Below are 57,671 nucleotides of genomic sequence, written 5' to 3' on the forward strand. Positions count from 1 at the left end.
GATGCTGAACCTTTTTTGGTTGATGTTCATCGATTCGAACATATACATCTTCTTGGGAAATAAAAGGATTTCCCCGGTCTAACACTTCTGTTACTGTTTGTGGTAGAAATGTATACCCCACAATTAAAATTAATATTACTACAATTCCAATGCCAATGCCCTTGAGCTTTTTCATTATTCAACATCCTTTCAATACAAAAAAGCAGCTATCTTACCATGATAGAATCAGACTCTCCGCCGCTATATGCTTTTAGACGGCAGAGGACTGCCCGTTTACAATGCTTCTCGAATCACTCGCTTATAGTAACGAACCGATAAAACACCGAAGATCGAGTACAGAATGGTATAAATGGCCATGACGATTACCGTTGGCGTTAACATTTCCGTACCAAATATGAACCAGCCTGATTTGACGGAGAAATAACTGTGCAACAGTCCGAGTATTAATGGAATACCGAAGTTGAAAAGTTGTTTATACCAAATACCACGAACTAAATCGTCCTGGGTAAAGCCAAGTTTCCGTAAAATTGTGTATGTGGGCTTTTCCTCTTCACTCTCATCCATCTGTTTAAAGTATAGAATGCACCCGGATGTAATCAAGAAAGCTAACCCGAGAAATCCGACAATAAACATAGTCAGACCGAGTTGTTGTTTTTGCTGGTTGACGCTTTCCAAGTAACTGTAAGCCGGATTTTTCTCCTCGTTGTCCCAATCCTGAAAGATAGCATTTGCCTGATTCAGCTGATCATCATCGGCAATATCAATCCCGATGTATTCGTAACCGAAAGCTCCTTGGATGTCCGGGTCCAGACTTTTTTCCAGCTGCTGATAATCGCGATCATCCACAACGACAACTGGAAAATTGAGTGACTGAATCCTTGGCAAAAGTGATCTTTCCTTTGATTCTATATAATGTGCATCAATGGTACTGGTTTGACTGGACAGGGTTATGTTGCCCTCCTCTTGAAAGGAAAGGAATTGCGAAATGGAACCACCGACCCCGGTAAGGGCCGCTTCATCCGGTGAAACATTGATGTCCGCTGTTGCTTGGTCACTGACGACCACTATCCTGGTATTCTCCAGTTCACCATTAAAATTGCTCGGAGCCGATTCCAGAGCGTCTGTTATATCGGCACGGACAGTTATAAAATCAATCCGCGTTTCTTCATATCCGATTTGTTCCGCATTCAACTCTTCCATAAAACTATCGGCATCATCTGCATCTGTAAGGGAAAAGTCATTAGGCGCTATCTGCTGGGCCGATTTTTCCGTTGAATAATAGGAAATATACGTGAGCGATAATAAGCCGATTGCCAAAGCAGAAACGGTTGTTATGACCGTCAACAGTACAGCATTCGACTTCATGCGGAACATGATCGACGACAAGGATAGCACATTGTTAATCGATAAGTAGCCGGCTTTCGATTTGCGAATTAGCTGCAGGATAAAGCTGACCGATCCCTTGAAAAACAAGTAGGTGCCAATGATAACCGAACCTAAAATACTCAACATCGCAAAAAAGAGCTGGTTATCAATATCTCCACTGAATAGTTTCGTGGATAAATAATATCCGGTCATAATAAGTCCAATACCAATAATTCCGATCAGTATCTGCATAATCGACATTTTTTTCACATTCTCTGATTTGGACCTTATCTGAAACAGGGACAGAACGCTCTGCCGGTTTATAAACAAATAGTTCATGACCATAATGAACAGGTAAATGATAAGAAAGACAAGCAGCGTCTGTCCCGTGGCTTTAGCTGAAAAATTTAATGCCGCAACCTGATCAATCCCCGTTATTTGGAAGAAAATCAATTTAATCAGCTTTGAAGCGGCAAAACCGAGAAAAATGCCAATGACTATCGATCCGGCATAAAGGACACTATTTTCGATACTCAAAATGCGAAAAATCTTGCCTTTTGTCATGCCAATCAACTGAAATAAACCGATCTCTTTACTTCTACGTTTAATAAACAGATTGTTGGCATATAACAGAAATACGGTAACAATGGCGATAAGTAATACTGATCCGGCGTAAATTCCCGCTGATCCTTTAGCGGTACCCGACATGGTGTCCAATGCCGGATCAAACTGCAGCGTGACAAATGCAAAATATAGCGCCACACTAAAGATCAAGGCGAATACGTACAGGTAGTAGCTCCGGATATTCTTCTTCAGACTTTGCCAAATCAGACGGTTAATGCTCATTATAAACACCGCCCAGGACACCTTGTGTTGTCATGATGTCTTTTAAAAAGGTCTGCCGTGTTTGATCACCTTTATTGAGCTGGGTATACATTTGGCCGTCTTTGATAAAAACAACCCGTCCTGAATAGCTGGCAGCGACCGGGTCGTGGGTGACCATAACAATCGTTGCGTCCCGTGTGTGATTTAAGTTGTTCAGTTTATCTAATAAATCGGATGCTGATTTCGAGTCAAGGGCCCCAGTCGGTTCATCTGCAAAAATAATGCTTGGTTCGTGGATGAACGCACGCGCTGCCGATGTCCGCTGCTTTTGTCCGCCGGAAAGCTCATTCGGATACTTATTCCGGATGTCATAGATGCCGAGCTCGTCCGTTACTTCCTTAAATGTTCGGTTCGCCTCTTTTTTCGATACGTTATTAACGGACAGTGGCAGTAAAATATTTTCTTTGACGGTCAGCGTGTCAAGCAAATTATACTCCTGAAAAATAAATCCTAAATGATGTTTACGGAATGTTGCGAGCTGTTTATCTTTCATCGATGTTAATTCCTGTCCTTGAATGATGATCGTTCCTCGGTTTACCCGGTCAATGGAAGAAAGCACATTAAGCAGTGTTGTCTTTCCAGAACCAGATGCCCCCATAATACTGACGAATTCGCCTTTATCGACGTTAATATCAATCCCTTTTAAGACTTCTTGTTTATTAAATTTGTTTCCAAAGCTTTTATGAATTTTCATTGCTTGTAACATCATGTCCTCACTCCTTAAACTATTTCCATCATAAACGTATGCCATCCATTTTTCCTGCGATTCACCGAACAAATGATACTGGCATGTGACAATCTTGTCACATGCCAGTAATCGCAACAAATTCATTTTTGTTGGGAAATGTTAATGTAAATGTCGACCCTTCTCCGACATTGGATTGAACACTGATCTTGATGTGTAATGGTTTTAGCGCATTTTTTACCAAATAGAGTCCCATACCAGATGAAGCGGTGTCCTGATGGGCAGTAGTAGAGGTGAAACCGCGGTCAAAAATGCGCGGCAAGTCTTTGGCATCAATACCTCTGCCGTGGTCCTTGATGGCAAGCGTTGTGTGCTGTTGTTCACGGTAGCTGGTGATCGAAATATCGGCACTTTCCGTATATTTGATGGCGTTGGTTAACAGCTGCCGAATAATGAAGACGAGCCATTTGGCATCCGTTAAAACCTCCTCTATTTCTAAAGAAACGTCAAAACCGATCCCCTTGCGCATACACCAGGATTGTAATGCTTTTATTTCCTGAAAAATCAGTGGTTCCAGGTTGGTTTGTTCGATATATAAGTCGTTTTCCATAAAAGGAATGCGCTTTTGATGCAGCTGCTGATCAAGAAGTAGGTACATTCGCAGCCATTCGTACTTTAATTGCTCTTTAACCTTTTTATCTTCTACGCGTTCAACCATGAGCTGCATTGCGGTTAATGGTGTTTTCACTTCATGGATCCACAATAAAAGCTCATCTTTTTCTTGTTCCAATTTTATATTGTGTTGTGAAAGCTCATTTTTGTACTGTTTCGTTTGCCCATCAAGTCGTTCTTCAACAATTTTTTCGAACGGGCTCGTTCCCTTATTTATATCGGTTAAGTCGTAATCACTATCCCGTAGTTGTTTATAAAATGCTGTTTCCTTTCGATAGCGGACGATGGCAAATACGACCAGGGTAACAGTCGATAAAAAGACAATATATAAGATGGGACGGGTCGTGATGCTCGGGTCGATCACGGCAATAAAAATCGTAAGCAGTTGTAATCCGATAAATAGGATTAGCCAGCTGCATCGCTCGATTAAGTACTTTTTAATCATTTGGTTGGGCCACCTCTTTTGCCTGATAGCCTTGCCCGACTTTTGTCTCGATAAAACGGCCTAATGCGAGTTCATCCAACCGCTTTCGCAGCCGGTTCACATTGACGGTCAAGGTATTGTCACTAATGAAACGTTCGTCATCCCAAAGCCTCTGGATGATTTCTTCGCGGCTGACAATTTCGTTTTTACGCTCGATTAAAACTTTCAGGATGTACATTTCATTTTTCGTTAACTCAATCGTACCTTTCTGATTGGTTACTGTATTTTTGGCATAATCAAGCGTCGCGCTATTCCACGTGCGCAGTTCTATTTGCTCCGTGTTGTAATCATAAACGCGTCGGAGGATCGCTTGTATTTTTGCAATCAATACATCAAAGTGGAACGGCTTCTGAACATAATCATCCGCGCCAAGCTGCATCGACATGACCATATCGGTAGGATGATCGCGGGAAGATAAAAAGATAATGGGAACATTGGAGTGCGTCCGAATCATCCGGCACCAATGGAAACCATCGTATTTCGGCAATTGTATATCAATAATAACCAAATCTGGTTTTAGGCTTGTAAAATCTTGCATGATTTCATTAAAGCTACTTACACCGTATACTTCATAATCCCAACTGGAAAGGCGTTCCTCTATTTCTTGAAACAAGCTTGTATCATCTTCAATTAGCAAAATGTTGGACAATGGAATCACTCACTTTTTGAAACATTCTCTAGTTCCATTGTAGCGAAACTGTTTTATCGTGTATAATGCAGTGGTTATGAAAATATTCAGTTAAATGTTATAAGTGTAATTAGGTTTTGTGATAAGATTGAAGTAAAAGAACATGTTGGAACATGCGGAAACGTAGTAGCAAAAGTGATGGTTACCTTTTGTTCTTCAATATCGGCTAAATATCGGAAAAGACTATTCAGCAATCGGTCGCTTTTCTCTAATTAAGAATAACGCCAATATATTGAGGGTTTAAATTAGGGAGTCGGGGTGTCAGAGGCTCCCTATTACACTGCAAACCGAATAATGGAATGATTATTCGCGGAGGAATTACTATGATCAAGCGCATCACCATTATAATCCTCATTGCTATCATCGCTCTTGGGGCGGCTTTCTTTTTCATCCGTTCATTGGGCGATAATACAAATGATAAACAAGCAGACCAACAACCAAAGAATCCATCATCGAGTCATGAGAATGAAGAGGCCCAAGAGCCTGAAGCAGCATTGGACAATATATTTAACTTAGCCAAACAAGGAAAAATCCCGCAAAGTAATATCGTTGTCGGTAAAACAACCACCGATGGGGTGCAAAAAACTTGGGGGAAACCGGATAAGACCACGGATACGGATGTCGGGCGTTTTTTGAACTATCCATCACATGACATTGATGTCGGTATTACAGACGGTATTGTGTCCGATATGCGTTCATCGCAGGATCAATTCACGTCGTTCGATTTTGAAACAATTAAATCATATAAAAAATTTGATGATACGCATTACTACCAGGATGATGATCACAATCAAATCATTCTTGTTTATGAACTTTCTAATGATTATGTCTTGAAATGGGCGTTCCCGAAGCCTTCCGGTGATGCTGATAACCCTGACGTGGATCATATTTCATTATCGAAGGAAATAAGCAGAGGCGATAAAGGCATTCATTCAGGTGATACAGGCAACAATATGAGCCTTAATGAAAAAATCGGGCAAATGATTTTTAGCGGTGTTAATGGAACAAAAATGACGGCTGAGACAAGAAGTATCATTCAAAAGTATCATGTTGGAGGTGTCATTTTATATGGCGATAACATTACAAGCAAGACGCAAACCGTCAACTTTTTAAATGAGATGAAAACTGCGAATGCTGACAATCCTTACCCATTATTACTGGGGGTCGATGAAGAAGGCGGCAGTGTGACGCGAATGCCTGATGGGGTGAAAAGTTTGCCGTCAAGTCGTTCGATTGGGAAGATGAATGATCCAGATGTGGCCTTTCAAGCTGGTTCCATCCTCGGTAAGCAGATGAAAACACTCGGTTTCAATTTGGATTTTGCGCCTGTCCTCGATGTTAACAGTAATCCGGATAATCCTGTTATCGGCGATCGTTCGTTTGGCAACAATCCGAAAATCGTATCAAAGTTGGGTATCCAGACGATGAAAGGAATCCAAAGTGAAGGGGTTATTTCAGTCATGAAGCATTTTCCCGGGCATGGGGATACCAGCAAGGATTCCCATTTAAAACTTCCTAAGGTTGATAAAAGCTACGGGGAACTGTCTAAATTGGAACTTGCGCCATTCAGGGAAGCCATTTCGAAGGGTGCTGATGTCAGCATGGTTGCACATATTCTGCTACCAAAAATCGATGAAAATTATCCTGCCTCCATGTCAAAAAAGGTAATAACGGGCATTTTGCGGGAGGATCTTGATTTTGATGGTGTCGTAATCACCGATGACTTGACGATGGGCGCCATTACAAATCAATATAATGTCGCTGAGGCAGCCGTCCGGTCAGTGAAAGCAGGCGGAGATTTATTGCTTGTTGCCCATAATTCGGATTTGATTCCCACTGTATTTGATAAATTAAAAACTGCTGTTGAAAACGGGGAAATAAGCGAAGAAAGGATTAATAAAAGCGTTGAACGCATCACACACTTGAAAGAAAAGTACCAGCTTTCGGATGAAAAGACACCAAACCTCAATGTTCAGTCGATTAATGAGGAAGTGGAAACCATTCGGGAAAAGGCGTACTGATTATCACGAAGGGTGCATGCTCATTCGTTATATGAGGAGGCATTTAAGCTTTGACAACGAACCGCGAAAGCCTTCAACGATATGAATTAGTGGGGGATTGCTTATTAAAGAAAAGGGCGCCATTCCGGAATAAGTCTTGGAATGGAACAACCTTTAAACGGACTATTACAGGAAAAGATATCCGTGTTATTCTGTATAACAGATATTATAACAGTATTAAATGAAAGGATTGTGTAATTATGGATTTTTAGGCTAACATCATTTTTATTGCTTCTGCTATAGCTGTCACTGTTGCTTTATTTGACGCAGAATAAAGCGGGTGAGCATTTATGATGAAAAAACAAAAAAATTTATTCAATCATCGGGCGCTTTTCCGTAATAAGAGGGGCGTCCTTTTTTCCGTATGAGGGGCAGATTGTGGAATGAATCAATTAGTATTCTGAAACTTTTTATGCTATTGATCGTACGGCTATGAAAGTATTATTTAAATGGAGGCAGATATAGTGCGCTTCAAAGGACCGGTATTAAAGTACGTTGTATTAATTATTGCTATTATTGCTTTTATTGGCTGGGCTTTTTTGGGCTGGGAATTTTAATAAAAAGCTTGTCTGAAATGAGGAGAATCTTATGATTCGGTTTGGAGTTCTTTTGATACCAATGGCTATCACAATATTTATTTTATCAAATGTAATATCCTTTTTTATAATTAACTCAACTTTCGCAGGCTAAATTAGGCAGGTAAACCCTGATATAGTTCGGCAGACCCGCTATCCATTGTTGTAGTTGCCTTTTGATGAGTTGTTGTACTTTCTTATTAGTCGTTTTCAAGGTATCTTCAAGAATCTCGATTAGTTGCTGTAGCGCAACAGCCCAATCAAGGTCATTTACTTCATCACATAATTCATAAAACATACCGCCTAATGTTCGGTCATCTGTACTGCAGCGATTTTGCCATGCCAGGACAATATACCTTGTAAACACAATGGTCGTGTGACTGATAAGCGCATCATATGAACGACTCTGGAACTCCTTTTGGAGTTTCAAAAGAGACTTTGTCGTTTTGAAGAAAACTTCAATATCCCAGCGCATGCCATAAATACGAATGATTTCCTGATCACTTAGTGTGAAGTCAGTACTCAGAATCGCAAGCCAGTTACTTTTCTTGTTTCGGTTACGGACGAAAACAACTTTGACAGGGACACCATTGGCCTGTGTTGTATGGATGGAGCGCAAAATGCCCCTTTTTCCATCGGTCGGTGAAGCCAGTCGATACAGTTGATCCAGGCTTACACGTTTACCATTTACAAGATATCGCTGCTTTAACTTTTTGACCATGCCAATCACGTCAAGGCCTTGTTCTGTCAGGTCTTTAATAAGGGGCTGTTGTGTAAACCATGAATCCATCAGTACATAGGAGGCATCAATACCGGCGTTCATCGCACGTTTAATCATACCCGGAATCTGTTCCGGCGCCGTTTGTAACGCTTCTTGACGACGCTTGTAACCAGAACTGCGTTTATCAATGTCTTCAGATATTCCGTTAATCTTGCTTTTTTTCGAACTCAACAGCGAAAAATCGACGGGTAGGAATGTAGCACCATCAGACCATCCAAGTGTCAACATCCGAAAACCTTTGTAGAAACGCATTTTCTGTGATGCATGATCAAAACAGCGAGCCAGAAGCTCTACGTGTTTACTTCGGTTCCGATCATAAGATGAATCATCTAAGATGAGAACCTTTGGACGGTCATGGCGTGTCAGCTTTGATACCTTACTAATCGTATAAGCGACCAGTGAAAGCAGAAAACGGCGCCAGTTGAACGTCGATTGATTCAGAAACCGATAAACGGTATCCTTTGCCGGAACATCATTGACTTTTTTGCTTTCAAGCGTCCGAAACCAGTTTTTGTTTTCAAAGATTAAACTAAAGATTAGCTGAAAAATGTAAGCACACGAAAAGCCAAAGGACTTCGTAATGCCTGCGTTGCGCAAGTGTTTTAACACATTTAATTCTATAAATGTCGATTTTATTTCATTTGGCAGTTGCTTATTCAGGTCGTTTTTCGCTATCATAGTAGGAGACACCTCTTCTATTTTGGTAGTGATTGTGGTTAAATCAACTATACCAAAAGCTGAGGTGTTTTTTCATGTTATAGCCTAATGTCAAGCACTATATGTCAGACCCGACGGGTCCTGATAGGTGTTGAATTCATTGCGATTTTCTTGGTGCGAAAGTTGAGTAATTAATGTAAAAGTTAGTCTTATTCTTTTTATAAGTTCTATTGTGATTGGAATTTTAGGTCTTCTTTTAATTTTTATTGGTGTGCTGAGAGACAGAATTAAAGAGAAAAAGGAGGAAGATCAGGATGATCTTAGTAAATACTGAAACTGTTCCAGGATACAAAATTACGGAAGTGCAAGGAATGGTTCGAGGTAACATTGTTCAAGCAAAAAATATTGGGAAAGATCTTGTTTCTAGTTTTAGAAATGTCGTGGGTGGAGAAATGAAAGAATATACAGAAATGCTAACGGAATCCAGACAAAAGGCTACACAGCAAATGGTTCAAGAAGCGGAAAAGTTAGGAGCCGGTGCAGTAGTTAATGTTCGATTTGTGACATCACAAGTTGCCAGTGGAGCTGCAGAACTTTTGGCGTATGGAACAGCAGTCAATATTCAAAAGCGATAAATCGGTTGAATATTTTTCCTTGTTAACAAATAACAAAAGATGGGTAGTTTTATACTCCGTAATAGGACGCTTTAATCGAAGAAGAAACTTTAGCTGATAAAACATTTTTTCAACTGGCTATTTATGGAAGGTGTTAAAGGGTATGAAAAAAGCTCAATCAATATTTGCAATTCCCTCATTATCTCTTTTTTTTATATTTTTACTCTTAAATTACAGAACTGGAGTGTTTATATCGTTAGGCGTTATCCTTATAGCACTTATTATTAGACAGATTCGTCTGCAAAAATACACCTATATTTTAGGGCATCCTGATAGGCACGCACGATATAATCGTTCTGATGATCTTTTAGACCAAGCAGAAACTTATGTAAAAGAGTATGAGAAGGAAGATAATAGCAAAAAATAAGCAATTAAACTATAAATAAGAAGTGGTTGGTGGTATTTTACTATTCCATAATACGAAGGGCGCTATTGTTGAAAAAGAAGTAAGAGGTTGATACATATTAGACGTGTCTAATATGTATCAACCTCTATTTTATAAGACTTTCTACAAATTAGGTCTTGATAATGAAATAAAGTTCGATAAATTGTAAAAAGGTTTGATGAAAGTAACCTCCTGGGATAGTTGGGATAGTACCCCCTTTAGGGGGTTATTTGGCAGGTCTCCTTCTTCAGATTGTTATACTTTTATCTTAGCATCGGGGAAGAAATGATAAGAATGGAAATTTACATAAACCCTTGTATTACGATGTATAATATTTTATACTGCCCCTGTATTCCAGTGAAAGGAAGAATAGATTATGGATAAAGAAATGATGAAGGGTAACATTGATCTGATTCTTCTGTCGTTGATTGCGGAACGGGATTTGTATGGATACGAAATGACGAAGAAACTGAAACGTTTGAGTGATGAAGCGTACAGCATGAGTGAAGGAACGCTGTACCCGGCGCTGAAACGGATGGAACGTAAGGGCTGGGTGACTTCGTACTGGAGCGCCCCGGAAGGCGAAAGACGGAAAAAATATTACACGATGACCAAAGAAGGTGGAACCGAGCTCGAGCGTAAGCAAAAAGATTGGGCATCGCTTCATAGTCTACTTCTTAAGGCTAGAAGAGCGTATGACACGTAAGTTGGAGGTTTATGTGAAACGGATCGCCGCACAGACTGACTGCAGCCGCTCCGAGCGGGACGACTTGTATGAGGAGATGCTGACACACGTTCTGATGCGCCGAGATGAAGAAATGGAAGCAGGAAAAACGGAAGAGGAAGCGGAGGAGGGAGCTCATATCGGTGACGGTTTGCAGCAGGCGATGTTTCCGTACCGCCGGGAGCTTTTGCTCTTACTTGCGTTGCTCGGTTTTTTGTTTACATTCGGGAAATATATAACGGTGCTTGTTCAGGAGCAGACAGCCCTTTGGTATCTTCTCGTTGGAACGGTTGGGCACTCGGCTGTATTGTTTTTCGCATTAAACCGCACTTTTGCTGTAAACCGGAAGCTTTGGCTGGCACTTGGTTTGGTACTGAACCTTCTGTTTCTTATTACCCAATGGTCATGGGCGACTTATTACGATTTCTTAGTCCCGGCGCTTCTTTTGATGTTACTGCTCAATCTGTATCTTGTGTACCGGACCGTACTGACGTATGAACAGCAGAAAGAACATAAAATGTCCCGGCGCATTATCCACATCGTCAATATTACGCTCGCTCTCGTGGGTGGGCTGGCAGCATTGTATATTTCTCTTATTGCTATGGGGTTTGGCGCTTCCGCTGGCATTTTGTTACATGTGTTTATTCCTATGGCATTATGGGCGGTGCTTTATACGGTTCAGATTCAGCTGCTCCCCCGTTATCCGAAACTGATGGTTGGAAGCCTGGCTCTGACCGTTCTTATTCTAACGTACATGTTTTGGCCGCTCATCGTTCCGTCTCTCATGGGATTATTTGAATAAGGGAGGCAATCAAATGAATAAAAAAAGAATGCTTATTGTATTCAGTTTTATTGCTGTCGTGACAGCCGGTCTTGCCGCGGTGGGAGGCATCGTGGAATCCAGTGAAAACACAAAGCCGTCTTTTACCGGCGAATACAACGTCGCACCGGATGGGCGTATCGCTTATGTGATGGAATCAGACGGCAAGCAGACATTGTATGTGAAAGGTCGCGAGGCAGAACGTCATGAAGTCTACACGGCCGGAAAATCACAGAAGCTGTGGAGTCCGGTGTTCAACGAAAACGGAGATTTGTCCATTGTGGAAACGACCGGTTACTCGGAAGCTCCTCCCGGTGAACAAGAATTTCAGCTTGAACACAGCGATGTTCATACTATTTCCGCGGAGGGTGGTAAGATAGAAACGGTTCTGCAGGCGCGTGGTGTTATCACCGATCTCGTGAAGGATCCGGCTCGAAAACGCTTGATCATCAATGGGATCCACCTTAGTACTAAAGGGGAGCCGGAAGAAGGGTTCATGCCTTTAACATCAGGCTTATATACTTTGAATCCGGACGGCGACTTAAAGGAAATACGGTCGTTTGAGGCGTATTCCCCAAGTTCGTTAAGCATAGCAGAGAATGGAAAAAGGTTGCTTATGGTGCTGCCCGATGATTATAAAAACGCCACGCCGGATTCGATGTTTAAATCCGTGCAGCGCATTTATGAAATGAACATCGAAAAGCCGAAGGAGATGAAGGTCGTATCCAATAAAAACAGTGAAGTCCCGATCAGTGAAGTAGTGTGGATGGAGGATAAAAATAAATTATTATACCAGACAATCATGAATTACGGGGAAGATGGCTTGTATGAGTACGACATGGTAACGTATGACCGTGCATCCGGAGAAGTAGGAGACCGCCTTCACATCAATGATTCCGTACAGCATGCGCAGCTCAGCGAAGATAACACACTCCTGTACTATGTAAAAGAGACGAGCGAAGCGAACCAGTCAGAAACCTTTGAACTGTTCCAGTATCACCTGGAGAGCGGGGAAGAAGAGAAAATTGAGCTTTCCCCGCAAAACTGACTTTTTCACGTTACAAGTTATATGAAATATTCAAGTAATGCCTCTGGAAAATAAGAGACAATAGATAGATAAAAGTTAATATAGTGAATCGGAGTTATTCAATTATACGAACGGGCGCGGTTGTTGAATAAACACTGTGGACCTATGTCAAGAAATTGGACACTTAAAATTTGGAATTCCTGTTAAGTATTTATCAGGCTACTCCTGTAGCCTTCGCTGCAGAGAAACAAATTCTCCCCATCATTACTTTTAAGGTAACAGAAATTCCACTCCGTTCGTTCCAGCCATTCGTTGCGCATACTTTTTCTCATAAGCTATCGGTGACAAATATCCTATAGACGAATGAACACGTTTATAATTATAGAAAGTCATGATGTAGGCAAATATACTTTGCTTTGCTTGTGCACGTGTCTGATATCTTTGATGAAATATAAGCTCTTTCTTCATGACACTATGAAAAGATTCGATAGAAGCATTGTCATAACAGTTGCCTTTTCTGCTCATACTTGTCGTGATCTTATAGTTTCGTAGAATGGCCTGGTAGTCATGGGCTGCATATTGACTGCCACGGTCAGAATGATGAATCAGTCCCTCCTGTGGTTCCTGTTGACGAATCGCTCTTTGTAAAGCTGTCATCGTTAAAGCCTTTGTCATTCGCCTGCTCATTTCCCAACCGATGATTCTTCTTGAAAATAAATCCATGACAGTGGCTAAATACAACCACCCTTCATTGGTCCATACATAAGTGATATCACTAACCCAAACTTCTCCTGGGTGGTCTACGTGGAAATTCTGATTCAATAAATTAGGATAAACAGGATAAGAATGCTTTGAATTTGTCGTTGCTTTATATTTCTTCACTGTTTTCGAACGTAAGCCATTCTCCTTCATAATACGGGTCACAGTCTTTTGTGATACGTCCCAGCCTTCCTGTTTTAATATTTCTGTGATTTTTGGGCTGCCGTATCTTCTATAGGACTCTATATATACTCGCTTCACCTGTGCTGTGAGCTTTTCTTTTCGCTTTTCCTGGTTACTCTTGGATCGAACCCTCCAATCGTAATAGCCACTTTTCCAAACACCTAATACCTCGCACATCTTCGCCACACGGAATTCGTGTCGGTGTTTTTCGATGAAGTCATAAATTACTTCCGGCTTTTTGCGAAGATGCCCATAGCCTTTTTTAGTATGGCATTCTCCTCTTCCAAGTCACGAATACGCTTATCCTTTTCATACTCTACTTTATCTTTGGCAGGAAGGTTCCCGCTCCCTACAAAGGCATCTTCTTGTTCTTCTTCATATTTAGCCACCCATTTATGCAATGTTTGATGGACTATATCCAGTTCTCGTGCTACTTCTGCCACCTTTCTGCCATCTTCCGTCACCATCTTTACAGCATACATTTTAAACTCTTTATCGTATCGTTTCCCGCTCATCTTGGACACTCCTAAGAATTAATAGTTTCAGTATAAAAATCTCTGTTCTCTGTGTCCAATTATTAGGCTAACATCACTGTGCCTGAATAGGGCGCAAATCCGGAAAAAAAGGAAGCACTAAAATCCCATTTTCAGGTGGGCTTGTTATAGAATAAAACATTAGATATGTTATTTTTAGGTTACGGAGGATTAGCATGGAATTAACAGAAGGTGAACAGATAAAGTTGGATATAGGTTCTAATCTTAAAAGGGGTTTAGAATATGTTGGAGGGAAGTTAAAAATCACAGATAAGAATTTATATTTTAAACCCCATTCTCTCAACATTCAAAAGAGCGATTTGGTGATTCCCATAAAAGATGTTAAGCAAATCGATAAAGCTAAGGTTATGGGTGTTTCTCCAAATGCTGTTAATATAAAACTTGATAATGATACCTGCTATAAGTTCGTCATAGGGTTACCTTGGGCGAATAAAAGGACGGAAGTTATTAACTACATTAAAGTTTTGATGGTTAAGTGAAGTACCAGGTACATCTCGGGGGTATAAAATTACTCTTCCTCAATACGATCGGACGCTTTTGTGGAACAACACAGGTAGAAAATAAGTTTTCCCCTTGGATAAGATGTCTGTCCAAAGGATATTTTTTAGATAAAACTTCTTTATATTTCAAATCTTTTTGCGGCCGTTTTAACAACAATTATGAAATTCAACTTTTTGTAAGGAAAAATTCATTTGTTGAATATAAAATAGCATGATAAAGACAAAATAAGCAGGAAATTAATTGTAGAAACCTCCACAAGAGATAATAATGGTTGGCCGTAAGGAATAAAAATTCGATGTCTTAAAGTTCATTCACTATATCAGCTGTAACAAGTATAAATACTTTCTTAACTGCATAAGTGCAACTTAGGCTTTCGCCATTAAAGTTTGGCGAAAGCCAAGTTTTCTAAGATTAAAATGATTCGTGCCGGATAACGTCGGTTCCAGAATTAGGATTTCTTATTTTTTCTGTTTCTTCGTAACCAAATGACCGTGATAAGAAGAGAACCTGCCATTATAATCAAAGTTGTTCGGAAATATGGAGGATAATAGACAAATTCGACAGTCTGGTCTCCTGCTGTAATAGACGTCCCTAAGAAAGCGTAGTTGACCTGATTGATATCCCTGCTCTCGCCATCGACCTTGACATGCCAGCCTTTTTCATAGGGGACAGGTATTGCCATATAGCCATCCTGACTTGCCTGCAGATTCTTAACGGTTATTTTATTTCCATCCACTGTTACTTCTGGATGTTTACTCGACCGTTGTTTTGCATTTTCAAGTGTCTGATAATCTTCGGTATATACTTCTAAATCTTTGAGTGTATAACTCCCCGCAGGCATCCGAATGGAAATCTCATTATCCTTAGGTGCCGGAACACGGATAGTTATCTGATTAACAGTTGTTTTATAAATGGATTCACGGGATTTTCTCGTCGTTTGAAAACTATTCACATGCAATGGAAATGCCGGTGCTTCTTTTACGTTATTCCTTAAATAAAACGATACATAATAATCTTTTGTATCCGCTTGCTGTGCTTTCTCAGGTATCGTAATATCCAGGCCGCCCGTTTCCTCCGTGATTTCCAGCTGGTTCCTTGAGTAAGTCCCACCAATAGGCTTGACTTCTGCTTTATCTATCAGGTTTTCCTCATTAGGAATTTCCTCTGTCGTTGAAGCAGCATCTTTAACGACAAGCCCCTTCAGCATTGCTTGCTCTCGTTCAAGCGGGGATTGCTGCTTGAGTGATGCTTCGCTGTATATATGATCCGATAACCGTACAAATGGCAGGGTATTTGTATTTTTATAAACTACATAATTCTCACTTTCTTTATAAGGATTGAAGCCATATGGGATATTTGTTTCATCCCCCTTTTCGTACATGACATACTTTCCTCTAAACAAACTGTATAAGTTTGCCCGGTCTCCTAATCCTGAATAACGGCTTACACTTTCCCGTTTCATATCGATTTCAAGATCAAAATAATACAAACCTAACAGATGTCCGTTTAGAATGCTGGAATAGAGACTGGTTCCTGGAAATCCCTGTATGATAGGCGTATTATTCCTGCTATCTGTTTTCCAGCTTAACCGGGACAGCGGCGAGGGATCTGAACGCATGACATCGTCAATCAGCTCCTGTTGTTCCTTGGAATAATAATTATCACTTAAAATATAGTCCTTCGACGTTGTATGAACGTCTCCATTAGTATAAAGCTTTTCGTATTGGAATTGATTCATGAGTACTATTTGCGAAAGAACCACTGTGGTAAGCACTCCATACCAAGCTTTTTTTCCATATTTCGTAATCAATAAGGCAAACAACAGGATAAGGGCTGCAAGAATAATGAAGGAAGCAGATGCTAAATCCGTCACTTCATATGTAGAATCTGTAGCATAGAACACAACATAGACGAATATCATCCAAATCCCCGATTGGATCATATGCTTACGATTGATTTTTCTCAGCAATGGCAGTCCGGCGGCTACTGCTCCCCCAATCGTAAAGCAAGCCAGGTATTCGTATCGGTGTTGGGGAGCGGAAAAACCGTTAAAAAAACTTGCCGCCCACGGAATGTAATGCAGTACAATTAAAAATGCGCTTAATGCAGTGAAAAAACGAAACAACGGTTTTTTGTATAATGGGAGACACCCAACCATAAACACAAATATTGCGGGCAGAATCAATAAGTAGCTGTCATACAGAATATTGCTTGTCGCGTCAACCAGTGGGAATTCCTGATCATAACCCGGACGTAAATTATTGAAAAAGCCCCATACTGCAGGAATAAAACCAACGGAACCGATGCTGAAACCAAGCAATGCAGAGATACTATAGTATTTTATCTGGGTTAGTTTTGCTGCTTCATTTTTTACAAGTGGGAATAACCATCTTGCGAGAATATAAATACCCGTAAAGAAACCATTAATATAAGCAAAATAAAAATTGTCAAAAAAGGATATCGCTGTTGCCGCAATGAGCCAGCCTGGCTTTTGTTCCCTGATTATTCTTTCCACACCAAGAATTAATAACGGCAGCCATAGAAAGGCGTCTGCAAAGAACTCCCAATAAGTGACATGCCGGAAATACATTGCTGATGCACCATATAAGACAGCCCCAATGAATGCTGATATTCTGCCCATGTTCAAATAACGGAATACATATGTCGTGATGCCAAAAATGATGCTAAGCCTTACGACACTAATAAAAACTGTCGCCTGTGCCCAAAACAATACATCCGGTTCATCAATGATTGATAATATTTCAAGAACATAAACAATCCCGGCAGTCAAAAAGAAAAATATGTTTATACCATAATAATAGGCAAGCTGGCTGGTTGTTCCGCCGCCCAGTCCAAACTCAAAGGCGTAAAACCAATCTCCACTTGTCAACTGTTCGTAAACCATCTGACGAAATGGAACCATTTGCGATAGCCCATCATTGGGACCTGCCATATATACTCCCTGCTTCCACTGGTAAAGAAAGAAGGCATGTGCGATAACCGCAGTCAATATACTGAATCCGGCCAAAAGCCAAAATTGCTTCGTTTTTTTCATTGAATTTCCCGTCCTATTTTTTCAATATTTTACTCGTTATTAGAAATGTGATGGGTACAGTGAAAAATACAGCAGCTATTGGAGCAATATTTCCATTCCATCCCAGATGATCCACAAAAAGATAGGTCAAGAGTGATGAAACCGTGACATTTACTAGCTGGGTCAACGGGAACTGAAGGAACTTAGACAGTGTTGGCCTCACCCTATAAGTGAAATAAACGTTCAGGAAAAAAGAAAGAACCATGCTGATAAAGAAGGCAATGATATGGGAGATAAGATAATACCAATCCAGCAGATTATATAGAATGACATATACAATATAGTAATTTGCGGTATTTAACCCACCCACGATAATAAACCGTATGAATTCGTTATTTAGCAACTTCATTCCCGATCACAGTCCGTATTGGATTCTTGTACGAGATAATGCGGCCTTTTCTTTGTTTCCATATAAATTCTCCCCACATATTCACCAATCACGCCCAGGCTTAAAAGCTGCGCACCGCCAAGAAAGAGGACAGAAGAAATAAGCGTGAAATAACCTGGAACATCAACACCATAACGAATGATTTGAAACAACATAAACAGGATATAGGCTAATGCGAGAAACAGACTGATTAAACCCGCATAGAGACAAATACGCAGAGGCTTCTGATTAAAGGAAACAATACCCTCTATCCCGTAATTTAGCAGTTGTCTGAGGGACCACTTGGAAGTGCCGTTCTCCCTTTGTATATTTTCATAATAAACTGTCTTCTGATCAAAACCGATCCATGAAAACAGTCCTTTAGAAAATCGGTTTCCTTCACTCAGTTCCAGTACTGCCTCGATTGCTTTTCTGCCAAGTAAACGGAAATCACCTTCTCCGTCTTTCAATTCCACATTAATAACGTTATTGATTGTCTTGTAGTAAAGAGAAGAAAGAAATGAATGGGATTTTGCTTCGCCATTCCTGTTCCGCCTCGCGATGACTTGCTGGTAGCCTTCATGGTAACCTTTCAATAGCTGCGGAATGATAGCGGGGGGATGCTGCATATCTGCATCCATAATAATGACCGCATCTCCTATTGCATGTTCAAGACCCGCAAATATGGCTGACTCTTTGCCAAAGTTGCGGGTAAATGAAATATATTTCACTTCAGGACACTGAGCGGCAAGTGATTGAAGCGTTTTTAATGTTTGATCTTTGCTGCCATCATCGATAAACACAGCTTCATAAGAACAGGAAAGCTTAGCAAATTCCTTTTGCAATGCTCTGTGGATGGGTTTGATGTTTTCTGCTTCGTTATAAGCGGGAATAACTATAGAGATTGTTAAATCATTCATGATGAACCTCCGCTGAGATTTTGCTGCTGTAAAAGTACCCTTCGATTTATTTTTTTAAACGTTCGGATATATGCCTTAGGATGGATGGCTGAAACGGATTTGCCTGATTAGTTACTTTAAAATGGTGAATATATATAGTATACCTTGACTTTGCATATTCATTATTAAAACGGAAATATAGAAGATTCTTTTTATGTATCTTTCACTCCTATAATCGAATCCAGACCTGAAAAAGGGGCATTAAAAGTAAATACTTTTTTTATTTTCATGCCCCGTTTTCCAATATTATTTCGATTATAATAGTAAGGAGAGGGTTAAAAAATATAAATACAGCCTGATTCGTGCTAATATAGTGGCAGAGAGTAATGTTGGAAGTGATGTTTTTGATTTATATAATTTGTATTCTGATAGCATTTTTGGCAGGATTTATAGGAAGTCTCGTGGGTCTGGGCGGCGGTGTTATATTAATTCCGAGTTTGTTGTTTTTGCATTATTATTCGGAGGCATTTGCATGGGCAACCCCGCATGTGATTGTTGGAATCTCACTGATTACAATGGTATTCACAGCATTCTCATCGGCTGCTGCTTATTATGTTAACGGTCGAATAAATATCAGAATTGGACTGTTGTTTTTAACCGGCAGTATCCCGGGTGGTATAATAGGATCTTGGCTGAATCAGTTTATCAACACGGATCACTTTTCACTGTATTTCGGATTGCTGATGATTGCTGTGTCATTTCTCTTTCTGATGAAGCGCAAGAAACCGCCGGAAGATAGATCTTCTCAGCAAAACATCCCCTTCTTATCCGTATTTCCGATCTCGTTGATCGTTGGTCTAATATCCGGTCTGTTTGGTATTGGCGGGGGTTCAATTATTGTGCCGTCCATGGTTCTTCTTTTGGGCTTTACGGTTCATACGGCTGCAGCAACTTCGATGTTTGTCATTTTCTTCATCAGTATTATTAGTGCAGGTACACATATTGCGCTGGGTCATGTCGTTTGGGAGTACGTTATCTTTTTCATTATTGGTGCTTGGATCGGTGGAGCATTGGGTGCCAAAGCTAATCAGCTGCTCAAAAACGATATACTCGAATGGATATTACGTCTGCTGTTGATCATCATCGGAATCAGGCTGGTTATTGAAGGTTTGTTATAAGGAGTATATAAGATGCAGGAAAAAATTTACTTTTATTATACAAATGATTTACACAGTAATTTTGACAATTGGCCCCAGGTTGCCGGTTATTTAAAAGGTGCGAAGGAAGAACGTCTGGCTGAAAATCACGCATGCTGGCTGATTGATATAGGTGATCATGTTGACCGGGTGCATCCGATTGCCGAGGCATTCATGGGCAAGGCCAATGTGGAACTGATGAATGATGCCGGTTATGATCTGGCCACAATCGGTAATAATGAAGGTATTACGATGGCGCATGAGGATCTGCACCACTTATATGATGATGCCGAATTTAAGGTGATTTGTGCCAATCTGCATAGCCTGACAAGCACTGAACCGGACTGGTTGCATTCTACAGTACATATCCATTCGGACAGCGGGATAAAAATTGGCGTTATAGGTCTGACCGCCCCGTTTAATGCGTTTTATGAACTGCTTGACTGGCATATTACCACACCATTTCAAACGCTGGAAAAACACATAAACGAGCTGAAGGAATCTTCGGATATCATTGTCTTAATGTCACATTTGGGTATTAGCGAAGATCAGGAAATTGCCCGCCGTTTTGACGATATCGATGTGATTATTGGCGGACATACACACCATTTGCTGCGATCCGGTGAGACCGTCAACAATACAATCATCACAGCCGCAGGAAAGCATTGCGGGTTTGCCGGGGAAGTCGTGCTGACATGGGATCATGAACGAAAAGGCCTTATCGATAAGACCGCAACTGTTCATGACATGACTGAACTCCCGCGTGATCTGGCAACAGAACAGTCCCTGAATGATTTGACAAATAAAGCAAATACCTTGCTTGAACAATCAGTTATTAATCTGGAAGAGCCAATCGATGTGAAATGGTTTCAGCACACCGACATCATGCAGAAGCTGACCGGGACGCTCAAGGAATGGACTAATGCCGATGTTTCTATGCTGAATGCAGGTTTATTACTTGACCAGATTCCAGCGGGAGAGGTGACACATAAGGATATTCACCGCATTTGTCCGCACCCGATCAATCCTTGTATGGTGGAACTAACAGGTAACGAATTGACGGAGGTCATCCGGGGATCGCTGTCACGGGATTTTACGGAGTTGAAGTTAAAAGGTTTCGGTTTTCGAGGAGAAATTCTCGGTAAAATGATTTACGCCGGTATTGAGGTTGAGACAGTATTGCGGGAAGATGGCAGTGAATATGCGGAAGAAATTCTTCACAATGGCAAGCCGCTGGATCCTGAGTATTTGTATAAAGTAGCGACGGCTGACACCTTTACATTCGGGCGCCTGCTTCCCGAGATTGCCAGAGCGGAAGAAAAGCACTATTTTCTCCCGGAATTTCTCAGGGATCTGCTGACAGATACATTACGGCATAAATGGAACTGTCATTAGGCCTATGACACATAATACCTCGTTCTTGCATAGCATATCATGTATATGGCGAGGGAGGCATTGAATATTATGATGACAGTGAATCCATTGGAAGTGGAAGGGATGCATTTTACGGCAGTGACCGTGGAACTGCCTAAAACCAACCTGCTGGTCATCTCTAACGAAGTAGGTTACATTATGTGCGGCGCGCTGGATGTTGATCTTTTAAACGACGTCCTGAAAGACAGAAAAGTAATTGCCGGACGCGCAACAGGTGTTAAAACAATCGATGAGCTTTTACATGCACCACTTCAAAAAGTGACCGATGCATCCAAAGGTTACGGCTGGGAACCGGGTATGACAGGAAAAGATGCTTTATTAAAAATAGCATAATGGTATTCTAACCCTCTTAAAACAAGCATAAGGTGTTTTAAGGGGGTTTCTTATGTTTAGGAAGCGCATGGCATTCCGCGGCAGAAAAATTTCCAAATCACCGCCTCTCAAACAAAATATTGCTGTAATCACAGTGGTTGTTTTTGTATTAATGGTATTTCTCAGCATCTTGATTATTGATAAGGGGATCAGACCGACTCTTATGGAAATTGCTGAAGTAAAAACTACTGAATTTGCGACGCGCGGTATTAATACGGCGGTCCGATTTGCCGAAAATTACAATTATGATGATTTGCTGAATATTACATATAACGACGAGGGCAATGTAGCAACGTACAACTGGAACTCATCAGTCGTCAGTGAAATCAATCGCGTGGCAACTGATCGAGTTGAGGAGTATTTCCGATATATGAACTCGGGTGAACCGCCTGATTATGAAAATTCATTGTTCGAACCGGAAGAATTTGAGGATACAACGGAAAATTTGCCCGAAAAAGATCCGACGGTCGTGGAGATTCCACTTGGTCAGGCAACCGGCAACACCATCCTGGCCAATCTTGGGCCAAGAATTCCTGTTAATTTTGAAATAGTTGGAAATGTCCGCACGAATGTTGTCCGGGAGGAAGAACCACTCGGGATAAACGGTTCATGGGTGTCGTTATATATAAAGGTGGAAGCGGATGTTCAAATCGTCATCCCATTCTCAACAGAAACCACCACTGTCGCAACCGAAATCTATATAGACGGTGGGGCACTTATGGGTGATATACCCGAATTTTACGGCGAAGGTAATGGAGAGGGACCATCAATTGCTGTGCCTAGGGACTCAATTACAAATGAAGAGCAAGATCAAGGACAAGATCAAAGTCAAGATCAAAGTCAAGATCAAAATCAGGAACAAGGGCAAGGTCAAGAGCAAGAGTAATATTTTTGGGTTAATAGTAAAATATTTACAACTCCGTTATAGGTTAACTTTGACATAGTAAAAAAGTACCGTTATAATACAAACATAAATATCTGAAAAGAACAAAAAATGTAAAGATTACCGTTAATTCTGATTCCTTAGAATCACAGGTGATCTACTAAAGGGGAGGGTATTTCAATGGAAAATCGTTCTCAATGGGGGACAAGAGCAGGTTTTATTCTGGCTGCAGCCGGTTCTGCAATCGGACTGGGAAATATTTGGCGTTTCCCGGCAACAGCGTTTGAAAACGGTGGAGGAGCTTTTATGGTTCCTTATTTGATCGCGCTGCTGACAGCAGGTATTCCAATTTTGATTATGGAATTTACCATGGGCCATAAGTACCGGGGGTCGTCACCGCTTTCATTCAGACGAATGAATAAAAACACGGAATGGGTCGGCTGGTGGGGGGTGCTTGTTGCGTTCGTTATCTCCACCTATTATTCGGTCATTATTGCCTGGGCAATTTCATATTCGATTTTCTCATTCAATCTGAATTGGGGAGATGACACGGAAGGATTTTTATTTGGCAATTACTTAGAGACAGCAGCACCTGGTGAATTCGGGGGATTTGTTCCTGGTGTACTTATACCATTAATAATTGTTTGGCTGGTTGTATTAGGTGTTCTTTACCGGGGCGTTAAAAAGGGTATCGAAATGGCGAACCGGATATTTATCCCGACACTGGTTGTTGTATTTCTGATTATTGTTATAAGGGCGGTTACACTGCCTGGGGCATTTGAAGGGTTAAACACTTTCTTCACCCCTGATTTTGGGGCGCTTGCCAATCCGGATGTCTGGGTTGCTGCATATGGACAAATATTCTTCAGTATGTCCATCGCATTTGCGATTATGATTACGTACTCAAGTTATTTGCCTAAGAAATCAGATATTACGAATAACGCATTTATCGTAGGATTCGGTAATTCCAGTTTTGAACTTCTTTGCGGTATCGGTGTTTTCTCGGTACTTGGATTCATGGCTGTCAACCAGGGTGTTGCAGTAGATGAAGTGGTTACCGGCGGGGTCGGTCTTGCATTTGTGGTATTCCCGCAGATTATCAACCAATTCCCGGCTCTTAATGAACTGTTTGGATTTCTGTTCTTTGCTTCGCTCGTCCTGGCCGGATTGTCATCGCTCATATCGATTATTGAAACGTATGTAGCCGGTTTATCTGACAAACTGAATATATCCCGCGGCAAATCTGTTCTATTTGGCGGCGGATTTGCATTCCTCGTGTCATTGGTATTTGCAACACGAGGCGGCCTGAACTTTCTGGATACTGCGGATTACTTCATCAATCAGTTTGGTGTTGCAGCACTTGGTCTGGTCGAGGTTGTCGTCATCGCCTGGTTCCTGCGCAAACTAAATGAATTGAAGGATCATGCGAACGAAATCTCCGACATAAAGATCAGATCCTGGTGGAATGTCAGTCTGATGGTCATCACACCGATTGTGCTGGGATACAATATGATCATTTTGTTCAGAGACAATCTTCTTCAGCGGTTTGATACGGACACTGGCAACTATGGAAACTACCCAGATTTCTTCATCATGTACAGCGGCTGGTTTGTTGCTGGCGGTGCACTATTAGTCGGCATTATCCTGGCGCTCACTAAATGGAAAGGGTCCAAAAATGATAATGCGCATGAATCACAAAATAACTGGGAGGCGAAATAAATGACTGGAGGAGCTATTACATTTATGGTCATCTCCATGCTGATAATATGGGGAGGGTTAGCAGCTAGTATTACAAATGCCGTGAAAAAAGGTGCAGACCGTAAAAATAACTGAGATACAAAAAGAGCCTTTGCCAATATGGCAGAGGCTCTTTTGCTTATTTTAAGCTGTACTGTTTCGTGCCAGTTTTTACTCCGACATACGTTCCCATTTCCGCAGATAAGGATACGGATCGAATGACCATTCACTGTACCCGTCGTCCTGATAAAGGCCATAGTGCAGGTGCGGCGGGAATTTTCCGGAAGTGCCTGGCGGTCCGTAGCCGGTTGAACCGACTTTGCCGAGCAGATCACCTGGTTCGACAACCTGGCCGACTTCAATGTCATCATTATAGCCGCTCATATGGGCGTAATAATGGTAAACATTATTGATATCGCGAATGCCAAGCCGCCATCCGCCGTACAAGTTCCAGCCTTTCATTTCAACAACACCGTATGTTGTGGATTTGACCGGTGTGCCGTAGTCCGCAAAAATGTCTGACCCTTCATGTATTCTGACGCCTCCAAATCCACGGCGATCGCCCCAGTTATTGTTATAACTGTAATTATAACTTGTATCGACAGGAAATTCACGGTCTGTCAGCTTAATCCGATTATGTTTTTTGAAAACTTTAGCCGTATTCATGATCGTCTGAACTGTCAAATCACGCTGATAATAATTCCAGAGCGCAATTTTCACTTCATCATGGGAAGGTCCGTATTCCAGCAGAATCGACGCCATCGTGTACAGAACATCTTCCGGGTTCTCCGGGTCAGCCTTATTGTCGCCGCTACCATCTTTGCCTTTTCCTTGAAAAAACTGAATGATATTCTCATTTTTAATCATTGAACTGTTCCCGATACCGTACCAGAGCTCGTCAGGGATTGAGATGGATACGAGCTGATCGTCCTTATCCTCTTCAGAACTATTCCGCTCATACTGATCAATCGCGGCAATATAGTACCAAGGGATTTGCGTAACAGCCTCTGTTTTTTTGTATAGAACCATTCGCTTTTCATGTAGATCTTGTTCCTCTTCTTCAGCATGAACAGGATTCAGAACGACCGCAAAGAAAAATAATGACAACAAGAAGATCGCTTTGTTCAGCATTGAGCACACCTCCTTTGTTAACGGACAGGACTAACGAAAGCACATCCGTTAGTCCTATGCCTGGCTATTCTTCGTTTCCCTGTGGAGACTGTTTCATTTGTTCAATAATCTGATCAATCGTATTGTCATATTTATTATCACTGATACTGGAATTGTGCAGGCTTTGAATATCGTTTATCAGCGTCGCATTATCTGAGACGTAAACGTCAAAATAACCCGGCAGGATCGAAACTGCAGTTTTCTTGGCGATATCTGCAGCTTTACCGGCATTTAAGTCATCTTCTTTATCGTATGCAATAAGCGTTTTGTCATCGGTAACAAGTGTTGCCGCTTCAGTAAAGCCTTCATTGCGCAAAATGATTCGTGTAATCATATTGGCTAGGCTGGTCCGGTCGATATTGATGTTATGTTGTTCTTCATTTTCATTTTCAACCTGCTCTTTTGTATAACGGACAAAGCCAAGCTTATTGTCCCCGGATGGGTTAGATGGCGTTGTTTCTTGTTCGGGATCGAGCTCCTCGACAATCTGGTCACGCTCTTCAGCCTGCCGCCGCTCATCATCAGCCGCATTATCCGTACCGCCGCATCCCGCAAGTATGATAGCCGTCAGCAAGAAAAATGGAAAAATTAATGGTCTGTTCATGACTTGCCTCCTATTGTCCAAAGGTTCTTTCCATCTTAGTTTGTTGTAACCTACGAATTTCATACAGCAAAATTTTGTCAAAACATTGGTTGAATGATGCCGGATTATGATAAACTGAGGGTAAGCTAATGGGGTGAGTTTGTGATTGAGCTACAGGGAAAGACATATGAGATTATCGAAAATGAAAAAGATGGTTTTCATGAAGAACGTTTGAAAGAACGCTTTTCCGACATTTTGTCGAAATATGATTTTGTAGTCGGCGATTGGGGTTATGATCAGCTGCGTCTTAAAGGCTTCTATGATGATCAGAATCCAAGGGCCGGTTTCGATACAAAAATAAGTACACTGGATGATTATCTTTACGAGTATTGTAACTTCGGCTGTGCCTATTTCATCATAAAAAAAGTGGATAAATAAGAGCAGCAGTTCATATAAGGACTACTGCTCTTTTTCTTCCGGACCTTCCTCACCTGGTTCATCATGGATCGGATGGGCCCCAGGCGTTTGCCTCGGCAAACCCTCATGCTGTTCCTTATCTGGAAAAACAAACGCACTCTCGCGTTTCTGCCCTTCCCTCCATGGTGTCGACTTACTGCCCTCCAGCTCTTCATCATTTATTTCCGAACCAAACGGACCTTCCGGAAATTCTTCAGGAATCAGGTTTTGCTGATTCCGGACATTTGAAAAATCACTGTATTGTTTTTTGCTTCTTTTAGCCAATGCTATCATCCTTTCTTAACCGTTATTTTTCCCGGCTCAGATGAATTATTTGTACCAATTTATGTTAAAATAGATTGAATTCAGACTAAGGTGGTAATCTGTTATCCAACGATTCATGCTGCAAATTTAACGAAATTCTATTGTAATTGTGTAAAATCTGAATTATATTATACATTAGATAATTCATTTATCGTTGGAAAAGGAATGATGATTCATGACTGGCCAATTCAAAAGACAAGTACAGTAGCTTGCTTTAAAGAAAGCAGATCAAATAGCGAAGTCATCCACACCTGCAACCCACGCAAATACCATTCATGAATTTCTCCAAATGTTCTTTGAGGATCATAAGTTATTTCAAAAACTCTACCAGGCATATAAGCAAAATGTTTCATATTTAGACTTGCGCCATAAACAAAAAACAATTTCCTATGTACGTGAAGGCGCCTCCCATTCGATTATGTTTTCCAATAAGCAATTTTCGTTGGATGAAGAATCTTATGTAAGATTGTTGACCTATACAATTGAAATCATGAGAGACGTGTTGCCGCTGAGAACGATTATTGAACTGGATCCAGCCTATTTTAAACCTGACACTCAATCGGAATCTCCCTCAAAGGCTGTCATCACGGGACGATTTGTTGGCCCAAAAGGTTATAACAGCTATTTTCCATATGTGGGTGCTATTTATCCGATCGGCGCGATGAAGGCCGATTCGCAAATTCATTTCACTGCCCCATTGATAAAGCGAATTATTCAGGATCTGGCAGTATCTCCTCCGTTGGAATGGGATCGAAGCCGCTTAATGAGCTTCATCCGCAGATGTTTGCAATGAAGGGTGATGGTTCGAGTAAGGTTGAGGATGCTGGGGAAGTATCTAAGAATATTATTAAAGCTGAGAAGACAGATTTTACTAGAGGGTTTGACATTGAACCTAAATATAGTTCTTATGAGCAGAGGGTAAAATATACACCTGTTAACAAAGGGCAGTGGAGTAGTAAACGTGCAGAATCTCTTTTTATCTCGGATAAGAATGGCGAAATAAAACGCTTCCTTGATGAAGCTGGTGTTGATGGAGTCGAATATGAAAATGGTATGCCGGATTTTTCACCATTTTCCAAAGGGGAAGTTAAATTAGATAACATGACAAATGACAGGAAATCAAATTTCTCAACTGCTGATGAAGTCCTAGCCGATAAATGGAGTACACTAGAAAAAAAGTGGACAGCAGAAGATATAGCTGATTGGAGAGAGGATAATAAATATACCTGGCATGAACTTAATGATTTGGAAACCATTCAATTGGTTCCAAGTAAAATTAATAGTGTCTTTAAACATTTGGGTGGAGTTGGCGAATATAACATAAAAGTTAAGTTAAAGGAGTAAATTAAATGAAAAAAATTAATGATGAGTTATTTGGGGAATTAGAATATCAAAAAAACTATTGGAGAGGAAAAACAACTATTCAAATGTTCAGTATGGATATAGAAATAATATTAACTGTTGATGGGCGTGAAGATGCTGACTTTTCAAATATACAGAGAGAGGCTTTTCACAACTTTGAAATTAATATTGAAAGTATAATGGGTGAAGTAGAAAAGCAGATATTTGAATATTATAATGAAGACTTTCATGAATATAGAGAGATGTTGGGTGATAAATCAGAAGCCGATAAAATTGCCCCAAATATCGATTCTATTCAAGCTTTAAAGAAATTGGTGAAGCCTACAGAATTAATTGTAAGAAGGGTCAGGAAGAATGGAAAAAGACGTTTAGGATTACTATGTGATGTCAGTTGGGATATTGAAAATGGCCTAGGAGTAAAAATTGAAGATGAAGTTGTGGAAGAGGTTGGTTATCAGGATATAGTTCTATAATGCTAATATCGAAAAATAATTAAATCTTGAATAGCTACTTGCTTTTCAAGATTTTTTAGTGAAAACTTATATGAGACAGACAATATGGGAAGACTTAAAGAGTTTAATGCAGATGATTTAGATTAACTGAAAACGATAATAAGTTACCTCATAAGTCTAATACTCCAGGAAAAGAACCCGTGGATTATGAAGGACAGTTGGCTGCAGATAATTTGAAGGTTCCTCAGATCTAGATAATCAATACACCATGGACGGTACTATTAAGAAAAGATTGCTTAAAAATTAGAGGTGAAAAAATGAGTAAAGTATTTGAAGATTATCTATCTGAATTACATACAGACATGGTGGATATTGGTTTAGAGTATGTTGAAAACAGAGCTGAAGATATTTATATATATTGTTCGTATGAACCAGAAATGTACGCGTTTGACGTATTTTATAAAATAAATGGTCAATTTGTCCTTAAGAATAATCTGAATAATACAGTTAATGATTCTGATAAGGAACTATTTGATACATCAGAACCTAGACAGGAAGCGTTATTGGACGTTGGACTGAAAAATTTAGAAGAAATTCATAAGAAATGTAAAGAATATGAAGAAGAAATGCCTACGGAAATAAAATTACATTTATCGTTATTTCCCACCTTAGTGAATTAATTATATCAATTTCTGCAAAAAATAGACTGAATTCAGACTAATTGTATTTATTAACAAAAATAAGTCATTATACCTACAAAAATTAACATTCTGCGAAAACCATTAATTATATAGGTTTTTATATTCATTTATATCGATTGAATTAAGTTATAAACCGCTTTTGCGAATATTGTTTCTAGTTCATTGTGACTATTATTAAGCATCGAATTTTGTCATAGGATTGACATATTTATTTTTTTTGCGATGATTATCATAGATGAATCTTCAGTTACATAAATCGGTGAAAGGTATCTATGAATATTCGTTTACAAATAGAAGCGAAACAGTTTCTACTATCATTTATAAAGTATGATGAAGTATTGATTGTTATTCAAAATCAGTCATTTCGAACTATTTTTGAAAATTTTATCAGAAGTAGTTGACGGTCTCAGCCAAATTCACTAAATTAACATTAGAGAAAAGTTAAGATTCATCTAAAACTTTTTAATTATTTACAAGGGAGATGAGAGCATGGCAGGACAAATTCGGATGACCCCGGATGAGTTAAAATCAAAGGCACAGGTTTATGGGCAAGGTTCAGATCAGATTGATGAAGTATTGAATAAGTTAAGAAACCTGCAGGATCAGTTAAGAGGAGAATGGGAAGGTCGCGCGTTTGAAGGTTTTGATGAGCAATTTAGACAGCTTGAACCAAAAGTTCAGGATTTTTCACAGCTATTAATGGAGATTCAAACGCAACTTCAGAAAACAGCTCAAGCAGTACAAGAGCAGGATGAAGCACTGTCGCAGAATTTCGGTCTCAGATAAAGGTTCTTTTGGTATGAATGGTATGAAGCTTTTGTTTGATTAACTGTTGGTGAGCTACACGACGATTATTGTTGTGTAGCTCATGTTCATACTGCACTAGTTATCTATTCATCTTCCCCGTAATATTTTACAGAACAGGCAGGAGTTGTGAGGAATGAATAAGTCGTACATACGATTGGCGGTTTTCCTGATATTAATGTTAGCCCTATCTTTGGGTTTATCATATACTTCATTAAACCATGTCTCGGAAGGTAAAGATGATCGTGAAGATAATACGATGTCAATCGCACTGGTAAATGAAGATGAAGGAACAAGTTTCAATCAGAATAAATTAGACTTTGGAGACGCATTTGTTGAAAGTATTGGCCAAAACAATGATCATGAGTGGTATGTGGTGAGCCGCGGCGTGGCTGAAAGTGGTCTGGAACGTAATACATATGACATGATGATTGTTATCCCGAATGACTTTTCCAAAAAAGCCTTATCTATTAAGTCGGAATCCCCTGAACAAGTTGTATTGGATTACAAAATTAATGCCTCTGACAGTGAAGCCATTCAGGCGCAAGCAGAGGAAACAGCAAGCTCAATTATGAATGAGTTTAACCGCCGGATTATAGATGTATATTTTGCAAGTGTGCTTGGTAATTTGCAAGATGCTCAGGATAATGTTGCAGAAATTGTCGAAGAGGATGCCGAACTCACTTATACATATAATAATGCAATACAGGATCCGCTTTCAGGTTACACAAACCAATTTGGTGCTGTGCAAGATAATACAGAAGCATCGAGGGAAAGATTCAGCAGCTTTGAAGATACACTTAATTCATATGAAGAGCGCCTGACAGACCGGATGGGTAACGCTGAAGACTATCAATCTAACATTGCGGATACAGCTGAACTGACAGAATCCCATAATGTATTAGAAATGGATTTTTTGGAGCAGCTCAATGCATACAATGATGCATTGAACAGCGATGATGTGAATGAACAGCTGAAGCAGCTGCAGGATGCGAATCAATATATTAACACCCAATTTGAAATAAATGATAATGAAATGAATAACATAGCAATCAACACACTGGAAGTGCAGCAGCGTCTTGATACGGTGCTCGAAACTGTTGAGGAAGCAGAGAAAAGTTTTAATATCGAGGAAATAAAAGATGAAGTAAAAGAGGAGTTATCAAACAAGATTGGAGACGCATTCGACGGAGATGATAAACTCACGGCACTCCTAAATACACAAGATCAGAGAATGCAGGACAAAATAGAAGAGCAGATTTCTAGGTTACCTTCATTAAATCAAACAAAGATTGGGAACACGGATCTTTCTCCTGAGACAATTCAAGAAATTCAAAATGTTATAGCGGTAACAGACAAATACAATAATGAATTCGGCCAAGTAGCTCACCGTATTGATAATGATTTCATTTTACCGGATCATATTTATACCCTTAAGCAAGACTTGCATGAAAATGGGGTAGAAATGACAGATACGACTGAATTGCCACCAGCCAAAAATTCGGATGGAACTTTTGAAATAGAGGATATTCCGGAAGGGTTTACGATCGATAACCTTTCTATCCAAATGCCTGGTGAGACTGTCAATTATTCAGAATATAAGGAAGGAGACAAGGTAGACTTACCAGGTTATAAATCAGGAGAATTTACTGTTAAATTAAAGTTAAGTCTGAAGGATCTTGATCAAAATATCAACATTTATGAACCGAAGGAATGGAAATGGAAGATAAAGCTGACAGATAAAGATGTAGATGAGGAGCCAGAGAAGCAAGCTCTTATCAAATCACCAGATGCGCCATTAGTAGCTAGCACCATTGTCGAAAAAACGGGAAAGAAAGAGAACAGTCAGCAAAACTCCAATGATAGTAATCCACAAGCTGAAGATGGAAGCGACTCTGAAACTAACATTCCGGAAAATGGTAATGAAAATAATAAGGGTAAAAAAAGGTCCAATGAAACAAGTGGCAGTGAAAATGGAAATGACGACTCAGATGACTCTTCAGGCGAACCGAGTGATAATGGAAGTTCCGGTAGTGAAGATAACTCCGACAATAGTGGATCCAGGGGAGTTAATGAGGATCCCGAAAAAGGCAATGAAAGTGATCAAGGTAAAAGCAATGTTGAAGGCGACAAAACTGACGAAGAGGAAAATGGTGGTGGATCAGGTGATGATGAAGGGGAAGAGCCTAAAGTTGAAAAGGTTAAGATTGAAAATAACCACTACATTCGTCATAAAGTCACGGATCCCGTTGTTGACGAGTCAACGCAAGATTTGATTCATGCTGTCGAAAATACAATTAAACCCTATCAAAAATTGCTAACGTTATATGAGGCATATTTCGGTATTCCATTGACATGTGATGATGAATGTCCAAGTGTTGATAACGGAAATTTGAAAGATTTGGCAAGCGATGATTCCCTTTATGCATTATTTAATAAAGATGTTGGGACATTATTGGCAAACCATGTAGCATCTGAATTAACAAAAGATGTAACCAATGAAATTACCCAGCCTTTGACCAGTTGGAAAAACCAAATAAAGAATCATCGTAGTTTCATAGAGAAAACCGGTGAGAATGTCGATGAACTATTGACTACCATTGCAGAGACTAAAGAAAAAGCCGGAGTTTTAAATGAAAATCTTGAGTCAACATTGAAAGCTATTCAGGACTGGCGGGAGAAAAGCCAGAATCTGATCGAAAGTCAAACGGAAATTCAGGAGAAAAATGGCGAAGTAAATCAGGCTGTCATGACTTTAGGGGATGAGTTCCAGCCACTGCTTTCGCAAAGTCAGACACTGGCTGATCAAGCCTCAAATAATACGAACAGGGCCGAATCAGTCTATCAAACATTTGAACGTATTGATAAACAGGCGGAGTCGATACAGGAAAGTGGTACAACTGTCGTACAGAAGGCAGAGAATTTATCTTCCAATATGACGGATCAATTACTGGAAAGTCAGGAATTTGCAGATAATTTTACTGAAGTGATGGCAAACAGCCAGATTGGTGAGAGACAAAATGAGGAATTATATGATTTCCTTTCAAACCCGGTAGATACTAAAAACGCTGGAATAATTATTGAAGGAAATAGATTCACGCCATATTTTCTTGTCTTGATCTGTTTCATAGTTGGATTGTTTACAGCGTACGTCATTTCAACAGCAAATCAGCATCGCGTGTCAAAAAACCAATTTGAAGGTGAAAGCTCGTTAATGGGTCGAAATTCACTGATAACGGGTATAACTACAGGTCTTGGTGCGCTGGAAGGATTAGTGATTGGCCTTGTGTCTGCGTACTTCCTTGACATAGGTGAAGTTAGGCTAATCTTATGGACCGGTATAATGATTTTGATTATGCTGACGATGGTACTTGTTTCCACTTACCTGCTAAGACAACTGAAAATGATCGGGATGTTTATCCTGCTTGCTGTGATGAGCATGTATCTATTCCTGACAGAGGCTCTGACATCCAGCCTTTCAGGTATAGAAGCATTACGCAATTATTCACCGTTGCAGTATGTTGACATATTATTGACGCGGATGATGCAAGACGGATCTGATTATCAATTCATCATGTTTAGCATGATTGGTATTGCTCTGGTCGCAGCCCTGGCTAATCTATTGGTTGTAAACCTTGCAGGAGCAAAAAAGACGGAGGATGATGATAATGCTGCTTAAACAAATGAATAAAATCATACTGGGCAGCTGCTGTCTTCTTCTGCTGATGCCATTTTCAGCATCAGCAGAAGACAGTCCTGACGAAAAAGGACAGATGGAGTGGAAAATCGACAGGATAAAGCAAAACGAATCTGACAACGAACAGAGCGTTGAGGAAACCGAATTGGAAAAAAGATTCCCTGATTTGTTTAAAGAAGCAACACATTCGACAATCGAATCTGTGAAACAGGAAAATAAGGAGTCACTTAAGGACTTGGAAGCGTCGCTTTTTACAATGAATACAGAGGGAGACACAATGATTGCCGATACGAGACAATCACTGTTCAAATCTGATTATGTTGCTCCGCAAACGTCAACGGATGAACAGATGGATAATGAAGACGGAAGCTCATGGTTCAATAATGCACTTATGGCGGGGCTGACGGGATTAGCGTGTATCGTTGGCGGAGGCGTCTATGCCATGATTCAGAGACTGGGTGGTTAGGAGAGTGGAAAAAGATGCAGGACAGCCACATTGATGTCACAGTGGATTTTAGTGACTGTGGTATAGGTGGAACGTATGATTTGCGTATACCCGTACAGTTATCGGTTAAGCAGTTGCTGATTGATCTCATTGACACCTTGAAAATTGGACGGTTGGATAGCTCACGCTGTGCCGTTAAGGTGATTACCAAAGGTCTTGTGTTAGCTGATGATGATATGCTGATCGACTATCCAGTGACTGACGGCGACATTTTAACTGTTTTGTAGTAATTTAAAAGGCAAGTAAATATATGTTGGGGAGTACGACCGCCTTCAACATATCTTAAGTGTCACTTCATAGAAGAAGGAGCAAGCGAAATGAAGGAAAAAAAGATTGAGTTCAATAGGCTGTCACTTCAATTCAAAATTACAGATGAAGACTGGCAATTACAATTGGCCAAATCACAGACACATGTGAACGATCCCCGGCAAATTCGCATATTGACCGGAGCTTCGGAAGATACTTTTGTGCCAGTGGAAGTTCAAGATGAAGGGGATGCGTTCACTTTTTCATTTTTGGTTGACCAAAATAAGAAAACGTGGAAGGACCTGAACCAGCTTCATCGTCATGAAAAATTACGCCTTCTGTGTAACCTGGCTCAGGTAAAAAAGTATCTGTCCACCCGGCTGACATTTTTCCTTCATCCTGACAATGTGGTATTTGATGATAACCTGCTTCCTTTTATTATTTATCGGGGAGTCCGCAATTTAGTGCCTCCATTCGATATGAGTGAACAGGACTTTACGAAGCAGCTAAAATGTTTCAGTATTGCTCTTTTCTCTGAAAAGTTTAGTTTCGAACAGTTGTATAATGGTGGATTGGATAATGCAAAGGAAACTGAATTTGAGCGCAGTGTAACTGAAGCACCAGATCTTGGGCAGTTAATTGCTTTTTTGGAAGAAAGTTATCAGGATGAACAGGATAAAGCTGAGAAAACGATGCAGATGGTCTCTGTTAAACGTTTCCGTCTATTTAAAAGACTAACCGTGATAATGAGTATTGTGGCGGTTTTATTGGGGGCGCCACTCGTTTATTTTGGGTTAGTAAGTCTTCCATATCAGCAGCATCAACTGGATGCCCATGAAGAATATCTGGCATCTGATTATGGAGGTGTCATTTCAGCGCTGGAAGGTGAAAATGCGGAAAACCTGCCCCAGGCTTCAAAATATATTCTTGCACATTCTTATATCAATACTGAGCAATTATCTGATAGCGAAAAAAGTAACATTATGAATAATGTTAGTCTGAAAAGTAATGAAGACTATCTGCTGTATTGGATCTATAATGGACGCGGTGAATTTGAGACAGCAATGAATAAAGCTAAATACCTTGGCGATCCACAGCTTGTCATGCACGGACTGATCAAACAGATTGAGCACGCAAGCAATAACCCGGATTTAAGCGGATCAGAACGGGACGAAAAGCTCAAAAATCTGGAGAACGAACTAAAGGAATACCGTGAAGAATACAACTTGGAAGCGGATAAGGGAGAAAGCGGATCTGGCAGTGACACTGAGCAAGCGGACGACAATGCACAAAATGCTGAACAAAATACTTCTAGTGATGCTAATTCGGGGGAAAACAATAACAATGAATGATGAAATCCCGGAGATTATTCACTGCAAACAAGATAGCCACTTGACTAGGTGATGAGAGGAAGAAACTGATGGCACAGAAAACACTTATGGTAAGTTACAACGATCAACTGCATAAATGCCATTTTACCGATGGGGCCCCGAAGGAAATGACAGTGGGAAACAACTGGATCGATACGTTGACTTTTTCAGGGATTGGCCAGTCCATATCCATTAAGTGGGATGGAGATGCTTGTTATATTGATGATCAATTACTGAGTACCAATAAGCAATTAACACTGTCAGATGGGGAGCCAATCAACTTTTTTCTGACTGAGCCAACAGAAGTATATATATACGATACTGCTGGGGAGAACACGATAACATTTGGCACAGATAATTATAATGATGTTGGCATTGCGGATACAAATGCCGACATTCTTCTATTCCGGGAGAAAGCACATCAAGGTTTTCAGCTAGAGGTTCATGCAGGCGAAGTCTATCATAATTATTCGCGTACACATGGCGATGTTCACGTAGAAACTGGAGATAAGCTGTTCTTTGATGGCGCAGAGCTGTTGATACGTGAAGAGGACATCCAGATAAGACCCTCAGGAAAAAAGGTCACATCCAAATTAATGCCGCTTGCAGAAACTGATGGTTCGTTCAGTCCGGAATATCCGGATTATCACCGTTCACCCCGGATTATCTACCGGGAGCCGGTGGAAAAGCGAATAATTGCCAAACCAACCAACAAACCATCAAAACCAAGTGAGCAGCTGGCCAGGACGATTGTACCGCCCCTCGTTATGATTGCAGCTCTTGTGATCATTTCGGTCATACAGCCAAGAGGGATTTATATTATCGTGATGCTCGCAATGACTGTGACAACAATCATTTTTTCCATTACGTCTTACATCAAAAGTGTCAGGCAATTTAAAGCTGATATGAAGCACCGTGATAAAACCTATCGTGACTATTTAAAGCGCAAAATGAAGGAATTATATCATGCGACAGAGGAACAGCGTCACGCCTTGGAGTATCACTACCCAAATGTTGAACAAATCCGGCAAATGGTGCTGCAGGTGAATGCACGCATATACGAACAAACGATCTTCCATCATGATTTTTTACATTTCCGAACCGGACTGGGTGATGTAAAAAGAAGTTTTGAGATTGATTTCAATGAAGAAGAGTTCACTCAGGAACAGGATGATTTGGAAGATAAGGCACGGGAGTTATTTTTACAATATCAAGGGTTAACAAAAGTTCCTGTCGTGACATCACTTGTGAATGGTCCCGTTGGCTATATCGGACAGCGGGAACTTGTGCTGGAACAATTGCAGTTACTTGCTATGCAAATAGCGTTGTTTCACAGCTATCATGACGTGCAATTTGTCACCATATTCCCGGAAGACGAAAAGCCGGAATGGGAATGGATGCGCTGGCTGCCACATGCAAGCCTGCAGGACTTGAATGTGCGCGGATTTGTCTACCATGAACGGTCACGGGACCAAATACTTCATTCGATGTATCAAGTATTGAAAGAACGCCAGCATGTACTCGATGAAAAAGAGAACAGTAATGAAAAGACATACTTTTCGCCGCATTACGTGATCTTCATAACGGATGAAAAGCTGATTCTCGATCATACCATTATGGAGTTCTTCAATGAGGACCCAAGTGATCTTGGTGTATCATTGATATTCGTTCAGGATGTCATGGAATCCTTGCCGGAACATGTGACAACGGTCATCGATATCCGTGATCAGAAAAACGGGAATATTGTTTTGGAAGAAGGGGAATTGGTTAATAAAGGATTTGCTCCGGATCATTTCCCAGCTGATTTCGATAAGGAAGATGTTTCAAGGGGACTCGCTCCGCTTAATCATCTGCAGAGTCTGAAAAACTCAATACCGGAAAGTGTTTCCTTCCTGGAAATGTATAACGTTGAAAAAGTGGAAGAACTCGGTATTCAACAGCGGTGGAATCTGAATGAAACATATAAAAGTATGACCGTACCACTCGGTTTACGGGGAAAAGACGATATTGTCCGGCTTAATTTGCATGAGAAAGCACACGGTCCGCACGGCTTAGTTGCTGGTACAACAGGGTCCGGTAAATCAGAAATCATTCAATCTTATATTATTTCGCTTGCCGTTAATTTTCACCCGTATGAAGTGGGCTTTTTATTGATTGACTATAAAGGCGGCGGCATGGCGAATTTATTCAAGAACCTGCCGCATTTGCTTGGAACAATTACAAACCTGGACCGGGCACAATCCTTGCGTGCTCTGACTTCGATTAAAGCGGAACTGAAAAAACGGCAGCGTCTTTTTGGTGAGCATGATGTAAACCATATTAACCAATATCAGAAGTTGTATAAACAGGGCAAGGCAAGTGAACCAATGCCACATCTCTTTTTGATTTCGGATGAATTTGCTGAGTTGAAATCAGAACAGCCTGACTTTATGGATGAACTTGTTTCAACTGCAAGAATCGGCCGTTCACTCGGGATACACCTGATTCTGGCAACTCAGAAGCCAAGCGGTGTTGTTGATGATCAAATTTGGTCAAACTCGAAGTTCAAGCTGGCTCTAAAGGTACAAAATGCAAGTGATTCAAACGAGGTTCTGAAAACTCCGGATGCAGCGGAAATTACGCTGCCAGGCCGTGCTTATTTGCAGGTTGGCAATAATGAGATCTATGAATTGTTCCAAAGTGCATGGAGTGGAGCCGATTACGTTCCTGATAAAGAAGACCATGAATATATCGATACAACCATTTATGCCATTAATGAATTAGGACAATATGATATTTTAACGGAAGATTTAAGCGGATTAGATAAGAAAGAAGAAGTGGAAAGTGTGCCGACAGAATTGGATGCAGTAATCGACTACATACATGATTATACAGAAATGCAGCAGATTGAACCGTTGCCGCGGCCATGGCTCCCGCCGCTGCCTGAGCGGATTTTTGCGAAAGATCTGCATCCGGTTGGGTTTAAGGAATCGTGGGCAGAACCTAAGAAGCCATTGAAAGCAACGATTGGCATGTTGGATCAGCCGGAACTTCAAGCGCAGGAACCGTTCACACTCAATCTGACGAAAGACGGTCATATTGCGGTGTTCTCAAGTCCGGGATACGGGAAATCCACCTTCCTGCAAAGCCTGGCGATTGACCTTATTTATCAGCACAACCCGGAACATTTGCATATTTATTTGCTGGACTTTGGCACAAACGGCTTATTACCGTTGAAAAACATCCCGCATGTAGCAGATACATTATTGCTGGATGAAACCGAAAAAGTCTGGAAATTGATAAGACTGTTATCCAATGCCATTACTGAGCGAAAAGGTAAATTAAGTCAGTATGGGGTTGCCGATATGGCAATGTATGAAAAAGCAAGCGGGAAAACGGTTCCAAATCTCTTAATCACAATTGATAACTATGATTCTGTCAAGGAAGCAGATTTTGGCGATGAGTTTGATAGGATAATCACGCAAATTGCTCGTGAAGGGGCAAGTGTCGGTATTCACTTAGCTATCAGCGCAGGCCGGCAAAATGCCATGCGAATGCCACTTCTATCGAACATCAAACGGCAATTGTCACTGTACTTGATTGATGAGATGGAAGTCCGTTCGATTATTGGTAAGACCGATCTGGAAATCGAGGAAATACCAGGCCGAGGGATTGTTAAATTGGATGACCCGGCACTATTCCAAACAAGTTTGCCTGCTGAAGGTGAAGAGGCACTTGACATTATTGATGAAATCCAGGAACTTGCTAAAGAGATGGAAGACTACTGGGATGGCGGCTTGCCTGACAGAATCCCAATGATGCCTGAAGGAGTCATTGATTTTGAAGCATTCAGGGAAAATAGAAAAACAAGGGATTTGGCTGAGAAAAAGCAGCTTCCGTTGGGTCTTGAATTCGAGGAAGTGACACCACTTGCCTTTGATCCGGTGAAATCCGGTTTCTTGACCGTTGTCAGTGACAGGAAAGATGGGCTTGATAAACTGACGAATGCACTGGCGAAAAATATGACAGTACTTCAAGAGCCTTACCAAACCATGATTATTGATACAGCTGATAAGGCGCTGTCTGACACGGGTGATGTGATGAATGCATATATATCAGAATCAGAAGGTCTGACGGCGATAAAGCGCGATATCATGGCAGAAATTAATAAACGTTTAAACGGTGATGATAATGGAACAAAATGGCTGATTCTCATTAGGGATTTAAAAGATTTTGCTGAAAGAAGTTTTCTGCTGGAAGAGGATTTATCTGTCATATTTGAACAGGGTCCCAATGTAGGCGTTCATTTTATCATCTGTGGTGATTACGGTTATATTGGAACCAGTTTCGAACAGACAGCGAAATTCGTTCGTAAGCTCTCAACTGTGGGATTGATGAGCATGCGACTTGGCGATCAGGATATCTTCAATCAGCCGTTTATCCGAAAAGAAAAATATCCGGATGCGTACGAGTGCTATTACGCAATGGATCATGAACATATCAAACTAAAAGTACCGAGGTGAGGGGGGATTAGATGACGTCACTTAGCACTTTACGTTCGCGAAAGACAACTGTTTTACAGGGGATGGATAATTCGCGAACTCAAATATCCATTTTAGAGGATAAGATTAGTCGATTACAAAAAGCCTCAAGTACACTTTCTAATAACATTTCGCAATTAGAAACCACAAAAAGTACAGTTGATACTATGACTGTTGACGGAAATAGATGGAAAGGTGAGAGTGAGCAAAAATTTGAGGATAACTACAGTGCATACAAGGAAAGTGTAAATGAATATGCTAGGAAAGTAAATGATGCTAAGGAAACCATTGATGAAGATATAAGAAGGTATGGGGAAATGAGAGCTAACTACGTGGCTGGTTTAGACAATTTGGAACACACACTTAATTCTCTTGATAACCAAATTAAAGCAGAAGAAAGGAAATGATTAAATGACAAAAGAGATTGGTATAAATATGGGTGTTTTTAGTTCTAATATTTCTAAACTCAGGTCGTCGGTTTCAGCTTTGGATGGTAGCATTAAAAAAGATTGGACTTATAATAAAACAAATATCAGTCCATTAACGAATGACTTAGAAAATACAATTAGAGCAATGGAACTGTTAAAAAGATATATATCCCTTATGGAAGCAGATATAAATACATTAGAAATTATAGGAGAAAGGTTACAAGAAATAGATGACAGGTTAGGAGATCAGATTGAAAGTATGCCAAATAACCCGCAACCCATACGTTAATTGAGGAGGGATCTAATGGGCCATAAGGTAGATATATCTGAAGTTATTGAGTTTGCAAATGAACTAAAAACAGTATCCAATGACATTAAAACAAATTTAGATCAAGTTATAACAAGTATTGATCAAGTCAAGTCAATGGATACTTTCTCAGGGGAAGCAGCTAATAATGCTAAAACGTACTTTGAAGACTTTCATAAAATAAGTGCTATTGATGTGTTTAAAGAACTATTCACGGATCTCACTGATCATTTAAATAGTCATTTAGAATCATTCAAGTCTAATGTAGACGCAGGTGGATCGGCGATTATTCAAAGCGATTACTTAAGTGATGGGGCAACACAAATAGATATTAATTATCAAAAAATAAGTAGTGTTAATGATAATGTTCAGAGAGCCATAGACACTATATTAGATATTTCAAGTGTAAGTTCACCTGTATTTTATTCTGTAACGGGTGATAAAAGAGATGTAACTGAAAAAATTACAAAGACAGAGGAAAATGTATCTTCTTTTACAAGTGAAGGAAATTATCAAGATTCACAAACAAAAGCTCTTATGCAACGTATTGAACAAACCCTAAATAAAGTGAAATCAACGAATGGTGAAGATAGGTTTACGGATCACAACGTCAGTGTTGCAACAGAAAAATTAAAAGATGCAGCTGCTGTGTCTGCAGCTGGAGTTGTTGGGACAGTTGCCAGTATAGAAATAGCTAGAGCAGCTAAGAACAAGGGATTGAGTGTATCAAAATATGTTAAAAATGGAAAAACCACATACAGAATTAATGCAAGTGAAGCCGCATTAAAAGAGTTAGGTGTTGAACCAGATAAACATGCTCAATATGCTTTAAAACAAAGTACAAAATCAGGTGCAGCAAGAGCTCCCCTGAATTATTACGATAAGAAAACAGGTCGACAGGTGTGGTCTAAGACAGGTCAAAGGGTTATAAAAAGTAACCCTCCCATGCAAGCTTATAATGATAAAGCTTCTAATAAAATGAAATTTAAATCAGTGGGTAAAGCAACTGTAAGTGCTACGAAAAACAGTGTAACAGCAGATTTAAACCCCAAAAATGTCTCAGAGGATTTAAATTCGAAAAATATCAATGGTGTCGCTAAAGGCGTCGGCAAAGGGTTAGGAGTAGCCGGTGTAGGGTTAAATTATTATGCAAATTATAATGACGCCAAAGTAGATGGGCTGACAGGTGAAGAAGCACATACACGTGCTGCAGTAGATACAACGATTGACACTGCAATTGGTGGAGCAGTACAGGCTGGATTCACAGCTGCTGGAACTGCTTTTATTCCAATTCCGGGTGTTGGAACAGCTATAGGAGCTGCAGCGGGAATATTTGCTAATATGGCTTTGAATACTGGGGTCGGTAAAAGTAATAAGTCAGTAATGGATAGGGCAAAAGATGCATTTCATAATTTAACGAGTTGGTTTAGTTAAGGAGAGTCTAAGTGATGTTATTAAATAAATTTAGTGAAAAGGATTTTGCGGTTTTAAGGAGGACTTTCGAATCTGGAAGACAAAGCCCAAGTTCTATGAGTGGAATGTTAATTTTGGCAGTTATTTTGCAGAGTCTTATGTTTTTTTTAATATATGTTGTAGCAGCAGATCGCTCATACTTTCCTAACAAAGAAAGCATATTTGTTATTCATCTAGGGATAACACTGTTACTCATGATACTATCTATTGTATATGCAGTCCCTTCAATTTATATGAAACAACAAAAAGCACAATATTTAATAATAATATTAGTATCGCAAAATTTATTTGGTCTTTTATTATATATAGGTGCACTATTCTTTTTAGGAAAAAATCAAAATATCTCTGTGCAATCTTTATTATTGTTTTCGTCTATTACGCTAATATTCGGGTTATTAGTTTTTATAATAACTGCAGTTCGATTTTTTCTTTTACTAAAAAAGGGGCACTATCGAGAAGGATCCAGAAAAGATGAGAGCAGGAGAAAATTTGAGAAAAACTCTTATATACCTATCGTTACTGTAGGGAGCTTGGGTTTAGTGTATATCATTCAATATTTAATTCGAACATTCGATTTTATTTTTGATCTTGAAATATTTGTAATGGTTTTGTTAGGTGTTGGATTATTTTACGCCATGCTTTTTGTCCTGCCTGAACAACTCGTGATTCTTTATTGTAAATATCGCTTTGAAAGCTTTAATTTTAGTAAAGATGGAAATTTACAACCATTTGGAATAGATAGAAAGGATGCTTAAATATGCAAATAGAAGTACGGTCACTCATTTTTGAAAATCTACTTATTTATAAAACAAAACAATTAAGAGAGGATTGGCAAATGGGGTTTTTTATGATGGAAGACTTTACGCTTGCTGAAGGCATATATAAAAATGGCCCAACTTTTTTTTCAGTAGCACCAGAAAAAGGTGAAAATAAATTTGGTAACTTCACGTATTATTTACCAATTAGCGAACCTGTTATCCTTTCAGATGAAACAGACTTTCAATTTCAAGAACGGTTTCATATTGAAGAAGCATTAGTTTTACGACAGGCGAATGAAACTAATGATTTTCATACTGCATATAAAGAAGTCAAAAAATATGCTAATGAAAATAATATGTTAATAGCTGACACATTTTATTGTGTGTTATTGGATGTATTTGATGAATATATCATTGATTTATATGTGCCTTTACAAGATTGGGGGGGGTAACATGATTGTAGACAATCATTACATAGCTTGCCGATATGTCGCATCAAAATATTACAGTTTTGTTCCAGAAGAAATTGATATTGCGATTAAAGATTTTCAATCAATTTTAGAAAATCATGGTTATCATTCAGATGGAAGAATGTTTTTTTCTATTTTAAGTGATCCAACAGATGAAGTAATGAATGCTGAAATTTTTTTGCCAATTTGGGAAGATCATTTTACTATACAAGATAAGGAACAAGTTAATTTCCATAGCTATTTATTAATTAAGCCAATGATCATGACACGAGTTATAGAAGATTTTGATGAACAATCACAGATAAAATATTGGGAGCTCATTGATTATCTTCAGCGAAATAGATTAAAACAAAGGACCCCGATATTTGTTGAGTTTAAGAATAGCCATTTGGGACGGAAATATATAGAAATGAGTGTTGGATTCTAAATAGGCATTAGATTAGAAAATAAAAGGACTGATAAGCAAAGGAAGAAAAATAGAAATTTCTGCTTTTTAAAGAAATGACTCTATGAATAATCCAACCCTAAGGAAAGGGAACTATATGAGCAATAAGAATGCAAAGACGGCGAAACTATTAACGAAAATAGGTAGTTTCTTATGTATGTTTATGGCAGCCTTTATTGGTTATTAGTATGTTTACACCAGTTGAAATCACAATTAACGGATCCTACACACTTGCGAAGCTGCAGGAATAACAGGGTACCCCGGGCCGTTAACATTTTGACTGTGTATTATTTTTGTCTTGTTTGTCTTAGGAATGTTGGTCTAATAATCAGTAAAAGAGTGAAAGGGAAGTAACAGCAGCTTAGGGATTCATTCTTATAATCATAGGATTCCCGACAATGATTGCAGCAGGAGCGGAATTCTTTTTATTATTGTCGGAGTACAGACCTTTCTGGCAATAAAAGTCCAGGACTTAACTGCTTGAATAAACTGAAACTAGTCGTTAATTTTGTGGGGGTTTATTAGTCTATAAGACGATTAATGGAGGTGACTGTGTGTATTGACTTATTTAATTATTTTCATCCTGATATTAATACCAATCGTGCTATTCATTTTATTTTCAATACTCGGAGCTAAGCTTAGTATAAAGTATTACTATTCGATCACAGCATTAATTGTTTTATTATAACAACTGCTGGTCATTATTATTATTACATATCCCATGATTTGAATTTATTTTCGAACAAGGACTATATCAAGTTCTTTTTGGTTATTTCCCTACTGAGTATGATAGTCATCTTCCTTTTTAATTTGATCAGTCGCTGGCTAAAAAAAGAAAGCGGGTTATCCCTCAAGTGGTTGGCCATTATATTTATATGCATTCTTATCTTTTTTAATTGGCTGATCCCGTTGGGTCATAAAATATTATTATGTACAAAGAGTGGATTTGACGGAAGAAATATTTACAAACGGGGACACGAATAAAGTAATGACAGATGGAGACATCATGATCGGCATGGTTGAATCCCGCATATGATCCACTGTTGCAGCAGATTTACCGGAGTCAGAGTGCATACGATAATTATTTTTACATAAAGAATAACGGGGGCACATCCTACAAAGGAAATATTTATTTCTCGCTTTATAATGAGAACAACGATATTTTCGCAGCGAAGATGATAGAAGATGTGGAAGTCGTTTCAAACTCAATACGGTTATTAGTTGAACGTGAGGATAATGCAATTATGACAGATGAATGGACACAGCTTTCATTCAGTACAAAACAGAAAGTAAAACTTCTGATGCTATGCTATCGAATAATTAATAATAGGTGAAAACGTGTGTCTACAATGGATAAAAATCGTCGGGCAGCATGGGTTCCGTTCGCAAGTCTTCTCACGCTTTGATGTACTTTGATCATACAGAGGGCAGCGTGCGGACGATCAAACTGCCGAAACAATTTACACTCATATATCAATGACTCAATTAACAGTAAAATTAGAACAGCTGAAGAACCGATTATATCAATCATCGGCCAATGAAAGAAAGCCGGATAATAAACGATGGATGGATGAAGACATCGGAGAAATGACCAGACTAAAGTTTAAAAAAGATTACGATATAGATATCGATGTGTAAAACAGGACTTAGCTTTATTAAAAGAACTGACAATACAGTCAGAAGTGTATCAAAGCTTGATCATTGGGTTATAGATGGTTTTTAGGAATTTATTGTGCATGGAATTTATTTTGGAAGGCTTATCAATAACGAATGGCCCTTTTATTTAAGTTCGTAAATTTTTGATGAAAGAACATTGATGAGGGATGCGATGACCAGAACCGGTTTACGACAGATAAATGAAGAGGCAATTGCTATTATCGGTTATTTGTGGAAAGCATACTGGTGAGCACACCTTTCATTACGGATGTGATTGACTGAATTCTATTCATGGCACAGCTGGGGCGTGTTTATCGCACAACAAATACGATCATGAAGGTAGAACCCTCTTTTTGGTCTTTTAATATCGTTTCATAAAGCTTCCTCCTTGGTACATAAGCAGTATAGTAAAATAACACTCTTATTGCCCAAGTTCATTTAGGGGCTTATGAGTTACCTCTTTCAAACTTGTGTTATCAAACAATGGATGCCGGTTATGCTGAACCGATTTACAAGCAAGTCTACCAGATGGGGCAGCAATCCATTATTGACTATAAAGTAGCCTGCCCCTTAACGGATAACATATCATAACGCTTTTCCAACAAATTGTAGTGGCGTTTTAATTGTTTGCGTTATACTGGAGATACTCAGTGATAAGGGTCGTCTGGAGGGTATTATGGAAAGGGAACATTCATTATACTTTTATCCACCAAGGATTAAAAACATTTTTTTACTAATAATGTGCTCGGTCTTTATGGCATTTGGTGTTGTGGTTGGTGGCTTTGCCTTCAACCAAGGGGACTTTTTAATGAGTGGGTTAGGAGCAGCCCTAGCAGTGTTTTTTGGCTTTTTGATCTTTATAATACTTAAAAGGATATTTGGATCGAAACCTTACCTCATTTTAACGGAAGAAACATTAACGATCGGCGCCTCATCCAAGAACGCCGTTCCCCTAAGATGGGAAGATATCGAAGGGTATGATATAAGAAGTATTGGCTTTAATAAAATCATAGAAATCATGTTGCATGATGAAGAAAAATATCGTGACCAGATGTCCAAAGCCGCCGCATGGTTTAATAAAATGAATGATGTGATGAACTATAGATCGTTCGGGATTGGATGGGGGCAGGTTAAGCGTAGGGACCGGAACAGATTGGCGCGTGAATTGGACAGACGTACTTTTGAATCCCGCGAGCCTTTTCATGAACTTTATAATTCCGTGAATGAAGTTGCTACAGCGGAACAAATTCTTAACAGACAACATGGAATCCGCTGGCAAATGAAAGTCGATAAAGAGAGACAAATGGCTCGCAGCCAAGTGAACGGTAAATATCTGTTACAATCGTATGGCATCAGTCTGCTTCTGACGGGTGTTGCGTTTCTCATGTTTTATTGGTCAGATGATGATGGAAGTACACCTATGCTTGTCGTCTCGTTTATCTTGTATCCTTTCGCAAAAGTGATATGGGATGTTCTGTTGGGATTCCGACTTAGGTATAAAATGGACAAAGATGAGTCGTCTGTTTCCATGTTTTTTTACAGATTCATATTTTTCATTCACATATTACTATATCTTTTCAGTCTTGTTATTGCGCCATTTGGCATTCTTTATTATATTTTTATAGCCATCCGTCATCAAGCCATGAAAAGAAGAAGTGGAGTAGATACAAAACCCTCAAGTAAAAGGTCATTTTCTATGCGTTTTGTCATTTTTCCACTGAATGTTTTCGTTATGCAGGTGCTTGCCTTTATTCTGCTCGCCCTGGAAATCGAGAACTTTCTAGTATTAGCAGCCCTTATGTTATACGGTGTGACTTTTTCTGTTTATGTCGCTTTTTATCCTGACAATAGAAGTTACTTTTCAAGTCTGGTTGCGTATTTATGGCGAATCGGCATTTGTTTTTTGATTCAATCTTTTGTGTTCTCATGGAACGTGAAAGACGAGTATACCGAAACTGTTGCTTTATTTCTACTTTCGCTTCCACTGTTTTTGCTGCCAAGTTACCTCTTTTATTTATGGGGGAAGGGAAGTTTGCGTCGGCTGGTGTATCGTCTGTTCAATAAAAGTCAAGATGAACTTTCTTGTGAGGCGGTGCAGATATACAAGGAGGAATAAGGGCTTTTACAAATTGGATATTATCGCTTCGATCTTATTCTTCGTTGGTTTTATTGGGATGTTGGTATCATTCACTTAACTAATGTGAGGCAGTGATGTGTCTATAAAGGGGAAAAAGGCAGACTGCTTGGATGCGTCGAAATTGTGAACGTTCTGGTACTATGCGGGACAAGTGTTCGGTTGTAAAGTACTACCATTTTAACTCCAAGACAGCTATGATATACATACAACAAAAATAGATTAGTAGAAATCACAAGGAGGTTATACATGAAACATGTTAGATGGATTATTTTATTGATGGCTGTTATAACACTTGTTTTGAATGGCTGTTCCAATGATACCGCATCTAGTGATGGACAGGAGAAAGAAGAAGACCCTGACATCCCTGAAGCTGCTGATAACGCTGAAGAGATGGCAGATGAAGGTCCAGGAAAGTTTTTACATGGATGCTATTGAACGAATTCAGGAATCAGGGAAAATCAGTGAAGAATCAGCCGATGAATTGCAGACATTGATTGATGAGCGCCAAGAAAAACTATCGAAATTTAATGATGTAAAAAGGGAGAACCTCAGAAGTGAAATTGAGGAAGAAAGGCAAAAAGCGATTGATATGATTGAAGAACAGAGAGAAAAATCGAATGAGTAAGTCAATTAATTCAAGCAATCCCCCCCGAAAGATGTTTATTGTCCATCTCTCCGGGACTTTTTTATAACACTTCCCGTAAAAATTCCCGTATTTCATCAGCTTCTATTTCAGATTCATGAAAAACATGTTCGATATGTCCTCTTTCAGAGAGTTCTTCTTCTCCCAAGACAGCAAAGCGATTTTCCTGTAAATGGATTACGGTATACTTGTCAGGGTGATCTTCATTTTTCATAAATGCAAAATCATAGCGTTTCAGCTTGCTCATGAAACTTATATATCTGATCTCCTTTGTCACAACTTCGTCTTTCAAGTAATCAAATTTATTCTCCATTTATAAGACCTCCTGATTTAGGATATTTTCAATTCCCTGGGAAAAGAACAGCTTCCATGTCGCCTTAACCTGCAAATGTGGTATCATGTATTTAGAAAGATATGGAGGGTTAGTGATGTATTTTGTTGATCGAAAAAAGATTGAAGAAACACTACAATATATGGATAAACTGTTGCAGGAAGTCAGCAAACACTCATTTGATACATTTGCAGACAAGCTGTACCTTGAACGCACCGTACATATGGTAATTGAATCAACGCTTGATGTCGGGAATATGATGATTGATGGTTTTATTATGCGCGATCCGGGCAGTTTTGATGACATTATTGATATATTGATTGATGAAAATGTTATTCCTGAAAACGAAGAAGCGGATTACAAAGCGATTATTCAGTTGCGGAAAATGGTAGTTAAGGAATACCTGCAGATTGATCATCAAGTGCTGGCTAATACGTTCCTGAACCATATAGATACATTGAATCTTTTCAGTTCACATATCAGAAATTATTTGGATAACGAACTTGGCGTTGCTAATGCCTTTACCAATGAATAGCGGGTGACATGAAGATATGAATCGTTACAGTGCTTATTTAATTGACTTGGACGGAACAATGTATTGGGGCGATAAGCCAATTGAGTTTGGAGCCGAATTTGTTGATATGTTGACCGCCAAAGATATTCCATACCTGTTTCTGACAAACAATTCCTCCAAAACACAAAAACAGGTTTCCGATAAATTACAGAAAATGGGCATCCGTTCTACGCCTAAACATGTTTTCACTTCGAGTATGGCAACGGCCAAATACATTATGCAGATGAAAAATAATGCTCGCTGTTTTGTTATTGGTGAAGAGGGTTTGCGTGATGCCCTGGAAAGGGAAGGGCATACGATTACCGAGGAGAATTGTGATGTCATCGTGTTTGGCATTGACAGAGAGGTCAACTATGAAAAACTGTCCAAAGCTTGTCGGGCTGTACGCAATGGGGCTGCATTCATTTCGACAAATGCTGATGTGGCTCTTCCGACAGGACGCGGGCTAGAGCCCGGCAATGGTGCGCTTACATCAGTGGTCACAGTCAGCACTGGTGTGAACCCTACATTTATTGGAAAACCAGAATCCATCATTATGGAGCAGGCCCTTGAACAGTTTGGAACATCGAAAGCTGAGACATTGATGGTGGGCGATAATTATCACACAGACATTATGGCTGGCATTAATGCTGGTATTGATACGCTGATGGTGTTTACCGGTGTAACGCCGCAAACTGACTTACCAGGTTTTGAAAAAAAGCCCACGTATCATGCACACAGTTTAAAAGAATGGATTAATTTTATTTAAATATTAGAAGAGCAGGAACATGAGCAGAACAGGCAAGAACATCAGCAGAAGAAGTTATAAAAGGAGCAACGCAGACTTATCGGCGTTGCTCTTTATAGCTTTCGGTTCGGTGACTTTATTGATATACAGCTGGAAAGGATGTGCGGGAGAGAACAGCCTTGTCAGTCATCGAGTAATTCATCGTCTGCTGCGGCATGCGCGAGCCGGCTGGACGCTGCGGCGGCAATCGCACCGACAATATCATCGAGAAAAGTGTGGCACTCGCCAGTCGATTTATCATTCAGGTGTTTCAATATGCCCGGTTTTTGTTTGTCGATATAGCCATAGTTCGTAAATCCAATCGATCCATATACATTGACGATCGAAAAAGCGACAATTTCATCGATTCCGTACAAACTTTCATCGATTTCAACTGTCCGCTGAAGAGGCTCATCAAGTTTCTTATCCTCTGCCAGCTTATCCACCTGAATGCCGGTTAAAATGGCATTCTGAACTTCCCGCTTTCCCAGCACCTGCTCAACGTTGAACTGACAGTCATCCATACTTAGATCATTATGATAATCTGCCTGCAGATAATATACGAGATCTGCAATATCTTCTATAGTGACACCGCGTTCTATGAGCCATTCCCGTGCTTTAATTTCTAATTTGGTTTTATTCGTATTGTTATCCATTGTTATCACCTTTTCATTTATTTAGTTAAAACAGAGCATTTGCAAACATATATATTAAAGTAATAAGACAAAAAGGGGTGACCATGTTGAGGGATTTTCTGGCAGCATATTATGGTATCCAACCGCAGGAAAAGACGGTCTGGGATGGAAGAGAAGGATTTAAAGATGCTAATTATGTTTATTTTACCATTTCTGCCAAACAGAAGAAAGTAATACATATGGAACAGGCAGCATTAGCGTACTATTTACAGGAGAATAATTACAGACATATGTCCATACCCATTCCAAACAGTGAGGGCGAATGGTATACGCGATATAATGACAGCTACCACATGGTATTGCGGGTAAATAATGCTTCTTCCGGAAACCACCCTGCACATGGCGAGCAGCTGGCGGCTTTTCATAGAACCGGATCATTATATCAGTATGAGCCTCAGACCATCTCAAGTTATGGCCAATGGAAGACATTATGGATAGAAAAGCTGACAGCATTTGAGGAAGCTATCGAATCAGAAGCAAATAATCATTCGAATGCTTATTACAGTATGTTGATGGACTGCTTGCCATATATCATAGGTTTAAGCGAAAATGCTATCCAGTACATGCAGGAAAGTGAAACCGAGCAGCGATTCCATGACACTGATCAGGGGACAATCGTATTCAGTCGGTACCACAGTCAGCTTAACAAGCCTGTGCTTTGGATGAATGATCTTGCATTTGATCATCCGACACGTGACCTGGCAGAGTATATCCGACTGAAGTTACGTGAAAACGATGATCCAATGAATAATATCCGTGTGTTTTTGGATGATTACCAGCGTGTACGGCCATTATCCATCTTTGGCTGGCGGTTATTATATGCACGCTTGCTGTATCCAATTCATATATTTGATGCCATTGAACGCGGGTTTTCGACTGACGATTATGACTCTGTTCACTCGGAGCTGTCAGCTATCATTCAGCAGCAGCCTCTATACGAACAAAGGCTTGCATTGTTTTTTGAAAATGCCGGCATTAATTGTGATGAATTGCAGATTCCTGTGTTACACTGGCTTTAATGGAAAAAGCATATGAACTGGAGTGTTGATACAATGAAGCCTGTTATTTATGTAACCAGGAGAATTCCTGATGAGGTGTTACAGCCATACCGTGATTCGTTTGAATTCCGTATGTGGGAAAAAGAAGATGTACCGGTACCCCGGGATGTGCTGCTGAAGGAAGCCGCCTCAGCTGATGGATTGTTATGTTTATTAACAGAAACAATTGACCATGAGGTTCTAACTGCTGCTAAAAATTTAAAAATTGTTGCGAATATGGCGGTTGGCTTTGATAACATCGATGTGGAAGCTGCTCGTGAACATGGTGTTGTTGTGACGAATACACCTGACGTATTGACGGAAACAACTGCGGATTTGACGTTTGCGTTGATGATGGCGACAGCACGCCGCCTGATCGAAGCGGCTGATTATATTCGGGAAGGCAAATGGAAATATTGGACACCTTACTTACTGGCAGGGTCTGATATTCATGGTAAAACTATTGGTGTAGTCGGAATGGGGAGAATAGGCGAAGCGGTAGCTAGACGTGCCAAAGGGTTCGGTATGTCGATTCTGTACCATAACCGCTCAAGGAAGGAAAATGCAGAACAGGAATTAGGCGCCGTTTATAAAGATTTCCCGGAATTGCTGCAAGAGGCAGACTTTGTAGTTTCACTGATACCATTAACCGAACAGACATCGGAAATGTTTAATCAAGGCGCTTTCAAGGCGATGAAATCATCCGCAATCTTTGTGAATGCTTCCCGTGGCGGGACGGTGGATGAAGAAGCATTGTATGATGCTCTGATAAACAATGAAATCCGGGCAGCAGGGCTTGATGTGTTTGTCAACGAGCCGATTTCTCCGAAGCACCCGCTTGCAGGGCTCGATAATGTTGTCTGTCTTCCGCACATCGGATCGGCAAGCGCCGCGACCCGAACAAAAATGCTGGAGCTTTGTCTTGATAATCTGAAGGCTGTATTAAATGGGGAGCAGGCAATCACACCGGTTAAATGAAAAAAGGCAGACTTGGTATCGTCTGCCTTTTTTCTATTATATGTCATTTAAAATACTTGTTCGATTTCTGTCACGCCGGGAACTTCGGATCTCAGTGCCCGTTCAATTCCGGCTTTCAAGGTAATAGTGGAACTTGGGCAGTTGCCGCAAGCACCCATAAGACGAATAAGTACAGTGCCATCATCATCCACATCAATAAGTTCTACGTCACCGCCGTCACGTAATAAAAACGGACGGAGTTTGGTTAATACTTCCTGTACCTGCTCTTGCATTATCCATCTTCTCCTTTCTGGGGTTATTCAATATCGTGACCAGTTTTTGAACCTGTTTCTTCTTATTACCATTATAAAATGGATGGGTTAAAAAATCTATCCATTAGTTTTACATTCTTAATTACTTTTATTTTATCTTTAATCAGGCTTTTTGTAAAATGAAATTAGTGAATAATACGAGGGGGATCCGATATGGATAATTATATCCTTATAACGGTTTACGGGGCTGAACAGATCTGTGCCAGTTGTGTCGGCGCACCGGGGGCCAAGGATACGTATGAATGGCTGCAGGCCGCAATAGGCAGAAAATATACCGATGATAATATTTCATATGAGTATATTGATATTGAACAGCCGCCGGACAATGAGAAGCACCAGGAATGGGCAGGGCGTATTTTAGACGACGAGTATTTTTATCCGCTTGTTCTCATTAATGGCGAGATCGTTGCAGAGGGCATTCCCAGATTAAAATCAATTTACCGGGAACTGGACAAAAACGGAGCAGTTGTTCAGACCTGAAAGCTAATGGCTAAACAAGGCTTGATTACGGCATAAGTTGTCACCATTGATTCATCAGCTGATAGTTTGTATACTTAATAGTAACAATTGAATTGACTCATCTTACTAAAGAGGAGGATATATATGGTTATCTCGATTACAGATGGGGCGGCAAATCAGGTCAAAGAAATGATGAAGGAAGAAGAAGCAGGTGCCTGTCTGCGCTTTGGCATACAAGGCGGCGGTTGCAGTGGCCTTTCCTATTCATTGGGATTTGACCATGACGTTAATGAAGATCTGGACACGGTTGAAGATATAAATGGTATTCCGGTTGTCATGAATAAGCAGGACGTCCCGATTATCGAAGGAACGACTATTGACTTTAAACAAAACATGATGGGCGGCGGATTTTCGATCGATAATCCTAACGCCATTGTATCATGCGGATGCGGTTCGTCATTCAGAACAGACCGCCGTAGTGGCACACCGGAAAAATGCTAAACAGTCGATGAATAGCCGTATTTGCTGTGAAACGAAGCAAATGCGGCTTTTTTTGGTTGAGTTTTCATCGGGTGATTTTTGTGACTTCGAGCAAGTTAACTGTGAACTTCAATCCATGCAAAAAAGCCTGGGGTATTCCCAGACTTTCAATTAAAACATCGCTGTTGAATGTCTTGGCTGGATGCGTGCTTTTGGATCAATATATTGTTTGGCATTATTAATTGCTGTCGGTCCTTCCCCGAACCCGGTGGCGATCAAGTTGACTTTCCCGGAGTAGGTCGTAATGTCACCGGCTGCATAAATACCAGGGATATTGGTTTCCATCCGCGAATTGACGACGATACTGTTTTTATCGATATTAAGTCCCCAATCTTTAATAGAGCCAAGCGTTGAAACAAAGCCATAATTACAAAGCACAGAATCAACATGAACGTCTAGTGATGTATCGCCTTTAGCCTCATTCAGCGTAACATTTTCAATCTTTCCGTTCCCGCTAATAGAAGCAGGCACGTAAGGCGTTACGATATCGACACTGGAATTCATCAATTGCTCGACACTGTGTTCATGTGCTCTGAATTTGTCCCGGCGGTGTACCAGTGTTACTTTTTCGGCAATGGGTTCAAGCATTAATGCCCAGTCTACTGCTGAATCACCACCGCCCAGGAGCATGACATGCTGTCCCTGATAGGCATTCATATCCTTTACATGATAATGCAGATTAATGCCTTCATACTGGTCACAGCCTTCAACATTCAGTCGACGCGGCTGAAAAGCACCATTGCCCGCTGTAATAATGATTGTTTTGGTATAATGCTCTTCGCCGTTATTGGACGTTAATTTAAATGTATTATCTTCAAGCCGTTCCACCTTTTCAACTGATTGTCCGAGAACGATTGTCGGGTCAAACATTTTAGCCTGTTCTTCCAGGTTGTCCACTAAATCCTGTGCACGAACCTTCGGGAATCCGGCAACATCATATATATATTTCTCTGGATACAGGGCAGTCAATTGCCCGCCAGTATGTGGCAAACTTTCCATTATTTTAACGCTCGCCTGGCGCATTCCACCATAAAAAGCGGTGAATAAGCCTGTGGGACCGGCTCCAATAATGGTTACGTCGAATAGTTTATCTGACATGGATGTCCCCCCAATGAATTTATTCGATAAATATACCACGCCTATCGTACCACAAACATGGCGTACATGTGTATTGATACAACCGGACGGTGTGACAATTTACTCAACATCCAAAATTTGTCTTGCAACAGGGCCCGAAAAAGAATAATATATTAAATGGTTTACAATTGTGTTACAAACCTGCTTCATGTTAATTTGAGTTTTGCTATATAGATAAAAAGAATTGTAAAGGTGGAAGTGATTATATAATGGAGAAACCGGACATTGTCATTTTAGGTGCCGGCTATGGGGGAATCATGACTGCAGTTAAGCTGCAGAAGATGTTAAACATGAACAAATCAACAATAACGCTTGTTAATAAATACGACTACCATTATCAGACTACCTGGCTGCACGAAAATGCAGCCGGTACATTGCACCATGACCGGACAAGAATTCCCATCAAGGATGTTGTGAATACAGCTAAAGTCAACTTTGTAACGGACATTGTGGTTTCGATAAAACCTGATAAAAGGAAAGTAAAACTGCAGAATGGGGAATTGTATTATGATATCCTTGTTATTGGCTTAGGGTTCGAGACAGCCACGTTCGGCATCCCGGGTCTGAAAGATAATGCATTCATGATAGAAAATATCAATAGTGCCCGGCTTATCAGGGATCATCTGGAATATAATTTTGCCATGTATCAGTATGAAGATGGAAAGAACCAGGGAAGACTTAATATCGTTGTTGGCGGCGGCGGGTTTACCGGCGTTGAGTTTCTCGGGGAATTGGCAAACCGGATTCCGGAGCTTTGTAAAGAATACGATGTTAATAAGTCAATAGTACGAATAATCAATATTGAGGTGGAATCAACTGTTTTACCCGGATTTGACCCCCAACTGTCAGAATACGCGATGAGTTCACTTGAGTCACGCGGTGTTGAATTTATAACCGGAGCTACTCTGAAAGAATGTAAGCACGATCGTATTATATTTGAAAAAGATGGTAAAGAATCGACTATCCCGACATATACAATGGTGTGGGCAGCCGGCGTTCGTGCCAATGCCATATTGGAAGAATCGGGATTCGAGCACCATCAGGGCAAAATTGAAGTGCGTCCGGATATGCGTGCACCCGATTATGATGATGTATTTGCGATCGGTGATTGCGCATTGATTATGGATAGAAAGACAAATACACCTTATCCGCCAACAGCCCAAATAGCCGTTCAGCAAGCCGAAACGGTTGCTCACAATATCAAAGCACTTGTAAAGGGTACTGATGATCTTGATGAATTCCAGCCGGATCTGCTTGGAACAGTTGCTTCGCTCGGCAACAGCGATGCTATTGGTGATGTTTTTAATAATCGGAAGTTGTTTGGGTTGAAAGCTGTTATCCTGAAAAAAATCATCGATAACCGCTATCTGCTGAAATTGGGGGGACTGGGTCTGTTGATGCGAAAAGGGAAATTCAATATTTTCTACTAGATCGGTAAATGTGAGTTTGCTGTCTTTGCTTTTTCCTGTATTTATTATAAAATGATGGCTGTATGCATTGGTGAAGGGAGATACAGCGTTGATACAGTTTGTTGTTTCCATAGTATTGTTTTTTGTCATCTTCTTTGGACTGGCCTTTATATTGAATATGCTTCTGCGTCGTACATGGCTCATGGCCTTTATTTATCCGTTTGTTGTTCTAATTATTGTTGATAATATATCCACGGCGGAGTATTTCACAGCCCCGGGAGAGTCATTTGCTGCAGCATTTTCCGGGTTGACGGAGATAACCATTGCGGATGTCAGCATTTTGGTCGCAGGCTTTGCCGGAACGATTGTTTCCGGATTTGTGATCAAATTCCTCCGCAAGAGCGGATATCAGATGTTCTAGTATGACAGAGGATAAAAGCGTTGATCCTTAAATTTCAGGGTCAAC

57 protein-coding genes and 1 pseudogene are annotated in these 57,671 nt (G+C 40.1%); 42 read left to right on the forward strand and 16 right to left on the reverse strand.

From position 1 onward, the window contains the following. Positions 1-273: 273 nt before the first annotated feature. The 4 genes from ON01_RS17065 to ON01_RS17080 all read right to left on the reverse strand — a co-directional run bounded on the left by ON01_RS17065 (position 274) and on the right by ON01_RS17080 (position 4,740). On the reverse strand, positions 274-2,211 hold the full coding sequence (locus tag ON01_RS17065) for an FtsX-like permease family protein (protein ID WP_010532234.1): 1,938 nt from the start codon (positions 2,209-2,211) through the stop codon (positions 274-276). Next, complete coding sequence (locus ON01_RS17070; protein ID WP_040912594.1) at positions 2,201-2,959, reverse strand: ABC transporter ATP-binding protein; 759 nt, start codon at positions 2,957-2,959, stop codon at positions 2,201-2,203. Before ON01_RS17070 ends, ON01_RS17065 begins: the two co-directional genes overlap by 11 nt. Before the next feature lie 94 nt (positions 2,960-3,053). Next, positions 3,054-4,052 carry a sensor histidine kinase gene (locus ON01_RS17075; protein ID WP_010532236.1) on the reverse strand — a complete coding sequence of 333 codons (999 nt, stop codon included), beginning with the start codon at positions 4,050-4,052 and terminating at the stop codon, positions 3,054-3,056. Continuing rightward, the gene (locus ON01_RS17080; protein WP_010532237.1) at positions 4,045-4,740 is read right to left on the reverse strand and encodes a response regulator transcription factor; all 696 of its coding nucleotides are present in this window, start codon (positions 4,738-4,740) and stop codon (positions 4,045-4,047) included. The genes ON01_RS17075 and ON01_RS17080 overlap by 8 nt, the downstream gene beginning before the upstream one ends. 362 nt (positions 4,741-5,102) lie before the next feature. Between ON01_RS17080 and nagZ the strand changes: the two genes are divergently transcribed. Next, positions 5,103-6,800 carry a beta-N-acetylhexosaminidase gene (gene nagZ / locus ON01_RS17085; protein WP_010532238.1) on the forward strand — a complete coding sequence of 566 codons (1,698 nt, stop codon included), beginning with the start codon at positions 5,103-5,105 and terminating at the stop codon, positions 6,798-6,800. 711 nt (positions 6,801-7,511) lie between these two features. On the opposite strand, the gene ON01_RS17090 is transcribed toward nagZ, so the two are convergent. Continuing rightward, complete coding sequence (locus ON01_RS17090) at positions 7,512-8,873, reverse strand: IS4 family transposase (protein ID WP_010532239.1); 1,362 nt, start codon at positions 8,871-8,873, stop codon at positions 7,512-7,514. A gap of 293 nt (positions 8,874-9,166) precedes the next feature. Here ON01_RS17090 and ON01_RS17095 point away from each other — a divergent pair, with 293 nt between their 5' ends. The 5 genes from ON01_RS17095 to ON01_RS17115 all read left to right on the forward strand — a co-directional run bounded on the left by ON01_RS17095 (position 9,167) and on the right by ON01_RS17115 (position 12,503). Then, entirely contained in the window at positions 9,167-9,487 is a 321-nt protein-coding gene (locus tag ON01_RS17095) for a YbjQ family protein (protein WP_010532240.1), read from the forward strand. Positions 9,488-9,629: 142 nt separating this feature from the next. Then, positions 9,630-9,893: a hypothetical protein gene (locus ON01_RS17100; RefSeq protein ID WP_010532241.1), complete on the forward strand. Its 264-nt coding sequence runs from the start codon at positions 9,630-9,632 to the stop codon at positions 9,891-9,893. Between the two features lie 394 nt (positions 9,894-10,287). Beyond that, positions 10,288-10,617, forward strand: coding sequence for a PadR family transcriptional regulator (locus ON01_RS17105; protein WP_010532242.1), 330 nt, complete (start codon positions 10,288-10,290; stop codon positions 10,615-10,617). 13 nt (positions 10,618-10,630) lie between these two features. After that, a complete protein-coding gene (locus ON01_RS17110; protein ID WP_029329180.1) occupies positions 10,631-11,437 on the forward strand; it encodes a hypothetical protein in 807 nt (268 codons plus the stop codon). A gap of 13 nt (positions 11,438-11,450) precedes the next feature. Continuing rightward, entirely contained in the window at positions 11,451-12,503 is a 1,053-nt protein-coding gene (locus tag ON01_RS17115) for a hypothetical protein (RefSeq protein WP_010532244.1), read from the forward strand. 249 nt (positions 12,504-12,752) lie between these two features. Here the strand turns inward: ON01_RS17115 and ON01_RS19335 are convergent. Next, positions 12,753-13,939, reverse strand: a pseudogene (locus tag ON01_RS19335) (IS3 family transposase). A gap of 194 nt (positions 13,940-14,133) precedes the next feature. Here ON01_RS19335 and ON01_RS17130 point away from each other — a divergent pair. After that, positions 14,134-14,457 carry a GRAM domain-containing protein gene (locus ON01_RS17130; protein ID WP_010532245.1) on the forward strand — a complete coding sequence of 108 codons (324 nt, stop codon included), beginning with the start codon at positions 14,134-14,136 and terminating at the stop codon, positions 14,455-14,457. 470 nt (positions 14,458-14,927) lie between these two features. On the opposite strand, the gene ON01_RS17135 is transcribed toward ON01_RS17130, so the two are convergent. Genes ON01_RS17135 through ON01_RS17145 form a run of 3 tightly spaced genes read right to left on the reverse strand, consistent with a single transcriptional unit; the run spans position 14,928 to position 18,860 of the window. Next, a complete protein-coding gene (locus tag ON01_RS17135; RefSeq protein WP_010532246.1) occupies positions 14,928-17,534 on the reverse strand; it encodes a YfhO family protein in 2,607 nt (868 codons plus the stop codon). A 13-nt stretch (positions 17,535-17,547) separates the two neighbouring features. Beyond that, the gene (locus tag ON01_RS17140) at positions 17,548-17,922 is read right to left on the reverse strand and encodes a GtrA family protein (RefSeq protein WP_010532247.1); all 375 of its coding nucleotides are present in this window, start codon (positions 17,920-17,922) and stop codon (positions 17,548-17,550) included. After that, on the reverse strand, positions 17,919-18,860 hold the full coding sequence (locus ON01_RS17145; protein WP_010532248.1) for a glycosyltransferase family 2 protein: 942 nt from the start codon (positions 18,858-18,860) through the stop codon (positions 17,919-17,921). The genes ON01_RS17140 and ON01_RS17145 overlap by 4 nt, the downstream gene beginning before the upstream one ends. Positions 18,861-19,237: 377 nt before the next feature. On the opposite strand from ON01_RS17145, the gene ON01_RS17150 reads away from it, so the two are divergent. From ON01_RS17150 to ON01_RS19340, 6 genes are all read left to right on the forward strand, one after another. After that, on the forward strand, positions 19,238-20,017 hold the full coding sequence (locus ON01_RS17150) for a TSUP family transporter (protein ID WP_175284979.1): 780 nt from the start codon (positions 19,238-19,240) through the stop codon (positions 20,015-20,017). Between the two features lie 12 nt (positions 20,018-20,029). Further along, on the forward strand, positions 20,030-21,430 hold the full coding sequence (locus ON01_RS17155; RefSeq protein WP_010532250.1) for a bifunctional metallophosphatase/5'-nucleotidase: 1,401 nt from the start codon (positions 20,030-20,032) through the stop codon (positions 21,428-21,430). A 69-nt stretch (positions 21,431-21,499) separates the two neighbouring features. Then, positions 21,500-21,802 (forward strand): YunC family protein, encoded by a 303-nt coding sequence (locus ON01_RS17160; RefSeq protein ID WP_010532251.1) that lies wholly within the window; start codon positions 21,500-21,502, stop codon positions 21,800-21,802. 52 nt (positions 21,803-21,854) lie between these two features. Then, positions 21,855-22,727 carry a sporulation protein YunB gene (gene yunB / locus ON01_RS17165; RefSeq protein WP_010532252.1) on the forward strand — a complete coding sequence of 291 codons (873 nt, stop codon included), beginning with the start codon at positions 21,855-21,857 and terminating at the stop codon, positions 22,725-22,727. Between the two features lie 177 nt (positions 22,728-22,904). Continuing rightward, positions 22,905-24,443, forward strand: a complete 1,539-nt coding sequence (locus tag ON01_RS17170; RefSeq protein WP_010532253.1) for a sodium-dependent transporter — start codon at positions 22,905-22,907, stop codon at positions 24,441-24,443. Next, positions 24,444-24,557 carry a methionine/alanine import family NSS transporter small subunit gene (locus ON01_RS19340; protein WP_138919833.1) on the forward strand — a complete coding sequence of 38 codons (114 nt, stop codon included), beginning with the start codon at positions 24,444-24,446 and terminating at the stop codon, positions 24,555-24,557. Positions 24,558-24,632: 75 nt separating this feature from the next. Here the strand turns inward: ON01_RS19340 and ON01_RS17175 are convergent, their stop codons facing one another. Together ON01_RS17175 and ON01_RS17180 are read right to left on the reverse strand one after the other, a co-directional pair. Beyond that, a complete protein-coding gene (locus ON01_RS17175) occupies positions 24,633-25,592 on the reverse strand; it encodes a M23 family metallopeptidase (protein ID WP_010532254.1) in 960 nt (319 codons plus the stop codon). 64 nt (positions 25,593-25,656) lie between these two features. Beyond that, the gene (locus ON01_RS17180; RefSeq protein ID WP_010532255.1) at positions 25,657-26,235 is read right to left on the reverse strand and encodes a YhcN/YlaJ family sporulation lipoprotein; all 579 of its coding nucleotides are present in this window, start codon (positions 26,233-26,235) and stop codon (positions 25,657-25,659) included. A gap of 141 nt (positions 26,236-26,376) precedes the next feature. Here ON01_RS17180 and ON01_RS17185 point away from each other — a divergent pair, with 141 nt between their 5' ends. After that, positions 26,377-26,652 carry a YutD family protein gene (locus ON01_RS17185; protein ID WP_010532256.1) on the forward strand — a complete coding sequence of 92 codons (276 nt, stop codon included), beginning with the start codon at positions 26,377-26,379 and terminating at the stop codon, positions 26,650-26,652. Between the two features lie 21 nt (positions 26,653-26,673). Here the strand turns inward: ON01_RS17185 and ON01_RS17190 are convergent, their stop codons facing one another. Then, positions 26,674-26,955 (reverse strand): hypothetical protein, encoded by a 282-nt coding sequence (locus ON01_RS17190; protein WP_010532257.1) that lies wholly within the window; start codon positions 26,953-26,955, stop codon positions 26,674-26,676. 328 nt (positions 26,956-27,283) lie between these two features. On the opposite strand from ON01_RS17190, the gene ON01_RS17195 reads away from it, so the two are divergent. From ON01_RS17195 to ON01_RS17290, 20 genes are all read left to right on the forward strand, one after another. Further along, complete coding sequence (locus tag ON01_RS17195; protein WP_010532258.1) at positions 27,284-27,787, forward strand: DUF4176 domain-containing protein; 504 nt, start codon at positions 27,284-27,286, stop codon at positions 27,785-27,787. Continuing rightward, positions 27,775-28,338, forward strand: a complete 564-nt coding sequence (locus tag ON01_RS17200; protein ID WP_010532259.1) for an HNH endonuclease — start codon at positions 27,775-27,777, stop codon at positions 28,336-28,338. The genes ON01_RS17195 and ON01_RS17200 overlap by 13 nt, the downstream gene beginning before the upstream one ends. Positions 28,339-28,343: 5 nt before the next feature. Beyond that, on the forward strand, positions 28,344-28,829 hold the full coding sequence (locus ON01_RS17205; RefSeq protein WP_010532260.1) for a DUF6985 domain-containing protein: 486 nt from the start codon (positions 28,344-28,346) through the stop codon (positions 28,827-28,829). Between the two features lie 296 nt (positions 28,830-29,125). After that, the gene (locus ON01_RS17210; RefSeq protein WP_010532261.1) at positions 29,126-29,488 is read left to right on the forward strand and encodes a hypothetical protein; all 363 of its coding nucleotides are present in this window, start codon (positions 29,126-29,128) and stop codon (positions 29,486-29,488) included. A gap of 510 nt (positions 29,489-29,998) precedes the next feature. Further along, the gene (locus ON01_RS17215) at positions 29,999-30,295 is read left to right on the forward strand and encodes a WXG100 family type VII secretion target (RefSeq protein ID WP_010532262.1); all 297 of its coding nucleotides are present in this window, start codon (positions 29,999-30,001) and stop codon (positions 30,293-30,295) included. A 154-nt stretch (positions 30,296-30,449) separates the two neighbouring features. Then, complete coding sequence (esaA, locus tag ON01_RS17220) at positions 30,450-33,992, forward strand: type VII secretion protein EsaA (protein WP_010532263.1); 3,543 nt, start codon at positions 30,450-30,452, stop codon at positions 33,990-33,992. Then, positions 33,982-34,476: a type VII secretion protein EssA gene (gene essA, locus ON01_RS17225; protein WP_010532264.1), complete on the forward strand. Its 495-nt coding sequence runs from the start codon at positions 33,982-33,984 to the stop codon at positions 34,474-34,476. The genes esaA and essA overlap by 11 nt, the downstream gene beginning before the upstream one ends. A gap of 14 nt (positions 34,477-34,490) precedes the next feature. Continuing rightward, positions 34,491-34,742, forward strand: coding sequence for an EsaB/YukD family protein (locus ON01_RS17230; protein WP_010532265.1), 252 nt, complete (start codon positions 34,491-34,493; stop codon positions 34,740-34,742). Between the two features lie 90 nt (positions 34,743-34,832). Beyond that, positions 34,833-36,113, forward strand: a complete 1,281-nt coding sequence (gene essB, locus ON01_RS17235) for a type VII secretion protein EssB (RefSeq protein ID WP_010532266.1) — start codon at positions 34,833-34,835, stop codon at positions 36,111-36,113. A gap of 68 nt (positions 36,114-36,181) precedes the next feature. After that, complete coding sequence (gene essC / locus ON01_RS17240; protein WP_010532267.1) at positions 36,182-40,633, forward strand: type VII secretion protein EssC; 4,452 nt, start codon at positions 36,182-36,184, stop codon at positions 40,631-40,633. Positions 40,634-40,644: 11 nt separating this feature from the next. Continuing rightward, positions 40,645-41,058 carry a YwqH-like family protein gene (locus ON01_RS17245; protein ID WP_010532268.1) on the forward strand — a complete coding sequence of 138 codons (414 nt, stop codon included), beginning with the start codon at positions 40,645-40,647 and terminating at the stop codon, positions 41,056-41,058. A 4-nt stretch (positions 41,059-41,062) separates the two neighbouring features. Continuing rightward, complete coding sequence (locus ON01_RS17250; RefSeq protein WP_010532269.1) at positions 41,063-41,368, forward strand: TIGR04197 family type VII secretion effector; 306 nt, start codon at positions 41,063-41,065, stop codon at positions 41,366-41,368. Between the two features lie 15 nt (positions 41,369-41,383). Beyond that, positions 41,384-42,820, forward strand: a complete 1,437-nt coding sequence (locus ON01_RS19085; RefSeq protein WP_010532270.1) for a T7SS effector LXG polymorphic toxin — start codon at positions 41,384-41,386, stop codon at positions 42,818-42,820. A gap of 14 nt (positions 42,821-42,834) precedes the next feature. After that, positions 42,835-43,614 carry a hypothetical protein gene (locus tag ON01_RS17260; RefSeq protein ID WP_010532271.1) on the forward strand — a complete coding sequence of 260 codons (780 nt, stop codon included), beginning with the start codon at positions 42,835-42,837 and terminating at the stop codon, positions 43,612-43,614. Between the two features lie 2 nt (positions 43,615-43,616). After that, positions 43,617-44,069 carry a DUF5085 family protein gene (locus ON01_RS17265; RefSeq protein ID WP_010532272.1) on the forward strand — a complete coding sequence of 151 codons (453 nt, stop codon included), beginning with the start codon at positions 43,617-43,619 and terminating at the stop codon, positions 44,067-44,069. 1 nt (position 44,070) lies between these two features. Then, positions 44,071-44,514 carry a DUF5085 family protein gene (locus ON01_RS17270; protein ID WP_010532273.1) on the forward strand — a complete coding sequence of 148 codons (444 nt, stop codon included), beginning with the start codon at positions 44,071-44,073 and terminating at the stop codon, positions 44,512-44,514. A 1,494-nt stretch (positions 44,515-46,008) separates the two neighbouring features. Then, positions 46,009-46,170, forward strand: coding sequence for a hypothetical protein (locus tag ON01_RS19705; RefSeq protein WP_175284978.1), 162 nt, complete (start codon positions 46,009-46,011; stop codon positions 46,168-46,170). A gap of 694 nt (positions 46,171-46,864) precedes the next feature. Continuing rightward, positions 46,865-48,304, forward strand: a complete 1,440-nt coding sequence (locus ON01_RS17280; protein WP_010532275.1) for an STM3941 family protein — start codon at positions 46,865-46,867, stop codon at positions 48,302-48,304. 267 nt (positions 48,305-48,571) lie between these two features. Then, complete coding sequence (locus ON01_RS17285; RefSeq protein ID WP_010532276.1) at positions 48,572-48,760, forward strand: hypothetical protein; 189 nt, start codon at positions 48,572-48,574, stop codon at positions 48,758-48,760. Continuing rightward, the gene (locus ON01_RS17290; protein WP_010532277.1) at positions 48,747-48,950 is read left to right on the forward strand and encodes a hypothetical protein; all 204 of its coding nucleotides are present in this window, start codon (positions 48,747-48,749) and stop codon (positions 48,948-48,950) included. Before ON01_RS17285 ends, ON01_RS17290 begins: the two co-directional genes overlap by 14 nt. Positions 48,951-49,011: 61 nt before the next feature. Here ON01_RS17290 and ON01_RS17295 read toward each other — a convergent pair whose 3' ends face one another. Next, entirely contained in the window at positions 49,012-49,281 is a 270-nt protein-coding gene (locus ON01_RS17295) for an SAV0927 family protein (protein ID WP_010532278.1), read from the reverse strand. Positions 49,282-49,396: 115 nt separating this feature from the next. On the opposite strand from ON01_RS17295, the gene ON01_RS17300 reads away from it, so the two are divergent. Both ON01_RS17300 and ON01_RS17305 read left to right on the forward strand, forming a co-directional pair. Beyond that, positions 49,397-49,834, forward strand: a complete 438-nt coding sequence (locus ON01_RS17300) for a DUF86 domain-containing protein (RefSeq protein ID WP_010532279.1) — start codon at positions 49,397-49,399, stop codon at positions 49,832-49,834. Between the two features lie 16 nt (positions 49,835-49,850). Continuing rightward, the gene (locus ON01_RS17305; RefSeq protein ID WP_010532280.1) at positions 49,851-50,621 is read left to right on the forward strand and encodes a TIGR01457 family HAD-type hydrolase; all 771 of its coding nucleotides are present in this window, start codon (positions 49,851-49,853) and stop codon (positions 50,619-50,621) included. 161 nt (positions 50,622-50,782) lie between these two features. On the opposite strand, the gene ON01_RS17310 is transcribed toward ON01_RS17305, so the two are convergent. After that, positions 50,783-51,295, reverse strand: a complete 513-nt coding sequence (locus ON01_RS17310; RefSeq protein ID WP_010532281.1) for a phosphatidylglycerophosphatase A family protein — start codon at positions 51,293-51,295, stop codon at positions 50,783-50,785. Between the two features lie 83 nt (positions 51,296-51,378). Between ON01_RS17310 and ON01_RS17315 the strand changes: the two genes are divergently transcribed. Next, a complete protein-coding gene (locus ON01_RS17315; RefSeq protein WP_040912596.1) occupies positions 51,379-52,353 on the forward strand; it encodes a protein kinase family protein in 975 nt (324 codons plus the stop codon). Positions 52,354-52,386: 33 nt separating this feature from the next. Next, positions 52,387-53,349 carry a 2-hydroxyacid dehydrogenase gene (locus ON01_RS17320; protein ID WP_010532283.1) on the forward strand — a complete coding sequence of 321 codons (963 nt, stop codon included), beginning with the start codon at positions 52,387-52,389 and terminating at the stop codon, positions 53,347-53,349. 47 nt (positions 53,350-53,396) lie between these two features. Here the strand turns inward: ON01_RS17320 and ON01_RS17325 are convergent, their stop codons facing one another. Then, positions 53,397-53,621 carry a NifU family protein gene (locus ON01_RS17325; protein ID WP_010532284.1) on the reverse strand — a complete coding sequence of 75 codons (225 nt, stop codon included), beginning with the start codon at positions 53,619-53,621 and terminating at the stop codon, positions 53,397-53,399. Between the two features lie 192 nt (positions 53,622-53,813). On the opposite strand from ON01_RS17325, the gene ON01_RS17330 reads away from it, so the two are divergent. Together ON01_RS17330 and ON01_RS17335 are read left to right on the forward strand one after the other, a co-directional pair. Continuing rightward, positions 53,814-54,140, forward strand: coding sequence for a YuzD family protein (locus tag ON01_RS17330; protein WP_010532285.1), 327 nt, complete (start codon positions 53,814-53,816; stop codon positions 54,138-54,140). A gap of 123 nt (positions 54,141-54,263) precedes the next feature. Further along, positions 54,264-54,620 carry a HesB/IscA family protein gene (locus ON01_RS17335; protein ID WP_010532286.1) on the forward strand — a complete coding sequence of 119 codons (357 nt, stop codon included), beginning with the start codon at positions 54,264-54,266 and terminating at the stop codon, positions 54,618-54,620. A 150-nt stretch (positions 54,621-54,770) separates the two neighbouring features. Here the strand turns inward: ON01_RS17335 and ON01_RS17340 are convergent, their stop codons facing one another. Beyond that, positions 54,771-55,757 (reverse strand): NAD(P)/FAD-dependent oxidoreductase, encoded by a 987-nt coding sequence (locus ON01_RS17340; protein ID WP_010532287.1) that lies wholly within the window; start codon positions 55,755-55,757, stop codon positions 54,771-54,773. Positions 55,758-56,005: 248 nt separating this feature from the next. Here ON01_RS17340 and ON01_RS17345 point away from each other — a divergent pair, with 248 nt between their 5' ends. Beyond that, entirely contained in the window at positions 56,006-57,226 is a 1,221-nt protein-coding gene (locus ON01_RS17345; protein ID WP_010532288.1) for an NAD(P)/FAD-dependent oxidoreductase, read from the forward strand. A gap of 88 nt (positions 57,227-57,314) precedes the next feature. Then, a complete protein-coding gene (locus ON01_RS17350) occupies positions 57,315-57,626 on the forward strand; it encodes a YuiB family protein (RefSeq protein WP_010532289.1) in 312 nt (103 codons plus the stop codon). Positions 57,627-57,671: the final 45 nt, after the last annotated feature.

The organism is Lentibacillus jeotgali (assembly GCF_000224785.1).
Lineage (GTDB): Bacteria > Bacillota > Bacilli > Bacillales > Amphibacillaceae > Lentibacillus > Lentibacillus jeotgali.

What these genes read in the sequence shown, in the direction of transcription:
- ON01_RS17065 (WP_010532234.1), bottom strand. Translation starts at nt 2,211, where the DNA reads ATGAGCATTAACCGTCTGATTTGGCAAAGTCTGAAGAAGAATATCCGG.
- ON01_RS17070 (WP_040912594.1), bottom strand. Translation starts at nt 2,959, where the DNA reads ATGATGTTACAAGCAATGAAAATTCATAAAAGCTTTGGAAACAAATTT.
- ON01_RS17075 (WP_010532236.1), bottom strand. Translation starts at nt 4,052, where the DNA reads ATGATTAAAAAGTACTTAATCGAGCGATGCAGCTGGCTAATCCTATTT.
- nagZ (WP_010532238.1), top strand. Translation starts at nt 5,103, where the DNA reads ATGATCAAGCGCATCACCATTATAATCCTCATTGCTATCATCGCTCTT.
- ON01_RS17090 (WP_010532239.1), bottom strand. Translation starts at nt 8,873, where the DNA reads ATGATAGCGAAAAACGACCTGAATAAGCAACTGCCAAATGAAATAAAA.
- ON01_RS17095 (WP_010532240.1), top strand. Translation starts at nt 9,167, where the DNA reads ATGATCTTAGTAAATACTGAAACTGTTCCAGGATACAAAATTACGGAA.
- ON01_RS17100 (WP_010532241.1), top strand. Translation starts at nt 9,630, where the DNA reads ATGAAAAAAGCTCAATCAATATTTGCAATTCCCTCATTATCTCTTTTT.
- ON01_RS17105 (WP_010532242.1), top strand. Translation starts at nt 10,288, where the DNA reads ATGGATAAAGAAATGATGAAGGGTAACATTGATCTGATTCTTCTGTCG.
- ON01_RS17115 (WP_010532244.1), top strand. Translation starts at nt 11,451, where the DNA reads ATGAATAAAAAAAGAATGCTTATTGTATTCAGTTTTATTGCTGTCGTG.
- ON01_RS17130 (WP_010532245.1), top strand. Translation starts at nt 14,134, where the DNA reads ATGGAATTAACAGAAGGTGAACAGATAAAGTTGGATATAGGTTCTAAT.
- ON01_RS17135 (WP_010532246.1), bottom strand. Translation starts at nt 17,534, where the DNA reads ATGAAAAAAACGAAGCAATTTTGGCTTTTGGCCGGATTCAGTATATTG.
- ON01_RS17140 (WP_010532247.1), bottom strand. Translation starts at nt 17,922, where the DNA reads ATGAAGTTGCTAAATAACGAATTCATACGGTTTATTATCGTGGGTGGG.
- ON01_RS17145 (WP_010532248.1), bottom strand. Translation starts at nt 18,860, where the DNA reads ATGAATGATTTAACAATCTCTATAGTTATTCCCGCTTATAACGAAGCA.
- ON01_RS17150 (WP_175284979.1), top strand. Translation starts at nt 19,238, where the DNA reads ATGTTTTTGATTTATATAATTTGTATTCTGATAGCATTTTTGGCAGGA.
- ON01_RS17155 (WP_010532250.1), top strand. Translation starts at nt 20,030, where the DNA reads ATGCAGGAAAAAATTTACTTTTATTATACAAATGATTTACACAGTAAT.
- ON01_RS17160 (WP_010532251.1), top strand. Translation starts at nt 21,500, where the DNA reads ATGATGACAGTGAATCCATTGGAAGTGGAAGGGATGCATTTTACGGCA.
- yunB (WP_010532252.1), top strand. Translation starts at nt 21,855, where the DNA reads ATGTTTAGGAAGCGCATGGCATTCCGCGGCAGAAAAATTTCCAAATCA.
- ON01_RS17170 (WP_010532253.1), top strand. Translation starts at nt 22,905, where the DNA reads ATGGAAAATCGTTCTCAATGGGGGACAAGAGCAGGTTTTATTCTGGCT.
- ON01_RS19340 (WP_138919833.1), top strand. Translation starts at nt 24,444, where the DNA reads ATGACTGGAGGAGCTATTACATTTATGGTCATCTCCATGCTGATAATA.
- ON01_RS17175 (WP_010532254.1), bottom strand. Translation starts at nt 25,592, where the DNA reads ATGCTGAACAAAGCGATCTTCTTGTTGTCATTATTTTTCTTTGCGGTC.
- ON01_RS17180 (WP_010532255.1), bottom strand. Translation starts at nt 26,235, where the DNA reads ATGAACAGACCATTAATTTTTCCATTTTTCTTGCTGACGGCTATCATA.
- ON01_RS17195 (WP_010532258.1), top strand. Translation starts at nt 27,284, where the DNA reads ATGTTCTTTGAGGATCATAAGTTATTTCAAAAACTCTACCAGGCATAT.
- ON01_RS17200 (WP_010532259.1), top strand. Translation starts at nt 27,775, where the DNA reads ATGTTTGCAATGAAGGGTGATGGTTCGAGTAAGGTTGAGGATGCTGGG.
- ON01_RS17205 (WP_010532260.1), top strand. Translation starts at nt 28,344, where the DNA reads ATGAAAAAAATTAATGATGAGTTATTTGGGGAATTAGAATATCAAAAA.
- ON01_RS17210 (WP_010532261.1), top strand. Translation starts at nt 29,126, where the DNA reads ATGAGTAAAGTATTTGAAGATTATCTATCTGAATTACATACAGACATG.
- ON01_RS17215 (WP_010532262.1), top strand. Translation starts at nt 29,999, where the DNA reads ATGGCAGGACAAATTCGGATGACCCCGGATGAGTTAAAATCAAAGGCA.
- esaA (WP_010532263.1), top strand. Translation starts at nt 30,450, where the DNA reads ATGAATAAGTCGTACATACGATTGGCGGTTTTCCTGATATTAATGTTA.
- essA (WP_010532264.1), top strand. Translation starts at nt 33,982, where the DNA reads ATGCTGCTTAAACAAATGAATAAAATCATACTGGGCAGCTGCTGTCTT.
- ON01_RS17230 (WP_010532265.1), top strand. Translation starts at nt 34,491, where the DNA reads ATGCAGGACAGCCACATTGATGTCACAGTGGATTTTAGTGACTGTGGT.
- essB (WP_010532266.1), top strand. Translation starts at nt 34,833, where the DNA reads ATGAAGGAAAAAAAGATTGAGTTCAATAGGCTGTCACTTCAATTCAAA.
- essC (WP_010532267.1), top strand. Translation starts at nt 36,182, where the DNA reads ATGGCACAGAAAACACTTATGGTAAGTTACAACGATCAACTGCATAAA.
- ON01_RS17245 (WP_010532268.1), top strand. Translation starts at nt 40,645, where the DNA reads ATGACGTCACTTAGCACTTTACGTTCGCGAAAGACAACTGTTTTACAG.
- ON01_RS17250 (WP_010532269.1), top strand. Translation starts at nt 41,063, where the DNA reads ATGACAAAAGAGATTGGTATAAATATGGGTGTTTTTAGTTCTAATATT.
- ON01_RS19085 (WP_010532270.1), top strand. Translation starts at nt 41,384, where the DNA reads ATGGGCCATAAGGTAGATATATCTGAAGTTATTGAGTTTGCAAATGAA.
- ON01_RS17260 (WP_010532271.1), top strand. Translation starts at nt 42,835, where the DNA reads ATGTTATTAAATAAATTTAGTGAAAAGGATTTTGCGGTTTTAAGGAGG.
- ON01_RS17265 (WP_010532272.1), top strand. Translation starts at nt 43,617, where the DNA reads ATGCAAATAGAAGTACGGTCACTCATTTTTGAAAATCTACTTATTTAT.
- ON01_RS17270 (WP_010532273.1), top strand. Translation starts at nt 44,071, where the DNA reads ATGATTGTAGACAATCATTACATAGCTTGCCGATATGTCGCATCAAAA.
- ON01_RS19705 (WP_175284978.1), top strand. Translation starts at nt 46,009, where the DNA reads ATGACTCAATTAACAGTAAAATTAGAACAGCTGAAGAACCGATTATAT.
- ON01_RS17280 (WP_010532275.1), top strand. Translation starts at nt 46,865, where the DNA reads ATGGAAAGGGAACATTCATTATACTTTTATCCACCAAGGATTAAAAAC.
- ON01_RS17285 (WP_010532276.1), top strand. Translation starts at nt 48,572, where the DNA reads ATGAAACATGTTAGATGGATTATTTTATTGATGGCTGTTATAACACTT.
- ON01_RS17290 (WP_010532277.1), top strand. Translation starts at nt 48,747, where the DNA reads ATGGATGCTATTGAACGAATTCAGGAATCAGGGAAAATCAGTGAAGAA.
- ON01_RS17295 (WP_010532278.1), bottom strand. Translation starts at nt 49,281, where the DNA reads ATGGAGAATAAATTTGATTACTTGAAAGACGAAGTTGTGACAAAGGAG.
- ON01_RS17300 (WP_010532279.1), top strand. Translation starts at nt 49,397, where the DNA reads ATGTATTTTGTTGATCGAAAAAAGATTGAAGAAACACTACAATATATG.
- ON01_RS17305 (WP_010532280.1), top strand. Translation starts at nt 49,851, where the DNA reads ATGAATCGTTACAGTGCTTATTTAATTGACTTGGACGGAACAATGTAT.
- ON01_RS17310 (WP_010532281.1), bottom strand. Translation starts at nt 51,295, where the DNA reads ATGGATAACAATACGAATAAAACCAAATTAGAAATTAAAGCACGGGAA.
- ON01_RS17315 (WP_040912596.1), top strand. Translation starts at nt 51,379, where the DNA reads ATGTTGAGGGATTTTCTGGCAGCATATTATGGTATCCAACCGCAGGAA.
- ON01_RS17320 (WP_010532283.1), top strand. Translation starts at nt 52,387, where the DNA reads ATGAAGCCTGTTATTTATGTAACCAGGAGAATTCCTGATGAGGTGTTA.
- ON01_RS17325 (WP_010532284.1), bottom strand. Translation starts at nt 53,621, where the DNA reads ATGCAAGAGCAGGTACAGGAAGTATTAACCAAACTCCGTCCGTTTTTA.
- ON01_RS17330 (WP_010532285.1), top strand. Translation starts at nt 53,814, where the DNA reads ATGGATAATTATATCCTTATAACGGTTTACGGGGCTGAACAGATCTGT.
- ON01_RS17335 (WP_010532286.1), top strand. Translation starts at nt 54,264, where the DNA reads ATGGTTATCTCGATTACAGATGGGGCGGCAAATCAGGTCAAAGAAATG.
- ON01_RS17340 (WP_010532287.1), bottom strand. Translation starts at nt 55,757, where the DNA reads ATGTCAGATAAACTATTCGACGTAACCATTATTGGAGCCGGTCCCACA.
- ON01_RS17345 (WP_010532288.1), top strand. Translation starts at nt 56,006, where the DNA reads ATGGAGAAACCGGACATTGTCATTTTAGGTGCCGGCTATGGGGGAATC.